Annotated in this window: 54 protein-coding genes and 1 tRNA gene (1 of these 55 cut by a window edge); 25 read left to right on the top strand and 30 right to left on the bottom strand. The window is 59.7% G+C overall.

Annotated features, from left to right (window positions below; all coding sequences use genetic code 11):
* From BFQ00_RS10475 to BFQ00_RS10460, 4 genes are all read left to right on the top strand, one after another.
* Window positions 1–1,559, top strand: partial view of a vWA domain-containing protein gene (locus BFQ00_RS10475; RefSeq protein ID WP_065933471.1) — the 3' portion only. 79 nt of this gene lie to the left of the window's left edge; the window shows 1,559 of its 1,638 coding nt (coding positions 80–1,638); the start codon falls outside the window, past its left edge; its stop codon occupies window positions 1,557–1,559.
* Between the two features lie 140 nt (window positions 1,560–1,699).
* Entirely contained in the window at window positions 1,700–2,272 is a 573-nt protein-coding gene (locus BFQ00_RS10470; RefSeq protein WP_065933470.1) for an RNA polymerase sigma factor, read from the top strand.
* Window positions 2,269–2,820, top strand: coding sequence for a hypothetical protein (locus tag BFQ00_RS10465; protein WP_065933469.1), 552 nt, complete (start codon window positions 2,269–2,271; stop codon window positions 2,818–2,820). Before BFQ00_RS10470 ends, BFQ00_RS10465 begins: the two co-directional genes overlap by 4 nt.
* Window positions 2,821–2,995: 175 nt before the next feature.
* The gene (locus BFQ00_RS10460; protein ID WP_065933468.1) at window positions 2,996–3,619 is read left to right on the top strand and encodes a LysE family translocator; all 624 of its coding nucleotides are present in this window, start codon (window positions 2,996–2,998) and stop codon (window positions 3,617–3,619) included.
* Here the strand turns inward: BFQ00_RS10460 and BFQ00_RS10455 are convergent.
* The 18 genes from BFQ00_RS10455 to BFQ00_RS10385 form a co-directional block, all read right to left on the bottom strand.
* A complete protein-coding gene (locus BFQ00_RS10455; protein WP_065893847.1) occupies window positions 3,578–3,862 on the bottom strand; it encodes a hypothetical protein in 285 nt (94 codons plus the stop codon). The two genes, BFQ00_RS10460 and BFQ00_RS10455, sit on opposite strands and share 42 nt — an antisense overlap.
* 488 nt (window positions 3,863–4,350) lie before the next feature.
* On the bottom strand, window positions 4,351–7,065 hold the full coding sequence (locus tag BFQ00_RS27955; RefSeq protein WP_170827546.1) for a restriction endonuclease: 2,715 nt from the start codon (window positions 7,063–7,065) through the stop codon (window positions 4,351–4,353).
* Window positions 7,066–7,620: 555 nt separating this feature from the next.
* Window positions 7,621–9,243, bottom strand: coding sequence for a hypothetical protein (locus tag BFQ00_RS10450; protein WP_065933467.1), 1,623 nt, complete (start codon window positions 9,241–9,243; stop codon window positions 7,621–7,623).
* Between the two features lie 285 nt (window positions 9,244–9,528).
* On the bottom strand, window positions 9,529–10,305 hold the full coding sequence (locus tag BFQ00_RS10445) for a hypothetical protein (RefSeq protein ID WP_065933466.1): 777 nt from the start codon (window positions 10,303–10,305) through the stop codon (window positions 9,529–9,531).
* 433 nt (window positions 10,306–10,738) lie between these two features.
* A complete protein-coding gene (locus tag BFQ00_RS10440) occupies window positions 10,739–12,529 on the bottom strand; it encodes a DUF927 domain-containing protein (RefSeq protein ID WP_065933465.1) in 1,791 nt (596 codons plus the stop codon).
* A complete protein-coding gene (locus tag BFQ00_RS10435) occupies window positions 12,526–13,542 on the bottom strand; it encodes a toprim domain-containing protein (protein WP_065933464.1) in 1,017 nt (338 codons plus the stop codon). Before BFQ00_RS10435 ends, BFQ00_RS10440 begins: the two co-directional genes overlap by 4 nt.
* Window positions 13,535–14,017: a LasR-specific antiactivator QslA gene (locus tag BFQ00_RS10430; protein WP_065933463.1), complete on the bottom strand. Its 483-nt coding sequence runs from the start codon at window positions 14,015–14,017 to the stop codon at window positions 13,535–13,537. Before BFQ00_RS10430 ends, BFQ00_RS10435 begins: the two co-directional genes overlap by 8 nt.
* Window positions 14,010–14,288: a hypothetical protein gene (locus BFQ00_RS10425; protein WP_169863860.1), complete on the bottom strand. Its 279-nt coding sequence runs from the start codon at window positions 14,286–14,288 to the stop codon at window positions 14,010–14,012. The genes BFQ00_RS10430 and BFQ00_RS10425 overlap by 8 nt, the downstream gene beginning before the upstream one ends.
* On the bottom strand, window positions 14,281–14,550 hold the full coding sequence (locus BFQ00_RS10420; protein WP_065933462.1) for a DUF3077 domain-containing protein: 270 nt from the start codon (window positions 14,548–14,550) through the stop codon (window positions 14,281–14,283). The genes BFQ00_RS10425 and BFQ00_RS10420 overlap by 8 nt, the downstream gene beginning before the upstream one ends.
* Window positions 14,543–14,725, bottom strand: coding sequence for a hypothetical protein (locus tag BFQ00_RS10415; RefSeq protein ID WP_065933478.1), 183 nt, complete (start codon window positions 14,723–14,725; stop codon window positions 14,543–14,545). Before BFQ00_RS10415 ends, BFQ00_RS10420 begins: the two co-directional genes overlap by 8 nt.
* A gap of 466 nt (window positions 14,726–15,191) precedes the next feature.
* On the bottom strand, window positions 15,192–15,449 hold the full coding sequence (locus tag BFQ00_RS10410; protein ID WP_065933461.1) for a hypothetical protein: 258 nt from the start codon (window positions 15,447–15,449) through the stop codon (window positions 15,192–15,194).
* On the bottom strand, window positions 15,446–15,745 hold the full coding sequence (locus BFQ00_RS10405; RefSeq protein ID WP_065933460.1) for an AlpA family phage regulatory protein: 300 nt from the start codon (window positions 15,743–15,745) through the stop codon (window positions 15,446–15,448). The genes BFQ00_RS10410 and BFQ00_RS10405 overlap by 4 nt, the downstream gene beginning before the upstream one ends.
* Window positions 15,742–15,933, bottom strand: coding sequence for a helix-turn-helix transcriptional regulator (locus tag BFQ00_RS10400; RefSeq protein WP_065933459.1), 192 nt, complete (start codon window positions 15,931–15,933; stop codon window positions 15,742–15,744). The genes BFQ00_RS10405 and BFQ00_RS10400 overlap by 4 nt, the downstream gene beginning before the upstream one ends.
* A gap of 47 nt (window positions 15,934–15,980) precedes the next feature.
* Window positions 15,981–16,355 carry an ogr/Delta-like zinc finger family protein gene (locus BFQ00_RS27950; RefSeq protein ID WP_083227355.1) on the bottom strand — a complete coding sequence of 125 codons (375 nt, stop codon included), beginning with the start codon at window positions 16,353–16,355 and terminating at the stop codon, window positions 15,981–15,983.
* Between the two features lie 101 nt (window positions 16,356–16,456).
* Window positions 16,457–16,636 carry a helix-turn-helix domain-containing protein gene (locus tag BFQ00_RS27945; RefSeq protein ID WP_256536199.1) on the bottom strand — a complete coding sequence of 60 codons (180 nt, stop codon included), beginning with the start codon at window positions 16,634–16,636 and terminating at the stop codon, window positions 16,457–16,459.
* Between the two features lie 135 nt (window positions 16,637–16,771).
* Complete coding sequence (locus BFQ00_RS29085) at window positions 16,772–17,662, bottom strand: hypothetical protein (protein WP_139114983.1); 891 nt, start codon at window positions 17,660–17,662, stop codon at window positions 16,772–16,774.
* Window positions 17,663–17,669: 7 nt separating this feature from the next.
* Entirely contained in the window at window positions 17,670–18,905 is a 1,236-nt protein-coding gene (locus BFQ00_RS10390; protein ID WP_065933457.1) for a tyrosine-type recombinase/integrase, read from the bottom strand.
* 168 nt (window positions 18,906–19,073) lie between these two features.
* Window positions 19,074–19,150, bottom strand: a tRNA-Arg gene (locus BFQ00_RS10385).
* Between the two features lie 370 nt (window positions 19,151–19,520).
* On the opposite strand from BFQ00_RS10385, the gene gabD reads away from it, so the two are divergent.
* Both gabD and gabT read left to right on the top strand, forming a co-directional pair.
* Window positions 19,521–20,963 (top strand): NADP-dependent succinate-semialdehyde dehydrogenase, encoded by a 1,443-nt coding sequence (gene gabD, locus BFQ00_RS10380; RefSeq protein ID WP_065933456.1) that lies wholly within the window; start codon window positions 19,521–19,523, stop codon window positions 20,961–20,963.
* A gap of 181 nt (window positions 20,964–21,144) precedes the next feature.
* The gene (gene gabT / locus BFQ00_RS10375; RefSeq protein WP_065883128.1) at window positions 21,145–22,422 is read left to right on the top strand and encodes a 4-aminobutyrate--2-oxoglutarate transaminase; all 1,278 of its coding nucleotides are present in this window, start codon (window positions 21,145–21,147) and stop codon (window positions 22,420–22,422) included.
* Window positions 22,423–22,536: 114 nt separating this feature from the next.
* Here the strand turns inward: gabT and BFQ00_RS10370 are convergent, their stop codons facing one another.
* Both BFQ00_RS10370 and desA read right to left on the bottom strand, forming a co-directional pair.
* On the bottom strand, window positions 22,537–23,538 hold the full coding sequence (locus BFQ00_RS10370) for a sensor domain-containing diguanylate cyclase (RefSeq protein ID WP_065933455.1): 1,002 nt from the start codon (window positions 23,536–23,538) through the stop codon (window positions 22,537–22,539).
* Between the two features lie 188 nt (window positions 23,539–23,726).
* A complete protein-coding gene (gene desA, locus BFQ00_RS10365) occupies window positions 23,727–24,911 on the bottom strand; it encodes a delta-9 fatty acid desaturase DesA (protein WP_057725344.1) in 1,185 nt (394 codons plus the stop codon).
* A 165-nt stretch (window positions 24,912–25,076) separates the two neighbouring features.
* Between desA and dibA the strand changes: the two genes are divergently transcribed.
* The 6 genes from dibA to BFQ00_RS10335 all read left to right on the top strand — a co-directional run bounded on the left by dibA (window position 25,077) and on the right by BFQ00_RS10335 (window position 31,498).
* On the top strand, window positions 25,077–26,990 hold the full coding sequence (gene dibA, locus BFQ00_RS10360) for a phosphodiesterase DibA (protein WP_065933454.1): 1,914 nt from the start codon (window positions 25,077–25,079) through the stop codon (window positions 26,988–26,990).
* 300 nt (window positions 26,991–27,290) lie between these two features.
* On the top strand, window positions 27,291–27,473 hold the full coding sequence (oscA, locus tag BFQ00_RS10355) for a sulfur starvation response protein OscA (RefSeq protein ID WP_010565387.1): 183 nt from the start codon (window positions 27,291–27,293) through the stop codon (window positions 27,471–27,473).
* Window positions 27,474–27,620: 147 nt separating this feature from the next.
* A complete protein-coding gene (locus BFQ00_RS10350; RefSeq protein ID WP_065893836.1) occupies window positions 27,621–28,631 on the top strand; it encodes a sulfate ABC transporter substrate-binding protein in 1,011 nt (336 codons plus the stop codon).
* A 178-nt stretch (window positions 28,632–28,809) separates the two neighbouring features.
* Complete coding sequence (gene cysT, locus BFQ00_RS10345; protein ID WP_065883112.1) at window positions 28,810–29,628, top strand: sulfate ABC transporter permease subunit CysT; 819 nt, start codon at window positions 28,810–28,812, stop codon at window positions 29,626–29,628.
* A gap of 13 nt (window positions 29,629–29,641) precedes the next feature.
* On the top strand, window positions 29,642–30,514 hold the full coding sequence (gene cysW / locus BFQ00_RS10340) for a sulfate ABC transporter permease subunit CysW (RefSeq protein WP_065883110.1): 873 nt from the start codon (window positions 29,642–29,644) through the stop codon (window positions 30,512–30,514).
* Between the two features lie 3 nt (window positions 30,515–30,517).
* The gene (locus tag BFQ00_RS10335) at window positions 30,518–31,498 is read left to right on the top strand and encodes a sulfate/molybdate ABC transporter ATP-binding protein (protein WP_057725349.1); all 981 of its coding nucleotides are present in this window, start codon (window positions 30,518–30,520) and stop codon (window positions 31,496–31,498) included.
* A gap of 113 nt (window positions 31,499–31,611) precedes the next feature.
* Here BFQ00_RS10335 and BFQ00_RS10330 read toward each other — a convergent pair whose 3' ends face one another.
* Window positions 31,612–32,139 carry an Mpo1 family 2-hydroxy fatty acid dioxygenase gene (locus tag BFQ00_RS10330; RefSeq protein ID WP_065933453.1) on the bottom strand — a complete coding sequence of 176 codons (528 nt, stop codon included), beginning with the start codon at window positions 32,137–32,139 and terminating at the stop codon, window positions 31,612–31,614.
* A gap of 83 nt (window positions 32,140–32,222) precedes the next feature.
* Here BFQ00_RS10330 and BFQ00_RS10325 point away from each other — a divergent pair, with 83 nt between their 5' ends.
* The gene (locus BFQ00_RS10325; protein ID WP_065933452.1) at window positions 32,223–32,909 is read left to right on the top strand and encodes a Crp/Fnr family transcriptional regulator; all 687 of its coding nucleotides are present in this window, start codon (window positions 32,223–32,225) and stop codon (window positions 32,907–32,909) included.
* On the opposite strand, the gene uraH is transcribed toward BFQ00_RS10325, so the two are convergent.
* Window positions 32,904–33,314: a hydroxyisourate hydrolase gene (gene uraH, locus BFQ00_RS10320; RefSeq protein WP_065933451.1), complete on the bottom strand. Its 411-nt coding sequence runs from the start codon at window positions 33,312–33,314 to the stop codon at window positions 32,904–32,906. The genes BFQ00_RS10325 and uraH overlap by 6 nt on opposite strands.
* Before the next feature lie 28 nt (window positions 33,315–33,342).
* Window positions 33,343–33,816: a GlcG/HbpS family heme-binding protein gene (locus BFQ00_RS10315; protein WP_065933450.1), complete on the bottom strand. Its 474-nt coding sequence runs from the start codon at window positions 33,814–33,816 to the stop codon at window positions 33,343–33,345.
* A 100-nt stretch (window positions 33,817–33,916) separates the two neighbouring features.
* On the opposite strand from BFQ00_RS10315, the gene BFQ00_RS10310 reads away from it, so the two are divergent.
* Window positions 33,917–34,282, top strand: a complete 366-nt coding sequence (locus BFQ00_RS10310; RefSeq protein ID WP_057725354.1) for a response regulator — start codon at window positions 33,917–33,919, stop codon at window positions 34,280–34,282.
* 117 nt (window positions 34,283–34,399) lie between these two features.
* On the opposite strand, the gene BFQ00_RS10305 is transcribed toward BFQ00_RS10310, so the two are convergent.
* On the bottom strand, window positions 34,400–35,404 hold the full coding sequence (locus BFQ00_RS10305; protein ID WP_065933449.1) for an AraC family transcriptional regulator: 1,005 nt from the start codon (window positions 35,402–35,404) through the stop codon (window positions 34,400–34,402).
* 101 nt (window positions 35,405–35,505) lie between these two features.
* Between BFQ00_RS10305 and BFQ00_RS10300 the strand changes: the two genes are divergently transcribed.
* Window positions 35,506–36,576, top strand: coding sequence for a fatty acid desaturase (locus BFQ00_RS10300; RefSeq protein WP_065933448.1), 1,071 nt, complete (start codon window positions 35,506–35,508; stop codon window positions 36,574–36,576).
* Here the strand turns inward: BFQ00_RS10300 and BFQ00_RS10295 are convergent.
* Window positions 36,563–37,378 carry an ABC transporter ATP-binding protein gene (locus tag BFQ00_RS10295; protein WP_065933447.1) on the bottom strand — a complete coding sequence of 272 codons (816 nt, stop codon included), beginning with the start codon at window positions 37,376–37,378 and terminating at the stop codon, window positions 36,563–36,565. The genes BFQ00_RS10300 and BFQ00_RS10295 overlap by 14 nt on opposite strands.
* On the bottom strand, window positions 37,375–38,949 hold the full coding sequence (locus BFQ00_RS10290; protein ID WP_065933446.1) for an ABC transporter permease: 1,575 nt from the start codon (window positions 38,947–38,949) through the stop codon (window positions 37,375–37,377). Before BFQ00_RS10290 ends, BFQ00_RS10295 begins: the two co-directional genes overlap by 4 nt.
* A 277-nt stretch (window positions 38,950–39,226) precedes the next feature.
* On the opposite strand from BFQ00_RS10290, the gene BFQ00_RS10285 reads away from it, so the two are divergent.
* Complete coding sequence (locus BFQ00_RS10285; protein ID WP_065933445.1) at window positions 39,227–40,228, top strand: ABC transporter substrate-binding protein; 1,002 nt, start codon at window positions 39,227–39,229, stop codon at window positions 40,226–40,228.
* A 123-nt stretch (window positions 40,229–40,351) separates the two neighbouring features.
* Here BFQ00_RS10285 and BFQ00_RS10280 read toward each other — a convergent pair whose 3' ends face one another.
* On the bottom strand, window positions 40,352–41,272 hold the full coding sequence (locus BFQ00_RS10280) for a LysR family transcriptional regulator (RefSeq protein WP_065933444.1): 921 nt from the start codon (window positions 41,270–41,272) through the stop codon (window positions 40,352–40,354).
* Window positions 41,273–41,453: 181 nt separating this feature from the next.
* Here BFQ00_RS10280 and BFQ00_RS10275 point away from each other — a divergent pair, with 181 nt between their 5' ends.
* Window positions 41,454–42,359, top strand: coding sequence for a TauD/TfdA dioxygenase family protein (locus BFQ00_RS10275; RefSeq protein WP_065884684.1), 906 nt, complete (start codon window positions 41,454–41,456; stop codon window positions 42,357–42,359).
* Between the two features lie 123 nt (window positions 42,360–42,482).
* On the opposite strand, the gene BFQ00_RS10270 is transcribed toward BFQ00_RS10275, so the two are convergent.
* Both BFQ00_RS10270 and BFQ00_RS10265 read right to left on the bottom strand, forming a co-directional pair.
* Window positions 42,483–44,090 carry an alkaline phosphatase family protein gene (locus tag BFQ00_RS10270; RefSeq protein ID WP_065933443.1) on the bottom strand — a complete coding sequence of 536 codons (1,608 nt, stop codon included), beginning with the start codon at window positions 44,088–44,090 and terminating at the stop codon, window positions 42,483–42,485.
* A 192-nt stretch (window positions 44,091–44,282) separates the two neighbouring features.
* Window positions 44,283–45,227 (bottom strand): LysR family transcriptional regulator, encoded by a 945-nt coding sequence (locus tag BFQ00_RS10265; protein ID WP_065933442.1) that lies wholly within the window; start codon window positions 45,225–45,227, stop codon window positions 44,283–44,285.
* Between the two features lie 155 nt (window positions 45,228–45,382).
* Between BFQ00_RS10265 and BFQ00_RS10260 the strand changes: the two genes are divergently transcribed.
* The gene (locus BFQ00_RS10260) at window positions 45,383–47,707 is read left to right on the top strand and encodes a TonB-dependent receptor (RefSeq protein ID WP_065933441.1); all 2,325 of its coding nucleotides are present in this window, start codon (window positions 45,383–45,385) and stop codon (window positions 47,705–47,707) included.
* On the opposite strand, the gene BFQ00_RS10255 is transcribed toward BFQ00_RS10260, so the two are convergent.
* Window positions 47,678–48,865 carry a CynX/NimT family MFS transporter gene (locus BFQ00_RS10255; protein WP_065933440.1) on the bottom strand — a complete coding sequence of 396 codons (1,188 nt, stop codon included), beginning with the start codon at window positions 48,863–48,865 and terminating at the stop codon, window positions 47,678–47,680. The genes BFQ00_RS10260 and BFQ00_RS10255 overlap by 30 nt on opposite strands.
* A 102-nt stretch (window positions 48,866–48,967) precedes the next feature.
* Between BFQ00_RS10255 and BFQ00_RS10250 the strand changes: the two genes are divergently transcribed.
* The 7 genes from BFQ00_RS10250 to BFQ00_RS10220 all read left to right on the top strand — a co-directional run bounded on the left by BFQ00_RS10250 (window position 48,968) and on the right by BFQ00_RS10220 (window position 55,095).
* A complete protein-coding gene (locus BFQ00_RS10250) occupies window positions 48,968–49,834 on the top strand; it encodes a LysR family transcriptional regulator (protein ID WP_065893823.1) in 867 nt (288 codons plus the stop codon).
* Window positions 49,835–50,057: 223 nt separating this feature from the next.
* Window positions 50,058–50,870: an energy transducer TonB gene (locus BFQ00_RS10245; RefSeq protein WP_065933439.1), complete on the top strand. Its 813-nt coding sequence runs from the start codon at window positions 50,058–50,060 to the stop codon at window positions 50,868–50,870.
* 28 nt (window positions 50,871–50,898) lie between these two features.
* Window positions 50,899–51,618: a MotA/TolQ/ExbB proton channel family protein gene (locus tag BFQ00_RS10240; protein WP_065933438.1), complete on the top strand. Its 720-nt coding sequence runs from the start codon at window positions 50,899–50,901 to the stop codon at window positions 51,616–51,618.
* A gap of 1 nt (window position 51,619) precedes the next feature.
* Window positions 51,620–52,021, top strand: a complete 402-nt coding sequence (locus BFQ00_RS10235; protein WP_065893820.1) for an ExbD/TolR family protein — start codon at window positions 51,620–51,622, stop codon at window positions 52,019–52,021.
* 629 nt (window positions 52,022–52,650) lie between these two features.
* Window positions 52,651–53,232 carry an alpha/beta hydrolase gene (locus BFQ00_RS10230; protein WP_065884672.1) on the top strand — a complete coding sequence of 194 codons (582 nt, stop codon included), beginning with the start codon at window positions 52,651–52,653 and terminating at the stop codon, window positions 53,230–53,232.
* 47 nt (window positions 53,233–53,279) lie between these two features.
* Complete coding sequence (locus tag BFQ00_RS10225; RefSeq protein WP_065933437.1) at window positions 53,280–54,206, top strand: sigma 54-interacting transcriptional regulator; 927 nt, start codon at window positions 53,280–53,282, stop codon at window positions 54,204–54,206.
* Between the two features lie 106 nt (window positions 54,207–54,312).
* Window positions 54,313–55,095, top strand: a complete 783-nt coding sequence (locus tag BFQ00_RS10220) for a MetQ/NlpA family ABC transporter substrate-binding protein (protein ID WP_065933436.1) — start codon at window positions 54,313–54,315, stop codon at window positions 55,093–55,095.
* Window positions 55,096–55,358 lie beyond the last annotated feature (263 nt).

Below are 55,358 nucleotides of genomic sequence, written 5' to 3'. Positions count from 1 at the left end.
GGCTGTCGTCGTCCCCCGACCTGGCAAAACCGGCGGAACCCGTCGCAGCGCTTCAAAGCGCCCCGGCCCAGGGCGCGTTGGTCAAACGCATGGCCATGCCGGCGCCGATGATGATGCGGGAGATGGCGACCCGGGATGAGCGCAGCGAACCGCGCGAGCAATACGCCAACCTGCCCGACAACCCGGTGCATCGCGTCGCCGAAGCACCGGTCTCCACCTTCAGCGTGGATGTCGACACCGGCAGCTATACCAACGTACGACGCTTCCTCAACCAGGGTCGTCTGCCGCCCGAAGGCGCGGTGCGATTGGAGGAAATGGTCAACTACTTCCCTTACGACTACGCGCCGCCTACCGACGGCTCACCCTTTGGCGTCACCACTGAAGTCGCCGCCACGCCGTGGAACCCACGTACGAAACTCTTGCGCATCGGCATCAAGGCGTCCGACAAAACCGTGACAGAACTGGCCCCGGCCAACCTGGTATTTCTGGTGGATGTGTCCGGCTCCATGGACCGTCGCGAAGGTCTGCCGCTGGTCAAAAGCACGCTGAAATTATTGGTGGATCAACTGCGTGATCAGGACCGCGTGTCACTGGTGGCATACGCCGGTGAATCCCGCGTGGTGCTCAAGCCCACCTCCGGGCGTGACAAAACCACGATCCGCAACGCCATCGACCAACTCAGCGCCGGTGGCGCCACCGCTGGCGCGTCCGGTATCGAACTGGCCTACCAGATGGCCCGCGAAGGCTTTATCGACCAAGGCATCAACCGCATCCTGCTGGCCACCGACGGTGACTTCAACGTGGGCATCAGCGACTTCGACAGCCTCAAGCACATGGCGGCGGACCAGCGCAAAAGCGGTGTATCCCTGACCACCCTTGGCTTTGGCGTGGACAACTACAACGAACACCTGATGGAACAACTGGCTGACGCCGGTGACGGCAACTACGCCTACATCGACAATTTACGTGAGGCGCGCAAGGTGCTGGTGGACCAGCTCAGCTCGACCCTGGCGGTGGTGGCGCGGGATGTGAAATTGCAGGTGGAATTCAACCCGGCACAGGTCAGCGAATACCGCCTGCTCGGCTATGAAAACCGCGCCCTGAAGCGTGAGGATTTCAACAACGACAAAGTCGATGCCGGCGAAATTGGCGCAGGGCACACGGTGACCGCGTTGTATGAAATCGTGCCGAAGGGCGAGAAGGGCTGGCTGGAGCCGTTGCGCTATGCCAGAGCGCCTGCGGCTGAAAACACCTCGGCCGAACTGGCGACGGTGCGCGTACGCTACAAACCGGCTGCGGGCGGTGACAGCCAGTTGATCGAACGGGCCGTCGACAAAACATCCACCAAGCCCAGCGACGACCTGCGTTTCAGTGCCGCCGTGGCCGCCTTCGCCCAACAGCTCAAGGGCGATGGCCGCTACACTGGCAACATGAGCTTGCAGGACACCGCCGCCCTGGCCCGCTCGGCCCGAGGCGACGACCCGTTCGGCCTGCGCAACGAATTCGTGCAACTGGTAGAACTGGCCCAAAGCCTAAAACCCTTATCCCGAGCACAATGAAGATCAAATGTGGGAGGGGGCTTGCCCCCGATAGCGGTGTGTCAGCCAGCATGTTCGATACTGACCCACCGCCATCGGGAGCAAGCCCCCTCCCACACTTGGATCTGCTTCGATCTGACAAAAAGGAGTCTGCCCACTACATGGCCGTTCCAGACGATCCCCCCAGCGACGAATCGCTGCTGGCCCGCTACCGCACCGGCGACGCTGCTGCGTTCGAAGCCTTGTACGCCCGGCACCGCCAGGGCCTGTACCGCTTCCTCGTATCCCTGTGCAACAAACCCGAACTGGCCGAAGAAATCTACCAGGACACCTGGCTCAGCCTGATCCGCAGCACCACCCAGCCACAAGGCCGGGCGAGTTTTCGCACCTGGTTGTTCCAGATCGCCCGCAACCGCCTGATCGACCACTGGCGCAAGCACGGCATCCACAACCCCTTGCACGACAGCTACGATGAACAACTGCACGCCCAGCCCGACGACAGCGCCGGCCCCGAACAGCAACTGAGCCTGAACCGCGACCAAGCGCGCCTCGACGCCGCCGTGCAAGCCTTGCCCGAAGACCAGCGCGAAGTCTTCCTGCTGCGCCTGCACGGCGACCTCGAAGTCCCGCAAATCGCCACCCTCACCGGTGCCCCGCTGGAAACCGTTAAAAGCCGCTTGCGCTACGCCCTGCAGAAATTGCGGCGCCTGCTGGCCGACGAGGTAACTGTATGACTGACGCCCGAGACCCGAACGATCCGCGCGACGAAGCGCTGATCCAGCACTATCGCCAGAACAGCGCCGGCGAACCGCCCGCATTCCTGGACACATTCATTCTCAACGCCGCCCGCCGCGAAGCGCCTGCCCCCAAGCCCAGCCTGTGGCAACGCTGGCTGCGTCTGTGCCAGCAACCGCGTTGGCAGATGGCATTCGCCAGCGTGGCCGGTGTGGCGTTGCTGGCGGGCGTGATGACGCGCACCCCCGAGCTTGCCCCGGTGCAAAACACCCGCCTCGCCGCCCCGGCCACGTTTTCCGCGCCTGCGCCCATGAGCGCACCGCCGCGTGCCGAGTCGTTCAGCGCCGAAATGAACAGTGACGCCTTGCCCCAAGGCAAGCTGGCCAAGCGCGCAGTGCCTGACCCGCTGGAGCAGGGCTTGCAGGAAGTGTTGCGCCTGCGCGCGGCAGGCGATGATGCAGCGGCGGCGGCAAAACTGGCCGAATTGCAAAAACGTTTCCCTGCGCAAAATCTTGAGGAGCGCCTCAAGGCATTGCAGCCTCAGTGATCCCGTGGCGATGGCATCGCGCGATACCATCGCCAGTCTGGGTGAAAGGGGTCATAAGCATATGAATTTATAGTCAGTAGCGGGTCGTGTAATTACTGCTAAGTTAATCGCCGAAAAGACATCATTGTCCCTGCTGGCTTGCCTGGAGAGCTGCTGCTTCATACAAGGAGTTTCCATGTTCACAGCAGCATTGATCTACATCCTGGCGGTGATAAGCCCGGGCCCCAACTTCATAATTGTCAGCCGCTCCGCCTCGCTGGGCTCGGTGACCACCGGGATCGGCGCGACGCTGGGCATCTGCACGGTGGGCGTGTTTTTCTCGACCCTTTCCCTGCTCGGCCTGGCGGCCTTGTTGCACCAGTACCCGGCGTTTTCCAAAGTCGCCACGTTATGCGGTTCGGCCTACCTGCTGTACATCGCCTACAGCATCATCAAAAGCGTACTGGCCAAGAACACCGGCACCGCCGAAAGCACCGCCCCGGGCGTGACCAGTTTCGCCAAGGCCTACCGCGTGGGCGTCATCACCAATATCAGCAACATGAAAACCATCGCCTTCATGATCAGCATCTACGCCGGCTTTCTATCCGTGCCGCGCTCGGACATCGACAAAGTCCTGGTAGTGCTGCTGTGCTCGACCCTGGAAGTGATCTGGTACTCCGTGGTGGCGCTGCTGTTCGGCCAGGGCCCGATCAAGGCACTGTTTCTCAAATACACCCGGCAGATCGACGTAGGGCTGGCCGTGTTCCTGGTGGCGTTTTCACTGAACAACGCCATTCCTGTGCTGATAGCCAGTCGATGATTTCGCGGCCTTCAGTAATTGGGTGAAGGTATTAATTGCTAGGTGGATGTCATCTTGGGTATCTCCGTCCCATTCCTCAACCGTTTCTAACTCGGCTCGTAAGCTGACGATACGCTGTTCGATTTCTTCGATCTCAGCGGCACCGCATTGCTTAGCGATTGCCTGCCAACGGTCATCAGAGATTTTGTCGTCGAGAGCTAAGCCGGATCGGGCATTTACGATTAGGTTCTGGAGGTTACTCATCTGAGATCTCGGGTGGGTTGCAGAAAAAGGTGCTAGGGACCCTGACGATATACTGAGCATACGGGGCATGAAACCCACGGGATCGAGTTAGTGGGAGGCATTGGAAGTTACTGAAATTTCAATCGTTGAAATTGAAAGGATTTTGATCGTTCCCACGCTCCGCGTGGGAATGCCGCCCGGGACGCTCCGCGTCCTGCTGTCAACGAAAAGTCCGGCACTTGTGCAAGGTGACGCGGATCGTCACCGGATGCATTCCCACGCGGAGCGAGGAAACGATCAAAAGCTGAAGAACAAAAAAGCCCCAGGTCTCTCGACCTGGGGCTTTTTCATTTCATATCTGGTGCCCCGGCGGGCTTCTATCTCGCTTTATAACTAACTGATTTTAAACGGTTAAAGTATATGGAATGGTTTAAGGGATACATGCTGGGATACATGGCGGTGTATCCGAGCATGGTTACGACATTATTTTAAGCGAGCAATCAGCTGGGCTAGTCATCTACGCGCAGAATCTGATGCGTCCAACGGGCCCAGACTTTAATCGCGTTTCCATTGCGTTTCTTCGTATGGTGTGTCCACTCAGTTTCTAAGCCTAGACCGAGCTCATGGCCTAATTCGAGCCCTTTAATCTCAGGGTTGTTTCTTAAAATATCTTTGGCTTTCAATAAGCTCGAAGTGTTGGAAGCGATACCAGCCAAAAATTTTGGAATGTCATTAGTTGGAACTGGCATTATTGGCGTTAGGTGTTTATCGAATATCTTCAGCTGCTGTAGGCATGAGTATGTATTGACGTTGTATTTAGTGACTAAGTCTTCTTTGGTAAACGATTTGGTGATTATATCTGTTATGGCCTCGCATATTTTTTTTGGTGGTGCAGAGCCGACAAATAGAGAGCCTTTTGAACCTCTTGGAATTATTATATCTTCCAGTGAAGATAAAAAGCCTATCTCGTCTGTGTTAATAACGTAGCTCTGACCTTTTGGCGAGATCATCCCTACCCCAGAGAGCCATCTAAGTACTCTATTTCCATAAGTTCTGAGAGTGCTGGAACCTAGCCCACTACGTCTGTTAGTTTCTCGGAATATTTCCAGAAATTCCTCTTCTGTAAAAGCAAGTGTTTCTGTTCGTGAGGCTTGAAGCCTTCGAAATACTTCATGTGATCGCCAGAACTCAATTATTAGTGCAATTGCTTCGGACTCTGAAGTAAAGCTAGGCATGATCTTAGCTTCTTTTCGATTTGCTTCGACGTGCCCAATGTTTACCATGTCCCTTACGATATTATCCGTTGCACCATCACTTAGGTTCATTTTAGACCCTAAGTCTTTATAGCTAATTTTTCCAGTGGATAACAGAGATTTCAGCGCTCTGACATAGCGACTAAAATCAATTTGCGGTATGTAGGTTACAGGTATGTAAGGAATTTTATCGGTTAGAATATAATCTCTAAATATGTCCCAATACAATGTGAGCTTTGTACCGCTTCGAATTACAAGTCGTCTATCTACTAGTCTTGAAATTACGTTATCACCAAAATTTTGAGCTATCTTGAAAAATTCCGCGGGCGATTGTGCAGCTATTTGTCTAATGCACCCGATCTCCTGTGAGTTAAGTCCCTCCAGGTCACGCTTAAATAAAGTACTAATATTTATGGACCGGTTTAGTGTGTCGATTTGCTCGACGCCACCTTTTGCGGCTTGCAGTATGTGAACACACAATTTTTTTAATAGCCAAGGAAAACCTTGACAGTGATCGTGTAATAGCCTGCGGAGTTGAGGTATGACTGGCTGGCCTAGCTCAGTGCCAAAACGGTTTATCGCTAGAGATACCTCTCGCTCTGTAAATGGCGGAAGCTCAATTTCGAAACGGCGGTCTGCTAATGAATGCCACATATGGTAGGCATTGTGCTCCGTCGGGATTACGCCATCTGTTTTCCATGAGAAACCGATAACAATGTTAATTTGTGCCTCTTCAAGAGCAGAGCAGAGTCTTCTCACCTCATCAAAAATTTCTACAAGGTCAGCTTTGTAGAGCAGTTCCTCAAACTGATCAAAGAATACGCATATAAGCTTTGATTCACTGCGAAGTTGTTGTGCTATGTCTTCCATCTGTTGAGTGGTAAACAGGTTAGCCGTGCTACCAAAAGTAGTCTCCTCTTCAGAGCTTAAAAAACCTGATTTTAGAGCTTCTTTTACAGCTGAAATTACAGCTAGCTCCGGGAATCGCTTGGTGGTAGCTGCTCGTGAGTCTGCTGTAAAAACAAAGTATTTGTTTTTATTACGTTGGTTAGAAGCTTTAGCCGCAATTTTGAGCACGCTTGAGCTTTTTCCCCATCCTGAGGGAGCTTTAATAGCGATCTGTCGCGTATTTGTTGTACCTGTCCTTACTTTATCAAAAAAATTGAAAACCTCCGCCTGTATTGTTTCTCTTCCTACGTAGTCTTCAGGTCGGGCGGGCCGGTAGTCAGCCCAATGATCTGCAACCGGTACGCGCACTATACTTTCGAGCTCAAGCTTGAGCTTAGATGTGGCGGAGATTTCAGATGGTTTTTCCTGAGAGACACATGGCATACATGCTGTAGAGTCAGTAGTTGAAAACCAGTCAAAAATATCTTTGCTAGATATTGTGTGCCCGTTAGACGCATCGAACAGTAATGAAGAGTTTGGAATTAACGTATTTTTATCAATCAGGGGGATTACCCAAAACTGTCCCCTTGAGGTAATAGATAAGGTTGCTTCGTTCCCGACTTTGAATTTGTCGTGATCTATGGATAGTTTGCTAGGGTCAAAAATAGTGCTCGCTGAAATTAACCGAGGAATCAAATTTTCAGGAGTGAATATTCGTAGTTTACGTCTTTCTTCAACCGGACGTTGGTTCCATTCAACTTCAAAGCCTTTCGCGTCTTTGCTCAAGTCAAATGTTGAAATTAACCATCCGCTTGAATAATTTTTAAATACAACATTGCCAAGAAGTTTTTGCAAAACTTCTGAGCTTATGTTTGAACGGTACGCTTTGCATTCCACAAAATGCTTTTCTGAGGTTTGTGTGTCCTCTGCTAAAAGATCGACCTCTGACGCGGTGAGTCTGACCTGTTCTTTAACGCTGAGATGCAAACACTCCAGAAATTTTCTTGCGAAACGCTCAAGTAGCCCCCCCCGCTCGGTAGTGGACGTACCGTCATTCACTGCTACTTCAATGTAGTATTTCACTATGTCGTCCTAGAATTTTTTTCGGGAGGCCCAAGCTTTGACAAGCCGCGTCAAGAATGCCACGGACTGTCCTTCGTAGGGAATATTGCGTCTCTTAGAAGGTCAGTGAGGTCCCGCTGCTCAAATACAACCGGGGCGTGCAGGGATCCGCAGGTGAAAGCAGTAGTCAGAATCCCCCTGCAAAGGGCCGTGGACAATGGGTCTCCAGGGATTGCAGTGCTGCAGAAAATAAGATCAATTTAGACCGCAGGTGTGGTGGGGGGACAACGGCGCGCGCCGGGTGGAGCGCCATTCACCCAGTGCAAGCTTGCCTGATCAGTGGGATCAGTTGAACCATTGCTTCTCACATGACCACCTAGCCGCGTTACCCGACCAATCATTTGCATTCGTGCTGACAGCGGGCACCACGTCAGAAAGCGGCGTAGGCTTGGAGCTCAAGTACTACAACCGTCCCAAAACAGACGGTTATGGACGGTAGCAAATGGCCGATTGCGGCCGGCTACTAGAGGCTGCAATCGAGCCATTTGTGATGTTCGATTGGACGTAAAGTAGTTCTCAGAGCGCTGCTTCCAGAGCAACGTCGAGCTCTTCCTTAAAGCTTCCTAACTGAGCGCGAAGCACATGGTCCTGCCCATCGAAGTATTGCTTCAGAACACTTAGATATTCGTCCTGTTTCCTGAATCCATAGGGTTGGATGAGGTGCGTCCGCATCACCCTGGCCAGCGGCGCTAAGTGCGCAATTTGTTCTAGGTCCCGCAGAGTGGTGAGCGCAACACTAAGTAATTCGTTTTTAAGTCTGCTAGACACATGTGAAGACATCAGGATGGGCTGGATAACATGGCCGATGGCTTCAGCGGCTTCGAAGGAAATATGGATGTGATTGCCTTCGAGTTTGTCAGAACGCAGCACTTCGCCAGGCTTCGTTAGAGCTTCGGCATCCCTCACCCATACCGTAGTAGTGTCAACGACTTGATACAGCAGATAGCACAGCGGCGTTGGGAACTCTTGGTTTTCGTCTTCCGGCCGAACTTCGCGAGCGCGGTCGACCAGGCGGCTGGCGAAATGAGGCATATAGTGCAGCCACAAGTGGTCAGCGACGCGCTGATGCAGGCCCTCCAAAACCATGATTTTGAAGAAGCCGATACCCGCATAAACCGGGTCGTGGTGTTTTCCGACATCTTGAAAGGTTAGTAGCCGGCCATTGAGCTTTTTTTCGAGAGCTTCATCCCCGTCAATCCGCGCGAGTACTGCCTCGCCGACAGACCGGTACACCCCGAGACGTGCGGCCACATCAACATCAGCACAATAGAAACGCAAGAAACGGTTTTCCTCAGGAAGCGCTAAACGATGTCCGCCCACGCCATAGTTTTGGTTATTCTTGAGCTCGCTATAGAAGACGCTGGATTCATTGGCCAACAATGAGTCAAAGAACTGATCTTGGAATTCTTCCTCAAAGCGTGTTGCGCGCTCCATGACTTCTATACAGAGGTACGGTCGAGCGATGGCAAGGTGTTCGGCCAGACGGCGGGATGACAGCAGCCGCTTCACAACGATGGCGGCACGGCGCTGCACGCGCTGCGAAGACCCAACCAGGTCGGCAAGCCACTCGCGAACGCTAAACCATTTCCGAAATAGCCAGTTCGTCGGAGCCCCATCTTCCCACGAGATAGAACCGTCGTCTTGGAATATGAGTTGGAAGTCGGGACGCCGTGGGCGAATGACGTTCGCCAATTGGCTTCGCACGTTCTTAAAGGAAGCCAGGTCCAGCGCCGATCCGAGGTGACGATGTAGTAAGTCGGCGAGTTCCTCGAACTTCCCGGCGTGTAAGAGTGATGTAGTCAGGTCATCGAAGAGTCCGAGGTTCCACCGCGTCAGCCTCGTCCTGCGCGAACGCCAGTAGACGAATGCAACGAGTAGCATGAACAGAACGTACTGGGTTGCGCTTTTGTCAAAGCCCCACAACCAGGGGCCAAAGGTAGGGAATCCGAGTGTGGTGAGTATGGGCTGAAAGAAAAGCCCATGGATTGTGAGCAACGCCGCCCAGATGATCAGCCAGTCGAACCAGTTCAGGCTCAACCGAAAACTGAGCCTGGCAGTGCTTGGCACGACTGCCCACACTGCGGTAATCAAGCCCAGCATGGTGAGTAGTGCGCTTGTGTCGATACCTGCTGGGTTCATAGGGTGATCCAACTTTGGTAATAGTAGAAGAGGTTCAAGGGTGCGATTGAAGCAGTTGTGGGACCTAAGGGGTAGCGCTGTCGTAAAGCGCTAAACCGATTACGCAGCCATGAGCTCTTTCCTCACACCTCATCTTGGGTTTTCGGGGGGATATTGGTACCGCAAGTCGGGCACGACTGGTGCTTTGGTGCTTCTAAAGCACCGCGCTTCTGTTGAGCTAGAAGACATCTTACTAGGAGTGAAAAAGCCACCCTGAGGCGGCTTATGGGCTATGTGGGAAAGCGTTCAGGACGCTTGAGTTTGCGCCTGTTTTTCCATCATGGAGTTCAACTCCGAACGACGGCGCGCTCGGTAGATCGGGCTCTTTAACTCTTTCTCGCCCGTGGTGAAGTCATCACGCGGAACGATTGAAAGCGCCTGCCATACGGCATTGTCGTTGATCGATAATGCAGCGCTGGCCTGATCAATAAAACCGAACAAGGCTTCTCCTAGGCGTCGTGCTTGCTCGCTGCTGACGGCCTTTTTTTCGTCGCTAAACGTCGCCTCTTGATAGAACGCATCCTTCTCTATATCCCGTTGGATGATGAGCTTTTTGCGCTGTAATGCTTTAAGAAACGCTTCTGCTTCGGGCAGTGCGAAAAGAGCGGTCGCAGAGGTGGTGAGGCAATGATCGCCATAGAGCGCAAACGCCGTCTCGCGACTACTCAGATAGCGCTCACGGGCTTCATAGGTATCTATCTGGCACAACTCCATTGCCGGTTGCAGTTCGCCGGCCAGGCAAGCGTACTCCAATGCCAATTCGCGGCTGTCCAGTTCCTGACGCTTGAAGTTGCGAATATCTTTGGTCAGCACGCCATCGCTTTCCCGGAAAAGCTTCCGCCAGGTAGCTCCATCTAGCATCGCTTGCTGTTCGGCCGCGCCGGCCGTTTTGCGGTGCTTTTCTTCTCGCGCTCTCAAGCCTTCAAAGCGCTCGCGTATAGACAAGTAGGTTTGTTTGTATTCGTCGTGGATTTTGAGTGCCGTCTGAATTTCATCGGGCAGAGACAGGTGATGCTCGTTCATAGGTTTCTCCGGTGGTGATTGCAGGCCGACGCCGGCCAGGGTTGATGGTGCGAGTCGGCAATCAGTGAGAGTTGATTGCTCGTAGGGATAGGGCGGGGTGAAGAACTCGGAACGAGTGCTTCGAGTTCTGTCAACAAAAACAGCACATACCCCCCCTTGTTCACACGACTGAATTCAAAATCGGTGGGAACGCGGGAACGTGGGTACAAAGGCTCTAAAACGGGCCTTTCAGGGAGGGAACTTGTTCCCGGCGTTTTTTGAGCGGGAACAAGGTAGGGGGGGAGGCTCTCTATTAAACAGAGTTGTGTTCCCTTGTTCCCACTCTCATGTCTTATAAGGGAACGCTGAAAGCCACGGCTTTGCTGGGCTGTTCCCGCTGTTCCCGTGTTCCCGCTGAAAAACGTCGAATGTCGATAGCTGTACAGGTTGAGCGTCATTGACTTTCTCCCTCACTTTCAAGCAGGTCGGGGTCAATTACGTAAAAACGGGAACTACCACCGCCTGGCGTGCGGTACTTTTTCGCCCGCCGGCTGCCCTTGGTTTCTTCGTCAACCTTGGCTAGCGCTCCGGCGCCTACCAGCGTCCGTACGATCCGTTCTTTACCGAAACCTGAAGCCGCCTCAAGCAATGCCGGTGTGTTGAACAGGTACAGGCGTTTATCGTCATTCACCTCATAAAAACCTGCTCGCTCTCGGACAGTGAGGTTGGCGTGTTCGGCGCGCACATCAGAAAACCGGCTGTCACCGTGTAATGCGATGAAGTCAGCGATACCGCGCAGTATCTGGCGGTCTTCTGCGTTGCCGTCTCCCATACGGGCTAGCCATTCGTTGAACAGCAGCAGACAAGCTTGAGTGGCTGAACCTGTAGGCCAGCCAACCAGATTATGTTCAATGGCCAATTCTCCGGCTAACGCCATGATGGCGAACCGATCAGCCACACGGCCGGCCTGTGAACTCTTGGTTTCAAAGGCATCACGGACTTGTGTAAAGGCGATATACAGATCTTTAGGCTGCTCAATCAGTGCTTCAACGAATGTAGGGCCTATGTGTCCATAGTGTTGCGTGACAGCATCGTTAAGAGCGCGATGGAACTCTTGCCCTGTCATGCCATGCACATCATCAAAGGCGCGGTGAGTACGGGTGCCGGCGTTCACATCCACCATGCGCAACTCGGCGCCGGCGTGTGCGCCGTTACCTCCAATGGCGGCATGCTCCGACAGCGACCGTTCGCCGCTGGAAAGTGCCAGCACGCGCCAGGTCAATTTAGCCCTCCCTTCACGCTCGCGGGTCATGGTGCTTTTGCCCATGCCATTGGCGATTGCGTAGGCCATTTCCTGCACGCGCTTGGGGTCGGCCCGCTTGATTTCATCAAGGATCAGCACGGTATCGTTACGAGACGCAGCCTCAATCTCTACCCCACCTTTTGACACGTCCCAAGAGGCTGCGAAGGTGCCAGGATTGCCCCAGATCGATGCACCCAACAGTTGCGCGAGTGACTTGCCGCTTGATGAGTCGCCGACTAGGTGAATGCCGCCACCGTTGACGCCTACCTTGGCTAGCAGCGGTCCTGCCAATGCACAGCACACTGATAAAATCAGTACTGGATTGCCGAGGCAGCGTGCGGCTATCTCGGTCTGCCAGCCACTGAGAGAGCCTTTGCAGGTGAAAATGTTTGCTGCACGACCTGAGTCCTGAAAACGAACGTTGTCGCCGCCAATGACCCGTGAGGGCAGCACAAAGGCTCCTGATTCATGCCAGCCCGGTTTCGTGGTGGTGGCAATCACCAGGTCAGGGGCGTGATGGCTCGCCAGATACGGCGCGATATGACGACGTTGGTGGTACTCGATGGCCAGCCCCTGGCGCATGAGCGCCTTCATCACCTCATCTGCTTTACCTGCAAGGGACTCCATGGGCATGACCCATTCGATACGCCGACCCCTGTAGTGAAAGGACAGCAGACGGCCAACGCTGCCGTCTTCTGAGTTGACCGTTTCGGCTTCGACGTTCAGCGGCGCACAGATCCAGTGATCGACTGGAATGGCTTTTTCTTCCGGCCCGCTTTGCTTCACGCTGTGATACCAGGTGCCGGCCTTGTAGACCTTCCCCTCAACCGTGCAGGCGTGTTCATAGACAGCGAAACGGGGCCGGTCGAGTTTGTCGGGCTCCGGCGCCTTTGGGTCTCCTACAAGACTCAAATCAGCGTGTTTTTCCTTGAGCTTGCTCATGGCTTTGCCTCCCATAGCTGGTTGCGCCAAAGGTGCAAGTCGTTGAAGTCGGATAGCTCAGGCGGTGCCTGTTGGGGCCACTCTGGAAATACCACCAGAGCGCCGGCATCGAACGCTGCACGGTTGGCGGCAGTGCGCCCGGGATTGCCCCGCGTTTGGCGATCATCGTCACCAGCGATTACCAGCTCGACGCTCTGACCATGAAGCGCTCGCATGGCTAGTGCCACGGCGCGCAAGTTGCCGGCGTTCATGGCGCACACCACTGGGTGGCCGGTATGGATGTGCAGCGTTGCTCCTGTCGCCCAACCTTCACAGACGTACAGGCGGCTGCCCTCGATGACCCGCCCCAATGGCGAGTAACAGCCCAGGACGCGGCCACCACTGAGGAAGCGTTTTGTGCCGGCACAGTCGATGACTTGCAGGTTTACCAAGCGACCATCAAGGCATAGAGGGACCAGCAATTTTCCCTGAGACATTTGACGCAGTTTGAGTGGGCTCACGCACTTGGCCACCAGGTACGGATGCAGTCGATCAGCAGGCTTTGCGCGCTGCCACAACTGCACTGCCTGCCGAGTCGCTGCTTGCTGCTTTTCCTGCTGTACCGCATCGGACCGGCGTCGGTTTTCTTCCGCCTTGGTGCGGGCAGCTTTGAGCGCTTCTGCTTGCTGGGCGCTCGGTGTGCTCGGGGCTCCAGATGACTCAAACAAACCGAGTGCCAGGCGTTGGTCGATTTCCCGCGCAGCTTCGACCTGGCGGCATTGGCGCAGGTACGCCAGAAGTGAAACTAGATCGCCACCGTGCGCTTGATCGTCGGCAAAGTCATTCCACCGGCCAGAGTCGAGGGACACACCAAACGATCCGGCTTGGCGGTCTCCCCGGACATCGTTTCGAGCAACCCATTCACGTCCGTTTGGGCGCCCCTCCGGCAGCCATTCTTTAAGCAGAGTAGGGGCAGCAGGAAGGGCACGAAGTGCCACCAAACGAATCAGGTCTACAGTGTCGTTATCAGTCATGGAACAGGCCCTCTGACGATACGAATGAAGCGTCAGGCAAGCTGATAGCCGCGGCCAGATCCGCTGTTTTTACTAGGTGCTGCGCGGCTTCTTCGGTACAGGCCCGAAGCTCCCCTTTGTTGGCGAGTTGCAGCGTGCTTTCCAGACTCAAGCGCATCATTGCAGTGGCGCGGCTTCCCAGAGCGAGGGCTCCGGTGAACTGCTCGATGTTTTTACAAGGTGTCGGATTTTGGCTGCGGAGCCGTTGTTCTAGGCGGTGTAAGAACCCAGTTTCAAACGCGTCAACGATCCGGCCGGGAAGGCGCTGTTTGTGACTGTTTAGGCACCTGGCCAGCGGTTCATTTTGGTCGGCCAACCATCGTTCGAAAGCATCAACGCCACCGTCGATTACTTCTTGGTATTTGGCGGACCACTGCGTGTCGATTGCGGGCTGGCCGTCGGCAGATGGCAGCACGGCGTTGAGTGATTCAGGCATTTTGTACCCCCTCACGTTCCGCTGCTTTGCGGGCTGCATTGAAGAGGTCGCTGGCGTCCTCTAGGAGCAAGTAGGCGGCATCTGCAATGCCGTTCACATCCTTTGCGTCTGCCCGGTTGATGCCCATGCAGGACAGGCTGAAAAGCAGTGCTTTGGCCGCACAAAGTCGCTGCTCTGCGTACTCCTGAATGTCGGCGTACGCGGCGCTTGTATCAATCAGCAGCACAGGGGTTTGGCTGGGGTTTGTTGTGAGCGGAATGAGCTTATTCATGACCCACCCCCACAGAGGTCAGAATGCCCTCTGAGCAAGCGTCAACAGTGGCTTTCGCCATGTCGATCAGGTAGACGATCACATGACAAAGCTGTTGGCTGTTTTCAGTGAGAGCCGCTTGCTCGGCCATCTCCTGGGCAAGATCAAGCAGGCAGTAGGTGCGATCGAGGGCATCGGTTACAGGCACATCAGGCTGAACAGCGAAGAGCGGTAACCGTGAGAGAGGAATGTGGCTGAAGGTTTTGACGGTTGTCTTAAGCATGGTGCACCTCCGTAACCATCACTTGCTCTGAGGCGGCAAGGTGGGCGAGGTGCATATGGTGGTTGTAGCGTTTGAGACGAGTGGAAAGACTGGAGTTTGCGCGAAGGGCTGCGAAGGCCATGGCCTTGTGCGCGGCGGCGCGGGTAGAGCGTGCGGACGGATTGAGGGCGTTCATGGGTAGAGCTCCTTTTGCTGGGGAGCTGCCACGGTTCGCCGTCAAACGAATAAGGGTGGCAGCTGTGCGCAGGTTGACGGACCGGGGCAAAAGGATCCCGGCAGGACCGAAGTCCTCCCACGCACAGCCGCCATAACACGTAACTGCGGGCGCAAAAAAAGCGCCTGCAATCATGATGGGGGCGCTGTTGCGCCTTTTGCTGATCGGGCCGTCAAACCCGGTCGCTGAATTGGCAGCGACGGGCAAACTATAGGCCCGACCACATGAAGATTGCAAGTTGATCTGGCTGCCGAAAATGCTCATCCCGTTGCTCGTGGTGATAAACTTCGACCTGTGTGTGGTGTGGTATGTGGCCCTGGCAGCGTTGGCGCGCTTGCCGGGGTTTTGTCTTTTTTTAGGCATGAAAAACTCCAGACCACCCGGCGTTAAGCTAGGCAGCAGTGTGAATACTCAGTGCTGTTCGTGGTTAGCAGTCGGTTAGTTGAATCGCACCGCTACCGCTTTCATTGAAGTGATGTTGCCCGCTTGGGTTAGCTGTACTGGTCATGCCGGCCTTGGCGGTATTGAGTTCGAGGATGGCTGTCATGCGTCCACTGGCGGTCGCGCAAAAGGCCTCCTGACCAGGGCGACGTGCTGCGTTCAGGAGAACCGTCTCCAGGCTGCGCAAGTCGTCTAGAGGAAAACGGATCGAATGCCCGTCGACAGATAGTGTGATTGTGGTCATGAGTGAATCTCCGAAAGTAATTGAGCCGAATGCGTCCCCCGCATCGCTTTTTTCTTTCGTGTTTGGCCACGTTCCTCCAGACGGTCAGCAATCCACTGATCGATCTCAGCCTCCAGCCAGGCCACGCTGTTGATGCCAATTGGAATAGGTTCCGGGAAGGTGCCGGACCGGATATCGGCATAGATTGCGGCTCTGCTCTTGCCTGTCTTCTGCTCCACGTCGCGACGACGCAGCAGGCGGTTTCCCAGATCCAAACGTTTCACAGGTTGGAATGGCTTTGGCATCGCCTTGCTCATGCTCGTTGCCCCCGTGCCTCAATACGGCCGTTTATCCAGGCTTGAACCTCGCTCAACACAAACGCCACAGGTGCGTTTCGGGCGCCGCTGTCGTTCAGCTTCACCGGCCGAGGAAACGTAGGATCGCGGTGGATCATTTTGTAGACAGTGGGCCGCGCTAGACCCGTAAGCATCTGTAGCTCAGGCATGCGTACCAGTGCGACGACCGTGCTATCTCTCCTATCTAGTTGTTTGCTCACGGCCGTACCTCGCTTTTGTTTTGGGAGTGGCTGAGGGTCGATGATTGTGTGTCGTGTGTAAGTAGGCCCAACTCTTTGAGTACACCGCGACGAATTGCGCTCGGGGCATATGGCAGTTGTATCTCTGGATTCGGTCGACTGGGCGGGCTTAGACGATGCGTTATTTCGTCGATGCCGGTGAAAGTGGCGCCACAAACTGCGTTCTTGCATACAAGCAGGGTTTTGGACATAAGTGCGTGCTCGCTGTTGGAGCTGCGCTTGATCAACGCCGCACCGCAGTCAGGGCAGCGGCGTTTCGCTTGGACTTGTGGACGTATTTTAGGGATGGCGCTCACGGGCAACAGGCCTCCGAATCTGGATGGCCCAAGCATCATTGATCCCGCCCAAGACTTGAATCTCTGTCGATTGTAAGAGGCGCGCTCACAATCGCTCTCGCCTATGGCAGGTTGCGGGTTAACAGTTGAATCGGCCATCAATCCACCCCCTTCCCGCAATGAAGATTGGCCTGCAGCCAGTCGGCGATATCGCTTTCCCTGTAGCGTACGAGGCGGCCTACCTTCACATAGGGGAGGGCGTGGCGGCCTCTACTGCGCCAGGCCGCTAGCGTGCGAATGGAAACGCTCAGGGCATGAGCGGCATGCTCGGGAGTCATGAGGTCAGCGCTATGCGCTGTGGGACTTTGTGGATGCATCTTTGTCTCCGTAGGACTGTCTGCGACTACGGGGTTAAGATTGGCATCGAGGTTTTTACGATTGGGGATTTTCCGAATTCGTAATTCGTAAATCCGTTATTCGACCTCCCGAAGTGCTGCGCTCAATAACTTTTGAAAGCCTTCTCCCGTCGTGCCGTGTCCTGTGTGTCGAAGGTCACTTGCCACTTTTGTTAGGGTTCTCGCGATAGCGGATACGTTGGGTTTGCCGCCGCGCATGAAGTTTTTGCGATTGTTGGCTACGGTTTCTTTCGCGTCTAGGTGGGCGCCTATTTCAGCAATGACGTGTGTGGCGAATCCGAGAGCCCGCAGGACTGGCAAGGTCCCTTTTTCATCTGAGATATCAGCCTGCTTGATTGCATCGGGATAGCTAAACCAGTTAGCCGAGCTTCGACTTCTGATAATGGTCCTGTTTGTTCCGGCTAGCCTGCTGGTTTCTATGTACAGGTTGTGCGAAGGGCGTTGAGGTGGCAGCGGTAATCCCTCCTTGAACTCCTGAAGGTCAGCTAAGTGAATGAGCACTTGAGAGCTCCCCGCAGTGATACAGGCGGGTCGTTCGTTTTCGTCAATGCGATAGCAACCGTTCAACTCGCCGTCACCTGTAGGTGTGAATATCCCAATTGGTCGGGGAAAATGGCGTGCTTGGTTTTCGCTGAACAATTCGTAATTTGGTAGCGGAACTGGGCCGTCGACCACGTACGACAGTGAGCATTGGTCTGTATCCAGGTGGAGTGGGGATTCTGGCAGGGGTGTTAATCCAGAGGTTCGCCAGTCGCTCTTTCCAGGTCTCAAGGTCAGAGCAAAGAGGCCAATCTCTGCATTGTCGGTTGGCCAATAATGAGCTGGTAGGCGAAAGGTGTTTAGCGCCCTCTGGATACTGGTCTCTGTGTAAGTCTGTCCCGTTTGATCGGATAACCAGAAAGCAGCTTCATCCAGTGTGAGCCATTCTTTGAGTAGATAGTCAGCCATCGATTATTTAGCTCGTTGCTTTGAGTTTTATTGAGACGACATTGCCCTTTTCGAGCGTGTCCAACTGGTCGGCATACCACTGCATCATTTGCCGGCGTTGCTCCAGGTAGATCGCTTTGTTGTAAACCCCTGAGACACCGCCCTCAACGTGCGCTAGCTGAGCCTCTACATGTTCACGCGGGAAGTTGTTTTCGCGCAGCATGGTCGAGGCGACATGTCGGAAACCGTGGGCCGTTTGGCGCCCCTCGTAGCCCAGTCGCCGTAACGCCATATTGAATGCCATATTGCTGCGTGGTTTTTTTCGGTCACTGCGTCCGGGAAAGAGCAGCGGGTAACGACCATTTAGCGTGTGTAGCTCTCGAAGCGCTTTAACTGCCTGCTTTGACAGCGGTACTAGGTGGTCGCGCCGCTTTTTCATGCGAGCAGCCGGGATGCTCCAAAGTGCGTTGTCCAAGTCAAACTCCGACCAGGGCGCCTCGCGTAGCTCACTCGGACGGACGCCAGTCAGCGTTAATAGGTGCAGGCCAAGGCGCAAATCTAAAGCATGGGGGTAGGTCCGAATGGCGCGTAGCAGCTCAGGAAGCTCTTTCGCTGTGACGTGGGCGTAGTTCTCGGCTGGTTTGGATTGCAGGAAACGACTAAGGCCTTCCAGCGGGTTGTGAATGGCTCTGCCTGTCACCCTCGCCAGATCGTAGATTTCCTTGCAGGAGCGGCGAACGCGGCTCATTTGCTCAAGGATGCCCTTTCGCTCAAGCGTTTGTAGAAAGTCCATCCATTGCTTTGGGGTTATCTCTGCATATGGTCTTTTGCCGAATACAGGGAAGACGTGGAGCTGGAGAGCGCCGACTGTGCGTCTTGCGGTGCTGGCTTCCCAGCCAGGGCTGCGAATTTCGATCCACTCGCGCGCCAGGATCTCGAATGTGTTTGTTGCTGCTTCGAGTTCGGCCGCTTTTCGGGCCTTGCGTGCAGCGATAGGGTCGCCGCCGTTGGCGATCTCCTTGCGATACTCGGCTGCTTTTTTCCTGGCCAGTGCGCCACTGACTTCGGGATAGCCGCCCAGGCCAAGCCAGCTCCACTTGGCTGCTTGGTTTTTGTACCGAAGCTGCCAGGACTTCTGGCCATCTGGCTTAACGCGCAGATACAGGCCATTACCGTCGAGCTCACGATATTCCCGGGTCTCGGGTTCGATGCTTGCCAGCGCGGTGTCACTGAGTGGTCTGCGTTTGATTTCTGACCGTTTCACGCCCTTGTATCCCCTCGGTTCTAGAGATGCCTGAGGATACACCGTGGGATACACAGAGCTACAGTATGAGGGGAGATAAAGGTAGACAAGCAGAAACAACAAAGCCCGCACAGGGCGGGCTTTGCGGGGCGTTTCGTAGTCATCAGGAGACAACCAGAAACATCATTTTGGTGCACCCGGCGGGATTCGAACCCACGACCCCTGCCTTCGGAGGGCAGTACTCTATCCAGCTGAGCTACGGATGCTTGTGCGGGCGACATCATACCCATGTCGACCTTGGGCGTCCATGCTGGTCTTTGGGCGTTTGAGTGTAGGAAGCTGCCGTATAGAGGCCCTGCGCTGGGCGCCACTGAACGATGCAATGAAATCTGGGCCAACTACGCTGATCAGAAAAATCCGGCAAAAGCGCCGTTTACGTTCTTTTTTTCGAACAGCCTATTGCCCCTTCCCCCCATTGATCCTAGGATTCGTTTGAGATTTCAAACGCTCTGTCTCCCGTGCGCTATATATTGATGTTGCGCACCGAGGCTGATTTCCCTGACGGCAGCCCACAAGGCGCCTTTCAATAACTCTAATTCGCTCCGCGTGCGCGCGGTGCTGTTAAGGAAAGCCTACATGCAGCTCAAAGATACCCAGTTGTTCCGCCAGCAAGCCTTCATCGATGGCGCTTGGGTCGATGCGGACAATGGTCAGACTATCAAGGTCAACAACCCGGCCACGGGCGAGATTCTCGGTACTGTGCCAAAGATGGGCGCCGCGGAAACCCGCCGCGCCATCGAAGCAGCCGACAAGGCGCTGCCGGCCTGGCGTGCACTCACCGCCAAGGAGCGCGCCAACAAGCTGCGTCGTTGGTTCGAACTGCTGATCGAAAACCAGGACGACCTCGGCCGTCTGATGACCCTTGAACAAGGCAAGCCGCTGGCCGAAGCCAAGGGCGAAATCGTCTACGCCGCCTCCTTTATCGAGTGGTTCGCCGAAGAAGCCAAGCGCATCTACGGTGACGTGATTCCCGGCCACCAGCCCGACAAGCGCCTGATCGTGATCAAGCAGCCGATCGGCGTGACCGCAGCCATCACCCCGTGGAACTTCCCCGCCGCCATGATCACCCGCAAAGCCGGCCCGGCGCTGGCCGCTGGTTGCACCATGGTGATCAAACCGGCCTCGCAAACGCCGTTTTCGGCCCTGGCCCTGGTTGAGCTGGCGCACCGCGCCGGTATCCCCAAAGGCGTGCTCAGCGTGGTCACCGGCAGCGCCGGCGACATCGGCGGCGAGCTGACCAGCAACCCGATCGTGCGTAAATTGTCCTTCACCGGCTCCACCGAGATCGGTCGCCAGTTGATGGCTGAATGCGCCAAGGACATCAAGAAGGTCTCCCTGGAATTGGGCGGCAACGCGCCGTTCATCGTGTTCGACGACGCTGACCTGGATAAGGCCGTCGAAGGCGCGATCATCTCCAAGTACCGCAACAACGGTCAGACCTGCGTGTGCGCCAACCGCCTGTATATCCAGGATTCGGTGTACGACGCGTTTGCCGAAAAACTCAAAGTGGCCGTGGCCAAGCTCAAGATCGGCAACGGTCTGGAAGAAGGCACCACCACTGGCCCGCTGATCGACGAAAAAGCCGTGGCCAAGGTCAAAGAGCACATTGCCGATGCCCTGAGCAAAGGCGCCAAGCTGCTGGCCGGTGGCAAGGCGATGGAAGGCAACTTCTTCGAGCCGACCATCCTCACCGACGTGCCGAAAAACGCCGCTGTGGCCAAGGAAGAAACCTTCGGTCCACTGGCGCCGCTGTTCCGTTTCAAAGACGAAGCCGAAGTGATCGCCATGTCCAACGACACCGAATTCGGCCTGGCTTCGTACTTCTACGCCCGCGACCTGGGCCGTGTGTTCCGTGTGGCTGAAGCCCTGGAATACGGCATGGTCGGCGTCAACACCGGGTTGATCTCCAACGAAGTGGCGCCGTTCGGCGGCATCAAGGCCTCGGGCCTGGGCCGTGAAGGCTCCAAGTACGGGATCGAGGATTACCTGGAAATCAAATACCTCTGCCTGGGCATCTAAGCCCTGTAAGAGATTGCAACAGACGCAAAGGGCACGAGAGCGCTGTCCCTTTGCGTGTTTCACGTCGTTATTCGCAGTGGCCGGGAAAGCTGTGGCAGTCGATCATCGCATGCTGCCGTAGTTGCCTCCCCGTCACCTATCCTTGAACCACGCCGCCCGATGAGCGGCGAATGAGGACTTTATGAGCAAGACCAACGCATCCCTGATGAAACGCCGCGAAGCCGCTGTACCACGCGGTGTTGGCCAGATTCACCCGATCTTCGCCGAATCGGCGAAGAACGCCACCGTGACCGACGTTGAAGGTCGCGAGTTCATCGACTTCGCCGGCGGTATCGCCGTGCTCAACACCGGCCACGTGCACCCGAAAATCATCGCGGCGGTGACCGCGCAGCTGAACAAGCTGACCCACACCTGCTTCCAGGTACTGGCCTACGAGCCCTACGTGGAAGTGTGCGAAAAAGTCGCGGCCAAGGTGCCAGGTGATTTCGCCAAGAAAACCCTGCTGGTCACCACCGGTTCCGAAGCGGTGGAAAACGCCGTGAAAATCGCCCGCGCCGCCACTGGCCGTGCTGGGGTGATCGCCTTCACCGGCGCTTACCACGGCCGTACCATGATGACCCTGGGCCTCACCGGCAAAGTCGTGCCGTACTCGGCCGGCATGGGCCTGATGCCAGGCGGTGTGTTCCGTGCGCTGTACCCGAACGAACTGCACGGTGTGAGCGACGACGACGCCATCGCCAGCATCGAGCGCATCTTCAAGAACGACGCCGAGCCGCGTGATATCGCTGCGATCATCATCGAGCCGGTGCAGGGTGAGGGCGGGTTCTACGTCGCGCCTAAGTCGTTCATGAAGCGTCTGCGCGAGCTGTGCGACAAGCACGGCATCCTGCTGATCGCCGACGAAGTGCAAACCGGTGCCGGCCGTACCGGTACCTTCTTCGCCATGGAACAGATGGGCGTTGCCGCCGACCTGACCACCTTTGCCAAATCCATCGCCGGCGGCTTCCCGCTGGCCGGTGTGTGCGGCAAGGCCGAGTACATGGACGCCATCGCCCCAGGCGGCCTGGGCGGCACCTATGCCGGCAGCCCGATTGCCTGCGCCGCCGCACTGGCGGTGATGGAAGTGTTCGAAGAAGAGCACCTGCTGGACCGCTGCAAGGCTGTCGGCGAGCGCCTGGTGACCGGCCTCAAGGCCATCCAGGCCAAATACCCGGTGATCGGCGAAGTGCGTGCCCTGGGCGCGATGATCGCGGTGGAGCTGTTCGAAGATGGCGACAGCCACAAACCGAACGCCGCAGCCGTTGCTGCGGTGGTGGCCAAGGCGCGTGACAAAGGCCTGATCCTGCTGTCTTGCGGTACCTACGGCAACGTGTTGCGTGTACTGGTGCCGTTGACCTCGCCGGACGAGCAATTGGACAAAGGCCTGGCAATTATCGAAGAGTGCTTTGCCGAGCTTTAAGCGCTGAACCCCTGTGGGAGGGGGCTTGCCCCCGATAGCGGTGTGTCAGTTGATGAATATACCGGCTGACACACCGCCATCGGGGGCAAGCCCCCTCCCACAGTTCGAACGGCGTCAGGCTGCAATCACGCGATTCTTCCCCTGACGCTTGGCCTCATACATCGCCGCATCGGCGCGGCCGAACAGTTTGTCCAGGGTTGAGTCATCTTCGCGCAGGCTGGTCAATCCCTGGCTGACCGTCACGGTAAACGCGTGGCCTTCGACACTGAAACTCAGCGCCTGGATTTCCTTGCCCAGTCGCTCGGCCACCTGCAAAGCCATCTCCGGGGCGCAGCCGGGCAGTATGGCGGCAAATTCCTCTCCACCGATGCGCCCGAACAGATCGCCACGACGCAACACGCCACGCCCGCTTTCGGCGATGCGCCGCAGCACCTGGTCGCCTTCCAGATGGCCGTAGGTGTCGTTGATGTCTTTGAAATCATCGATGTCCAGCAGCAGGAATGCCAGCGGCGTGCCCTGCGCACAGGCGCTGTCAAAGGCTTGGTTGGCGAGTTCGAAGAAGTGCCGGCGGTTGCTGCTCTGGGTCAGCACATCGGTGGTGGCCAGGCGATGCAGTTCCAGCTCCAGATGCTTTTTTTCGGTGATGTCCTCGGCGATGCCCACCACGATCATCGGCTTGCCCGGCTCGGCCTGCTGGTTGATGTAGCACTTGTCACTGAGCCAGCGGATCTGCCCGTCGAGCGTGACGATGCGGTATTCGCGGTCTTCCACGGCGCCCTGCTCCAATACGCGGGCCAGGCTGTGTTCGGCATAGTCGAGGTCTTCGGGGTGGATGCTGTTGCGCCATTCCCGATGGTCGGCCAGCAGCAAACCGGCGCTGCGGCCGAATATCCGTTCGTAGGCGGGGCTGACGTACAGCACGCGACGGGTTTCCCAATCGATAGCCCACAGTACGGCGTTCACGCTCACCAGCAGCGAGCTGAGCAGCTGCTCACGCGCACTCAGGCGCTCGACCTCACCCTGGGCATGCATCAGCGCCAACAGCGTCGACGCGGCCGCCGGGCGCGGTGGCTGGGCAGAGGACACATCAGGCGTGCAGGGCTTTTCGTGAACCATCGGAACAACTCTCTCTGGGCGCGCCGCAGGATGGAACAGCGGTCACTACAAGCGGTCACCATGATGGCGAAGTGTTCTTTGAGAGAGGGGAATTGCGGTGAAGTTCCGTGATCGGGCTCGATTGACGGTGCCCGGAAAATGGCGTCAGAAAGCCAGTGTGCGGGAGGGCGAGCCCTCCCGCCGTCGCGTCAGACCCCTGCGGGGCGCAGTGAATAGGTCTTCAATTGATGGGCAAAATCGCGCAGGGATTGGATGCCGCTGGCTTCGGCTTCATGTACCCATTCCTTGATCGCCGCGAGCATGTCGTGGCCGTTGGTGCTGGTCTTGAGCCAGATCTGCTGCAGCGCCAGACGCTTCTCGTAGATCACGCTCAGTGCCTGGCTGTGCTCCAGCATGCTTTGGATGCGCACATGGTGGCGATCGCTCAGCAGGCTGGTTTCCCGCGACAACAGGCGCTTGGCGCGGTGGAACTGGTGGCGGACCGAGTGATCGACTTTCTCCAGCTCCTGCTTGACCAGCGGGCCAATGACCAATTTGCGGTATTGGGCCATGATCTGGAAGCGGTTGTTGAGGATCGCCATGGCGGTGTCCATGTCCAGATGGCCCTTGCCTTCGACGCGGTGGGCGATCGGTGCGACGCGCTGCACCTTGGCCAGGCGCAGGAAGCTGAACACCTTGATCCAGGCCCAGCCCAGGTCGAACTCCCATTTCTTGACCGACAGCTTGGCCGAGTTGGGGTAGGTGTGATGGTTGTTGTGCAGCTCTTCACCGCCGACGATGATGCCCCACGGCACCAGGTTGGTGGCCGCATCGCGGCATTCGAAGTTGCGATAGCCCACGGCATGCCCCAGGCCGTTGATCACGCCCGCGGCCCAGAACGGGATCCACATCATCTGGATCGCCCAGATGGTGATGCCGATGGTGCCGAACAGCAGCAGGTCGATTACGCCCATGAGCGCCACGCCCAGCAACGGGAAGCGCGTGTAGAGGTTGCGTTCGATCCAGTCGTCCGGGCAGTTCTTGCCGTAGATGCGCAGGGTCTCGGGGTTTTCCGCCTCGGCGCGGTACAGCTCGGCACCTTTGCGCAGCACGGTGGACAGGCCCTTGATCACCGGGCTGTGGGGGTCATCGACGGTTTCGCATTTGGCGTGGTGCTTGCGGTGGATAGCGGTCCACTCGCGGGTGTTCTGCGCCGTGGTCAGCCACAGCCAGAAGCGGAAGAAGTGTTTCAGGCCGGCATTGAGCTCGAGCGAGCGATGGGCTGAATAACGGTGCAGATAGACCGTGACCCCAATAATGGTCACGTGGGTCATCAACAGCGTGACTGCCACCAGTTGCCAGGCTGACAGGTCAAGAAAACCGTTGTACCACATAGGCTGTATGGCCCTCAGATAAAGAAAAGAACAGCTCACGCATTATCACTAAGCCTACAGAGAAAACCAGCCGCCCTTTCAGATAGGAGTGACTGGATGTTTCTTATTCTATAATCCTCAGCCTTCGTAGGGCGATTCTGTTTTTTGGTAAGGATTACTGACCATATGCTGTTTACATACCGAGGAGCCCTACGTGCGGGGCTGGTATACCTGCTGATTTCCATTGTATGGCTCAGGCTCAGCCACCACTTATTGATCAACTTTATCGATGAACCCCGGGCGTTGGCGCATTGGTTGCAACTGCGCGGCTATATCTGGGTGGGGCTGAGCGCGCTGGCTATCTACCTGATGGGCGTGCGTTTCGCCCGTGTCCACCAGTTGCAACAACCCCTGAAAGAAAACCATGAACGCCTGCAACAGGCCGCTGCGGTGTTTGATTGCACCCGTGAAGGGGTGCTGGTCACCGATGCCCGGGGCCTGATCGTGCACGTCAATCGGGCGTTCATGGAGATCACCGGCTATCGGCGCGAAGACGTCATGGGCAAGCCCCCCAGCCTATTCAAGTCCGGGCGCCATTCGTCGAATTTCTATCGGCAGATGTTCCAGACCCTCGAGCGCAGCGGTGAATGGAGCGGCGAAATCTGGAACCGACGCCAGAGCGGAGAAATTTACCCACAGTGGCAAACCATTCGCGTCATCCGCGATGAGCAAGGCCGCATCAGCCACTATGTCGCGGTGTTCTCGGACATCAGCGCCATCAAGGACTCCGAACACGAACTGGCGCACCTGGCTCATCACGACCCGCTGACCGACCTGCCCAACCGCCTGCTGTTCACCGATCGCGCCGAGCAGGCCCTGGCCTCGGCGCAAGTGCACAAACGTGGCTGTGCACTGCTGCTGCTGGACCTGGACCACTTCAAGATCATCAACGACAGCCTGGGCCACAACGTGGGCGATCAACTGCTCAAGCTGGTGGCCGAGCGCCTCAAGGGGCTGTTCAGGCCCGGGGTGACCCTGGCGCGCCTGGGCGGCGATGAGTTTGCGGTGTTGGTGGAGAGTTGCCCACAGGTGATGCAGGCGGCTGCCATGGCGCAGCGCATGCTCGATGCCATGAAGGAGCCGTTTGTGTTTGACGGCAACCAGCTGTTTATCAGCGCCAGCATCGGCATCAGCCTGTTCCCCAGCGATGCGTTGAGCGCCGAGCAATTGTTGCGCAACGCCGACTCGGCCCTGTTCAAGGCCAAGCACGCGGGGCGTGAAGGCTACGCCCTGTACACCGAGGAACTGACCGCTCACGCACAGAACCGTGTTGAGATCGCCAGCGAACTGCGCCGCGCCCTCGAGCAGCAGGAACTGCGCGTCTACTACCAACCGGTGCACGGCCTGCAGGACAGCCGCCTGATTGGCGTCGAAGCGCTGGTGCGCTGGCAGCACCCGGAACGCGGCCTGGTGCCGCCGGGGGAATTCATCCCCATCGCCGAGCGCACCGGATTGATCGCCGACATCGATGCCTGGGTGATGAACCAGGCCTGCCGCCAGATGTGCCAATGGCTGGCGGACGGCGCGCCGTTGGGGTTTATCGCCGTGAACGTGTCCAGCCGGCTGTTTGCCCGGCGCGAACTCTACGAACACGTGGGCCAGGTGCTTCACGATACGGGCCTGGACCCGGCGTTCCTTGAGCTGGAAGTCACCGAAAGCGCGGTGATGGACGACCCGGAAGTGGCCCTTGAACAGCTGCACCGCCTGCGCGAGCTGGGGTTGCGCCTGGCCATCGACGACTTCGGCACCGGCTATTCCTCGCTGCTGCGCCTCAAGCGCCTGCCGGTGCAGAAACTCAAGATCGACCAGGGCTTTGTCGCAGGCCTCCCGTGGGATGAAGACGACGCCGCCATCGTGCGCGTGGTCATCGCCCTGGCGAAAAGCATGGGCATGCAGGTGCATGCCGAAGGGATCGAGCAGGTGGAGCAGGCCCGCTTCCTGCTGGACCAGGAATGCGACATGGGGCAGGGGTACTGGTTTGGAAAGCCGGTGCCGGCCGATGAGATCAATTGGGCACGAGCACCCGCCATCCGGGCTTGAAATGCAGTCCAAATGTGGGAGGGGGCTTGCCCCCGATGGCAGTGTGTCAGCCAAGAGTGACTGACCTGACACACCGCTATCGGGGGCAAGCCCCCTCCCACATTGGAACTGCACAAGGCTTTATTTCAGTGCTGTGGTTCAAAACCCACGCGCAACCCCACGCTCCATCAGAAAATTCTTTCTGGTTATATAAACATTCTTAAATAGTATTTTTAAGAATATCCGCGCTTATCTACTATCGCTCTCACGCCGCAAGCAGTGCCGCCACTGCCAGGCACTATTCATTTCAGGAGCGAGACCATGAGCGCATCTCTACGTAGCGTCGACGGCCAGGACGAAGCAGCCATTTTGCGTGAGATCCAGAGCGCCCTGCGCGATCTGCGGTTTGGCGCGGTGGAAATCACCGTACACAACGCGCAAGTGGTACAGATCGAACGCAAGGAAAAATTCCGCCTGCAAAACCCGGGTAACAAACCCGCCTAAGAATAAGCCACCAGTAGGAGCGAGCTTGCTCGCGAAAAACGCCAACGGTAATGCAGCGCATCAGGTTTAACGCGGTGCTCCTGGGTTTTTCGCGAGCAAGCTCGCTCCTACCGGGTTGCGCCACCATAAGAATTTTCAGGAGCTTCTATGTCGTCGATTCGCCGTTATGCCCTGGCCGCGCTGGCCAGTGCCGTGTTTGCCGGTTCCGCCGTTGCCAAGGACTACGAGTTGCTCAACGTCTCGTACGACCCCACCCGTGAGCTGTACCAGGACTACAACGCTGAGTTCACCAGCTTCTGGAAACAGTCCCACCCGGGCGACAACGTCAAGATCCAGCAATCCCACGGTGGTTCGGGCAAGCAAGGCCGCGCGGTGATCGACGGCCTGCGCGCCGACGTGGTGACCCTGGCCCTGGCCGGCGACATCGACGAAATCGCCAAGCTGGGCAAGACCCTGCCGGAAAACTGGCAAACCCGCCTGCCGGACGCCAGCACCCCGTACACCTCGACCATCGTGTTCCTGGTGCGCAAGGGCAACCCCAAAGGCATCAAGGACTGGGGCGATCTGATCAAGAAAGACGTGTCGGTGATCACGCCTAACCCGAAAACCTCCGGCGGTGCGCGCTGGAACTTCCTCGCCGCCTGGGCCTACGGCCTGAAGACCGGCGGCAGCGAAGCCAAGGCCCAGGAATACGTTAAAGAGCTGTTCAAGCACGTGCCGATCCTCGACACCGGCGCGCGCGGTTCCACCATCACCTTCGTCAACAACGGTCAGGGCGACGTGCTGCTGGCCTGGGAAAACGAAGCGTTCCTGGCGCTCAAGGAAGACGGCGGCGCCGACAAGTTCGACATCGTCGTGCCGTCCCTGTCGATCCTCGCGGAGCCGCCGGTGGCCGTGGTCGACAAGAACGCCGAGAAAAAGGGCAATACCGAGATCGCCACCGAATACCTCAAGCACCTGTACAGCCCGGCGGGCCAGGAGATTGCGGCGAAAAACTTCTACCGCCCACGCGATGCGAAAGTCGCCGCCAAATACGCTCAACAGTTCCCTGAACTGGACCTGGTCACCATCGACAAAGACTTCGGCGGCTGGAAAACTGCCCAACCGAAGTTCTTTAACGACGGTGGCGTGTTCGACCAGATCTACACGGCGCAGTAACAACACCGATCACTGTAGGAGCGAGCTTGCTCGCGAAAAACTTCAAGGCACCGCGTGCATTCAGACTGCCCGCGTTATCGTTGACGATCTTCGCGAGCAAGCTCGCTCCTACAGGGGTCAGGAGAGCCCGCATTCGTTTGCGGGTTTTGCATGTCTGTTCCCTTAACCAAGGACTCTTATGTCGCGTCGTATTTCCCCCGTCATACCCGGCTTCGGGCTGACGCTGGGCTACACCGTGGTGTACCTCAGCCTGATCGTACTCATCCCCCTGGCGGCGATGTTTGTACACGCCGCTCAACTCACCTGGGATCAGTTCTGGGCCATCATCTCCGCACCGCGCGTGTTGGCGGCGTTGAAATTGAGCTTCAGCACCGCGCTGTACGCCGCACTGATCAACGGCGTGATCGGCACGCTGCTGGCCTGGGTGCTGGTGCGCTATACCTTCCCCGGCCGCAAGGTCATCGATGCGATGATCGACCTGCCGTTCGCCTTGCCCACCGCCGTGGCCGGTATCGCGCTGACCGCGCTGTATGCACCCAACGGCCTGGTGGGCCAGTTCGCCGCCGACCTGGGTTTCAAGATCGCCTATACGCCGCTGGGTATCACCCTGGCGCTGACCTTCGTGACCTTGCCGTTCGTGGTGCGCACGGTGCAGCCGGTACTGGCCGATATCCCCCGGGAAGTCGAAGAAGCCGCCGCCTGCCTGGGCGCCAAGCCATTGCAAGTGTTCCGCCATATCCTCGTGCCGGCTCTGTTGCCGGCCTGGCTGACCGGTTTCGCGCTGGCGTTCGCCCGGGGCGTCGGTGAGTACGGCTCGGTGATTTTCATCGCCGGCAACATGCCGATGAAAACCGAAATCCTGCCGTTGCTGATCATGGTCAAACTCGACCAGTACGACTACCGTGGCGCCACCTCTATCGGGGTGCTGATGCTGGTGGTTTCCTTTGTCCTGCTGCTGCTGATCAACTTGTTGCAGCGGCGCATCGAACGTCCATAAGGAGGCGCGGAACATGTCCCAATCGTCTATATCCGCCGCGTCCTCGGCCAACGCCGCCCGGCGTGGCAGCGCGACCTCGCGACGCGTCCTGATCGGCCTTGGCTGGCTGGTGTTTGCCCTGTTCCTCCTGCTGCCGCTGCTGATCGTAGTGTCCCAGGGCCTGAAGAATGGCCTCGGCGCGTTCTTCACCGCGATCCTTGAACCGGATGCGCTGTCGGCGCTGAAACTCACGGTGATCGCCGTGGTGATCTCGGTGCCGCTCAACCTGGTGTTTGGCGTCAGCGCCGCGTGGTGCGTGAGCAAATATTCATTCCGTGGCAAAAGCATCCTGGTGACGCTGATCGACCTGCCGTTCTCGGTGTCCCCGGTGATCGCTGGCCTGGTCTACGTGCTGATGTTCGGCGCCCAGGGCTTCTTCGGCCCCTGGTTGCAGGACCACGACATCCAGATTGTGTTCGCCTTGCCCGGCATCGTGCTGGCGACCATCTTCGTCACCGTGCCGTTCGTGGCCCGTGAGCTGATCCCGCTGATGCAGGAGCAGGGCACCCAGGAAGAAGAAGCCGCGCGCCTGCTCGGTGCCAATGGCTGGCAGATGTTCTGGCATGTCACCGTCCCGAACATCAAGTGGGGCCTGATCTACGGCGTGGTGCTCTGCACGGCGCGGGCCATGGGTGAGTTCGGCGCGGTGTCGGTGGTGTCCGGCCATATCCGCGGCGTGACCAACACGCTGCCGCTGCATGTCGAGATTCTCTACAACGAATACAACCACGTCGCCGCCTTCGCGGTGGCCAGCCTGTTGCTGATCCTGGCGCTCTTCATCCTGCTGCTCAAGCAGTGGAGCGAGAACCGAATCAACCGCCTGCGCAACAGCGCCGGTGAGGAATAAGTCATGTCGATCGAAGTCCGTAATGTCAGCAAGAACTTCAACGCCTTCAAGGCCCTGGACAGCATCAACCTGGATATCCAGAGTGGCGAGCTGGTGGCGTTGCTGGGCCCGTCCGGCTGCGGCAAGACCACCTTGCTGCGCATCATCGCAGGCCTGGAAACCCCGGACGCCGGCAGCATCGTGTTCCACGGCGAGGACGTCTCCGGTCACGATGTGCGTGATCGCAACGTGGGCTTTGTGTTCCAGCACTACGCGCTGTTCCGCCACATGACCGTGTTCGACAACGTCGCTTTCGGCCTGCGCATGAAGCCGAAAAACCAGCGCCCCACCGAAAGCCAGATCGCGAGCAAGGTTCACGAGTTGCTGAACATGGTGCAGCTCGACTGGCTGTCTGACCGTTACCCGGAACAACTCTCCGGCGGCCAGCGCCAGCGTATCGCCCTGGCCCGCGCCCTGGCGGTGGAGCCCAAGGTGCTGCTGCTGGACGAACCCTTCGGCGCCCTCGATGCCAAGGTGCGCAAAGAGCTGCGCCGCTGGCTGGCGCGCCTGCATGAAGATATCAACCTGACCTCGGTGTTCGTGACCCACGACCAGGAAGAGGCCATGGAAGTCGCCGACCGTATCGTGGTGATGAACAAGGGCGTGATCGAGCAGATCGGCTCACCGGGCGACGTCTACGAAAACCCGGCCAGCGACTTTGTGTACCACTTCCTGGGCGACTCCAACCGCTTGCACCTGGGCGAGGACAAACACCTGCTGTTCCGCCCGCACGAGGTGTCGCTGTCACGGCATGAGCTTGAAGATCACCACGCAGCTGAGGTACGGGACATCCGGCCGCTGGGTGCGACTACTCGCGTGACCCTGAAGGTCGAAGGCCAGCCCGAGCTGATCGAAGCCGAAGTGGTGAAGGACCATGACAGCCTGACCGGCCTGACCCGTGGCGAGACCCTGTTCTTCAAACCCAAGGTCTGGCAAAAAGCCTGAGCTAAATGTGAAAACGGGACCAATGTGGGAGGGGGCTTGCCCCCGATAGCGGTGTGTCAGTCACAAATATGCTGACTGATCCACCGCCATCGGGGGCAAGCCCCCTCCCACATTTAGATCCCGCTGGGTTTGAGATCGCGGCGTGTCACCGGGCCAGAGCGCTGCTCAATCTGCTGCTTCAGCGCCTGGCGCAACCCCAGTACAAACGCCAGCTCCGCCACCACAAACAGCGGCCCCACGATCAGCCCGGATACATCATCCACGAACGCCGGCTTCCGGCCTTCGTAGTAATGCCCGACAAACTGAATCACCCAGCCCACCACAAACATCCCGATACCGCTGCTCAACCACACCGTCGTGCTCTGCGCCGCCAGCACGTGCCCGGCCCATACCGACAAGCCCATCAGCAGCGTCATCAAGATTCCCAGGGCCAGTTCCAGGCGCAGGTAAAACCATGCCGAAAACAGCGCCAGCAGCACCGCCGGGGAAACCCACAGCGCGCCCACCGTCCATTCGGGGCGTGACAGCAGCACGGCCACCGCCACCACAATCAGGGGAATACCGATGAAATGGCTGGCGATATTGCGTGGGTCGCGGTGGTAGGCGGCGTATTGACTGAGGTGGTCGACGAGGCTTTTCATTGTTGTTCCTCCTGTAGGATGTTTGATCATGCCCTGTCAGTCGGCACCTAACTGTCAACTGGGCGACAATCTTCGGAGTTCCCATGGACACAGGCAAATGGCACGCGCACCTGGCCGGCGGCCACTGGTTTGGCCATCTGCCTGCAGACTTGCAGCATAGCCTGCTGGCGGCGGCGCGGGTGCGCACGCTGACGGCGGGGCAGTTTCTGTTCAAGCGCGGCGATCCGCCGTGTGGCCTGTATGCGGTGCTCGAAGGGACGGTGCGCATCAGCGCGGTGAATGCCCAGGGCAAGGAAGCGGTGCTGAGCCTGGTGGAGACGCCTCACTGGTTTGGCGAGATCTGCCTGTTCGACAACCTGCCGCGCACCCACGATGCGCTCGCCACGGGCCCTTGCACGCTGGCGCAGGTGCCGCAGGCGGCGATGCTCGGCATGCTCGAGCGGCATCCGGCGTATTGGCGCGATGTGGCCCTGTTGATGAGCCACAAGCTGCGCCTGTCGTTGATCAATATCGAACAGATGAGCCTGATGCCCGCGTCGGCGCGGCTGGCCCATCGGCTGCTGATGATTGCTCAGGGCTACGGTGAGCGAACGCAGGCGCGCCGGGTGTTGCAACTGCCTCAGGAAGACCTGGCGGCGATGCTCGGCCTGTCGCGCCAGACCACCAACAGCCTGCTCAGGGCACTGGAGCAACAGGGCGTGCTCGGCCTGAGCTACGGGGCCATCGAGATTCTCGACCTCAATGGCCTGCGGCTGGCTGCCGGCCTATGAACCGCGATAGGTGGAGAAGCCGTAAGGGCTGAGCAGCAGCGGGATGTGGTAGTGCTGATCAGCCTGCTTGACCTGGAAAATCACCGGCACTTCGGGGAAGAAGGTTTCGCGGTTGGCCTTCTTGTAATAGTCGCCGGTCTTGAACACCACGCGGTACTCGCCCGGTTTCATGCTGCGATCAGCGGGAAACAGTTCGGCGATGCGCCCCTGTTCGTTGGTCACGCCCTGGGACAGCGATTGCCATTGGTCGCCCACATGCTGTTCCAGGGTGACGTTGACGCCGGCGCTCGGCAGGCCGTTTTCCAGGTTGAGCACATGCACGCTCAGCGGGTTGCCGGCGGCCATGGCCAGGTTGCACAGGCCGCTCAGGCTGAGGGCGGCGAGGGTCATGCTGAGGGTTTTCATCGTGAAGTCCTTTTTGACAGAGGTGGTATCAAGGGGTGATTTTCAGGCCCAGTTGCTCGGCGGCCTGTACGGCGCAGGCTTCGTCCTGCGCGGCGCCGCCGGCACCGGCGATGCCCAGTGCGCCGACCAGCTCGGCGTCGGCGAACAGCGGCACGCCACCGCCGAGCAACAGCAACTCGGGCAAGCTGTTAAGGTTGGCGGCCTCGGGGTTGTTGCGCGCGCGCTCGGCGAACAGCCGGGTTGGGGTTTTGCTCGATAACGCCGTGTAGGCCTTGCGCTGGCTGGCGAGGCTGTTGTGTGGGCCGACGCCGTCGGCGCGCAGGCTCAGCAACAGGTTGCCGCCACGGTCGAGCACGGTCAGCGCGGCGGTGCAGTGCGTCAGGCCGGCATCGGCCAATTGGCGCGCGGTGCGCAGATCCAGCTCGGCGTGGCGTGGCAGTTGCGGCGTGGCCTGGGCGGCAGTCGCCACGGCGAGGCTCAGGAACAAGGCAGTGCGAAACATGGTGAGGGCTCCAGAAGGCAGGCCGTCACGGTAGCCAGTGGACGTGGTCAAAAGCCGCACAATTTGATGACAGGTTTGTAATCAAACCCAGAGGTAAGGCATGCAGGTGTTGTTAGTGGAAGACCAGCCGCAACTGGCGCAACGCATGGCCCAGGGCCTGAGCGAAGCGGGTTTCGGCGTGGAAGTGGCGGCCAACGGCATGGCGGCGCAGCGCTTTGTGGAAAGCACCGAGTACGACCTGGTGATCCTGGACGTGATGCTGCCGGGCCTGAATGCGTGGAAGTTGCAGCAGGCGATTCGCCAGCGCGGAGAAACGCCGGTGCTGTTCCTGACCACGCCTGATGGGATTGAAGATCGGCTGCGTGGGTTGGAATTGCATGAAGACGATTACTTGCTCAAGCCGTTTGACGCCAAGGTGTTGGTGGCGCGGGTGAGGAAGTTGTTGCGGCGGGATCGGGGGCGGTGATTGCCAGTGGCACCGCTATCGGGGGCAAGCCCCCTCTCACATTTGGACTGTGAATACCTTCAAAGTGTGGGAGGGGGCTTGCCCCCGATGAGGCCCTCACAACCCCTGCAAATCTCCCTACCGCAACCCATCCCTGAACTGCCCCGGCGTCATCCCCGTCCAGCGCTTGAACGCCCGGTTGAAACTGCTGGTATCGGCAAACCCCAGCAAGTGACTGATCTCGGCCAATGAACACTGCGGGTCGCGCAGGTGCAACAGCGCCAGGTTCTGCCGGCATTCATTGAGCAACGCGTCAAACCGACAACCTTCATCCGCCAGGTGCCGCTGCAGGCTGCGCAGACTCAAATGCAACGCCTGGGCGATCCGCTCCGCGCCGGGTTCGCCGTCGGGCAGTTGCGCCTCGATGGCGGCGCGCACCTTGCGCTCCCAGGTCAGCGGCTGCAGTTGCGCCAGTGTGCGCTTGAGCACGGTTTCATTGTGTTCGGCCAACTCCGGGTTGGCGTCGTCCAGGTGGCTGTCGAAGTCCTGGGCGGCGAACTCCAGGCGGTCTTCCTCGGCGCCAAAGAACACCGGCGCGCGAAACACCGTGTGCCAGGGCGCGGGGTCGACCGGTTCCGGGCGCTGCAGGTAAACCGCCAGCGGTGCGTAGTCGCGCCCCAGGCGATTGCGGCAGGTGCGCACATAGATCGCCGCAAACGCATCGATGGCTTCCAGCGCCGGCGCCGGGCTGCCTTCGGGTTGCAGCAGGCGAAAACGGTAGCAGTCGCCGTGTCGGCTCAACTCCAGGCTCAGGGCATCACTGACCACCTGGTGATAACGCACGATACGTTCGAACACTTCGCGCAAACTGCCGCTGGCCACCAGCGCGTAACCCAATGCATGAAAGGTCGTGGGGCTGACAAACCGCGACACCCGCAAGCCAATCGCCGGATCGCCACTGGCCTGCACCGCCAGTGCCCACAGGCGCGTGGTGGCCGACAACGGGTAGCGTGCGTTCGGGTCCTCCATCAGCAGCGGATCGAGCCCGGCCTCAAGGCACAGCGCGGCGCTGTCCAGGCCCAGGGCCTCGAGCTGCTTGCGCAGGGCGCGGGTCCAGCTGGCGAGGGAAGTCGGTTCAGTCATGGCGATTGGCGCTTGCGGTCAACAGGTTGGCGTGCGGAGCTAGCGGCCTGCGCCAGGGTTGGGTGCAGGATGCAGGCATCACTCCACAAGAGAATGGAAGCATGGACGGTACTTGTGCAAGTCCCCAGCAGATGAACGCGCAACAGCGTTCGGCGCATATCCGCGAAGTGGTGTTGGCCGAGGGCGCGCGCCTGCGCCAGCGGCACCCCTGGCTGCTGCATCAGGACGTGCTGGGCGCGGGCATCCTGGCGTTCGCGTGGGTCGGCATGCTGGGTTCGGCGGCGCTGTATATCAGCGGCCACATGGCCTGGTGGGTATGCCTGCTGCTCAATGCGTTCTTTGCCTCACTCACCCATGAGCTGGAACACGACCTGATCCACAGCATGTACTTTCGCAAGCAGCGCGTGCCCCACAACCTGATGATGGGCCTGGTGTGGCTGGCGCGGCCGAGCACGATCAACCCGTGGATTCGCCGGCACCTGCACCTCAATCATCACAAGGTCTCCGGCACCGAGGCCGATATGGAAGAGCGTGCCATCACCAACGGCGAGCCCTGGGGCATCGCGCGGTTGCTGATGGTGGGCGACAACATGATGTCCGCCGTGATCCGCCTGTTGCGCGCCAGGACCTGGCCGCACAGGTTCAGCATCCTCAAACGCGTGTTGCTGGTGTACGCACCGCTGGCGCTGCTGCATTGGGGCGCGTGGTACATCTTCCTCGGCTTTCATGCCGCCAACGGCATCGCCGGCCTGGTGGGCGCGCCCATCGACTGGTCAGCCGGGACGCTGCAGATGATGCAGGTGATCGATATCGCGGCGGTAGTGATCATCGGCCCCAACGTGCTGCGCACCTTTTGCCTGCACTTCGTCAGTTCCAACATGCATTACTACGGCGATGTGGAACCGGGCAATGTGATCCAGCAGACCCAGGTGCTCAACCCCTGGTGGATGTGGCCGTTGCAGGCGTTCTGTTTCAATTTCGGCAGCACCCACGGCATCCACCATTTCGTGGTGAAGGAGCCGTTCTATATCCGCCAGATGACGGTCAGGGTGGCGCACAAGGTCATGGCCGAGATGGGCGTGCGCTTCAATGATTTCGGCACCTTTGCGCGGGCCAATCGGTTTGAACGCGAAGAGCAACCGGACAGCGACCTTGCGTTCAGCAAGCAATGAATGCCAGCGGCAGGTCGCGAATCTGTTCGCGCACCGGTGGCTGGTAGTGATCGTCGCTGATCAGTTCATGCAGCAGCTCTTCGCGCAGTTGGTGGAACTCGAAACTGCTGCGCTGGCGCGGATGGGGCAGGGCGATCTCGACCACCTGCTTGATCCGCCCGGGCCGGGGCTCCATCACCACCACGCGGTCGGCGAGGAAAATCGCCTCTTCCACATCGTGGGTCACCAGCACCGTAGTGATTTTGGCGCGGGCGCGAATCGCCAATAGTTCGTCCTGCATCTGCTGGCGGGTCAGCGCATCCAGCGCGCCGAACGGCTCGTCCAGCAGCAGAATCCGTGGGCTGGCCACCAGGCCACGAGCGATGGCCACCCGTTGCGCCATGCCGCCGGACAGTTGGTGGGGATAGGCGCGGGTGAAGTCGGTAAGGCCCACCAGTTCGATAAAGTCGCCAATGCGTCGGCTGCGCTCAGCCTCGCTCAAGGGCTCATTGACCAGGCCCAGGCCGATGTTCTGCGCCACCGTCAGCCAGGGGAACAAGCGGTGTTCCTGGAACACGATGCCGCGTTCGCTGCCGATGCCGCTCACGGCTTTGCCATCGACCCGAATCTGCCCGCGAAACTGCGTATCCAGCCCCACCAGCAAGCGTAAAAGCGTGGACTTGCCGCAGCCGCTCGAACCGACAATCGCCACAAATTCGCCCTCGGCAATCTCCAGGTTGAATTCGCGGATGGCTTCCAGCTCGACGCCATCCACATCGAAGGACTTGCCCACATGGTTGAAGCTGACAATCGGTGCGTTCATGCGTGTCTCCAGCCGGTGACGCGGCTTTCAAGGCGTTGGCCGATAAGGTTGAGGGTGGCGCCGGTGAGGCCGACCAGCAGCATGCCGCTCATGATCAAATCCATGCGCAGCAGTTGTTGGGCGCCGATCATCAGGCTGCCGATGCCGCCATTGGACGGCATGAAGTATTCCGCGCCGATGGTGCCCAGCCAGGCGTAGATCAGGCTCAGGCGCAGCCCGGCGAAAATGCCCGGTGCCGCGCCCGGCAGTATCAGGCGGCGCAGCCGTTGGAACAGGTTCAGGCGCAGCACCTGCGCGGCTTCGTTCAATTGCGGTGACAGGTTCAACACGCTGCGCTGGGTGGCGATAAACAGCGGGAAAAACGCCGCCAGGCCAATGAACACCCACTTGGCCAATTCCCCCAGGCCAAACCAGGCCGTGAGCAACGGCACCCAGGCAAAGATTGCGATCTGGCGCAAGGCGGCCAGGGTAGGGCCGAGGACCCGCTCGCTGCGCGGTGACAAGCCCAGCCACAAGCCGATGGCAAACCCCAGGCTGGCGCCCAATGCCAGGCCGCCCAGGGTGCGCCCCAGGCTTTTGCCCAGCGCGCCCGACAGCGTGCCATCCACGACACCCGTGGCGGTGGTCTGCAGCACAGTCCATGGGCTCACCAGGATATTCGCGTCGACCCAGCCCTGCTGCGTCGCCACTTGCCACAGCGCCAGGAACCCCAGGGGCAGCAGCCACGGCTGCAGGCGCTGCCAGCCCTGGTAACGCGGGCCGCGCCGGATGTGCGCGGTGGCCGGATGCGGCCAGTGCACCCACTTGCGATCCAGCCAGCCGACGCCACGGTCCATCACCACGCCCAGCACGCCGATGACCACGATGCACACAAAGACAATATCGAGCATGAACAACTGGCGTGCCCACACCATCAGGTAGCCGATGCCTTCACTGGAGGCCAGCAACTCCACCGCCAGCAGCGACGTCCAACCGGCCGCCAGGGCCAGGCGCACACCGGCCATGAACGCCGGCAGTGCGGCGGGCAGAATCAGCCGGCGGATCAGCAGATGGGTGGGCAGGCGCAGCACGCGGGCAGCTTCGCGCAACTGCGGCTGGGCATCGCGCACGCCGACCAGCGTATGCAAGGTCACGGGTACCACGATGGCCTTGACCAGCACCACCAGTTTCAGGGTTTCGCCGATGCCGAAAAACACCATGAACAACGGGATCCACGCCAGGGTCGGCACTTGCGCCAGCGCGCTGAACGTGGGAAACACCAGGCGCTCGGCGCGCGCGCTGAAGCCCAGCCAGGCGCCGAGCAACGCACCGGCGCCGATGCCCGCCAGCAAGCCCCAGAACAAGCGCTGCACACTGATCGCCAGATGGCTCCACAGCTCGCCGCCCGCCAGTTCCACGGCGCTGCTCCACACCAGTGCAGGCGGCGGCAGGATTTGTTCGCTCATCCACTGATTGCGGCTGGCCAGCCACCACAACGCTAATAGCGTCAGCGGTAACAGCCAGGGGCTGAGCGCCGGCCAGCGCAGTGTGGGGGTTGTCAGAGGCGGGCTTAACCGTGCGGTCCGGGCCATCGGGGACCTTCCTTTCGTTATGTGATTCCGATCTTATAAAAACGTAATCAAGATTATTGTGAGATAAGAGAGGTCATTTAAAGCCCGTGCCCGGCACGCATCCAATGCATTCGGAGAATATTTTCGATGCTGTTTATGCATAGCCCGCTGCAGCCTGCGGTTTGTCTCGCATAGTTCAAAAGGTTATTAAATTGTGAATTTATAGTATTTAAAGTTTCTATCTGCCTATGGCTACTTTCAGCTCCCCAGGCGACCGTCGCCACCAGGAGCTGCCCTTATGAAACTGCCCTTCAAACGTCTGATCACGCTGTTCGCCGCTACCGCGCTGGCGGGTCTGGTGCAGGCCGCCGAGCTCAAGGAGATCCGTATTGCCGTGCCCGACCTCAGCGCCGGGAGCCAACACAGCGGTGGCGGCATCACTGATGTGTTGCGCCAACAGCAGATCTTCGAAAAGGCCTTTGCCGACCAGGGCATCACGATTCAGTGGAATTACTTCAAGGGCGCGGGCCCGGTGATCAACGAAGCCTTCGCCAATGGCCAGGTGGACCTCGCTTATCTCGGCGACCTGGCGGCCATCATCGGCCGTTCCAATGGCCTGGATACCCGTCTGCTCAGCGCTACCGCGCGTGACATCAAGCAGTACCTGGGCGTGGTGCCGGGCTCGGGCATCAAGACCCTGCACGACCTCAGGGGCAAGCGCGTCGCGGTGTTTCGCGGCACGGCCAGCCAATTGTCATTCGACAGCGCATTGGCCAGCCAGGGCCTGAGTGAAAAGGACCTGAAAGTCATCAACCTGGATTACAACGCGGCCGGTGCGGCGTTGGCCGCCAAGCAGATCGACGCGACCTGGGGCGGCTCCAACCTCACGGCGCTGCAAGCCAAGGGGCTGGCCGAGATCGCCCTGACCACCAAGGACCTGAACGGCGCCGGCAGCATCCAGGCGGTATTGGTGGGCAGCAAACAGTTTGTCGACGGGCATCCCGACGCGGTGGCCAAGTTGCTCAAGGCCCAGCAGCAGGCGGTGCAATGGTTGACCGATGACAACAACAAACAGGCCTACATCGAGCTGGTGTCGGGGCTGGCCAGTTATCCGCCAGTGATCCTGAGCAATGATTTGAAGGACCAGCAACTCAGCCAGATTTTCCCGGCGACGCTGGATCCGGTGTTCCTGGGCAAATTGCAGGATGCTGTGGATCTGGCTTCCAGAGAGAAGTTGATTCGCCGCTCGTTTCAGGTGAGTGACTGGGTGGCGCCTGGGTTGGCGGCGGCGGGGCTTTGAGTCTGGTGGTGCCTGGGCTATAGCTATCGGGGGCAAGCCCCCTCCCACATTTGAATGTATTCACACACCAGAACTTGTGAACCCAATCCAGTGTGGGAGGGGGCTTGCCCCCGATGAGGCCCTTCAGACCGCCAAACTTATATCCTGCCTGTCGACCTCCACCACCATCTCAATCATCGCTTTAGCCGCCGGCGACAACCGCGCGCCCGTGCGGCTGACGATCCCGCACCGCGCACTCAGGGTCTCCATGTTCTGCGGCAGGTTGCGCCAGTGCAGCAGCACCAGCGTGCCGCTGGCGATGTCCTCGGCGAACGCTTCCTCGGTGCCCACGCCGATGGCGTTGGACTGCAGCACGATTTTCACCAGCGCCGGGAAGTGTTCGGTCTGGATGCTCGGCGAAAAATCCATGCGCCCGCTCAGGTTTGCCAGCAGTTTGCGAATGCCCTGGGAGATCAGCGGCGCCGCCAGCGGGTAGTCGAACATGTCATTGGTCGACAGGCTGTCCTTGGCCAGCAGCGGGTGCCCCGGGCGGCAGAAAAACACGCCGCGCTTGGCGGTCAGCGCTCGGGTCTGGAAGTTCGGGTCGGCTTCGAACTGACGGATGTCGGCAATGAAGAATTCGATCTCCTCGCGGCTCAGGGCACGGCTGAGTTTTTCCCAGTTATCCACCTGGAAACTGGTGCGGATTTTCGGGTGCGCGCCGATAAACCGCGCCACCGCATCCGGCACCAGCTTCACCGCCGGCGCCGGGCCGCAGCCGAAGCGCAGGTCCCCGGCATCGAGTTTGGTCATGCGCGTGACTTCACTGCTCAGCAAGGCGGCGCCGTGCACCAGGCTCAGGGCGTGTTGCAACACCACCTGGCCTTCGGGTGTGGGGCGCAGGTCCTTGTGGCCACGGTCGACCAGCACGCAGCCGAACTCCTGTTCCAGCCCCTGGATACTGCGGCTGAACGCCGGTTGAGTGATGCCCATGGCGTCCGCCGCGCGTACGAAACTGCGGTGTTCGTTGAGGGCAATGAAGTAGCGCAGTTGACGCAGATCCATATGCATTCCCGGCATTTGAAAAATAGGTCGAAGGCATTTGCGAGCGACGGAGCTGAGGTTTTAAATGCAAGCTCTTATTCCGTCAACGAAGCATTAGTTCATTTGCTAGATCTAAAATGCATATGAATAGAGCGTTGCCGGCGAGCGTTCCACCATCCGCAGGCACATGAGGGTCACCACAATGAGCAACGCCGCATTAGCTGTTCAACCCATCGCCCAGGCACTGGACATTCATCCGGTCGCCGGCCGCATCGGCGCCGAGATCCGTGGCATCAAACTGTCCGGTCATCTCGATGCCGCCACTGTCGACGCCATCCAGCAAGCGCTGGTGCAGTACAAGGTGATCTTCTTTCGCGAACAGTCCCACCTCGACGACCAGAGCCAGGAAGCCTTTGCCCACCTGCTCGGCGAACCGATTGCCCACCCGACCGTGCCGGTGCGTGACGGCACGCGTTTCCTGATGGAACTGGACGGCACGCGCGGCCAGCGCGCCAACTCCTGGCACACCGACGTGACCTTCGTCGATGCCTACCCCAAAGCCTCTATCCTGCGTTCGGTGCTGGCGCCCGCATCCGGTGGCGACACCGTATGGGCCAACACCTCGGCGGCCTACAACGACCTCAGCGTCGAGCTGCGCGCCCTGGCGGATAACCTCTGGGCGATCCACAGCAACGAGTACGACTACGCCGCGCTCAAGCCGGATGTGGCGGTGGAGAGGCTTGAGGAATACCGCAAGGTGTTCACCTCGACGGTGTACGAAACCGAGCATCCGGTGGTGCGCGTGCACCCGGTCAGCGGTGAGAAAACCTTGCTGCTGGGGCACTTCGTCAAGCGCCTCAAGGGCTATTCCCAGGCCGACTCGACACAACTGTTCAACCTGTTGCAAAGCCACGTCACCCGCCTGGAAAACACCGTGCGCTGGCGCTGGAACAGCGGCGACGTGGCGATCTGGGATAACCGCGCGACCCAGCATTACGCGGTGGATGACTATGGCACCCAGGAGCGTATCGTGCGCCGGGTGACGCTCAAGGGCGATGTGCCGGTGGGTGTGCACGGGCAATCCAGCAAGACCACCAAAGGCCGCTAAGCAAACACAAATCCAAATGTGGGAGGGGGCTTGCCCCCGATAGCTGAGTGTCATTCAACCTTTCAGTGGCTGACACACCGCCATCGGGGGCAAGCCCCCTCCCACATTCAGACCTGTGTCGTTCTACCAGACGCCAATCTGCACCACCTTCTCCGCCTCCGGCTCACCGTAGCGAAACCATTGGCCACGCACTTCGATCTCGGTGTGGCTGATGGTGGTTCGCCGTTTCAACCCGCGCAGCCAGTCGAACAGATAACCCACATGCACCTCGCGCACGTCGGCATAGGCCGGGTCGGCGCCCAGGTCGTGTACTTCCTGCGGGTCGTTGTGCAGGTCGAACAGCTGCGGGCGGAAGCCGTCATAGGCCAGGTATTTCCAGCGCTCGCTGCGCACCATGGTCATGCGGCAACGGTCGATCGGCTGGCCCAGACGCTCGCGGGCGGGGGCCTGGAAGGCGTAGTCGTACTCGGCAATCGCATAGTGGCGCCAAGGGATCGGTTCACCGTGCAGCAGCGGGATCAGCGAGCGGCCTTCCAGGCGGTGCTCGGCGGCGGGCAGGCCCAGGGCGTCGAGGAAGGTCGGCAGTGCGTCGATGGTCTCCACCAGGCGCGCGTCCACCGAGCCACGGCTGATATCGGCACTGGCACGCGGGTCGCGCACGATCAGGGGAATGCCCACGGCAGGCTCCAGCAGGAATTCCTTTTCACCGAGGAAGTGATCGCCGAGGAAGTCGCCATGGTCGCTGGTGAACACGATCAGCGTGTCATCCCAGCGCCCGTTGCTTTGCAGGAAATCGAACAGCCGCCCGAGCTGGTCGTCGATCTGTTTGATCAGCCCCATGTAGGTTGGAATCACCGTGAGCCGCACCTCGTCGCGGGAGAAGTTCAGGCTCTCCTGGTGTTGACGAAACGCCTGGTACACCGGGTGATCGCTGGTGTGCGCCGGTTGAATCGGCGCCTGGATATGCTCGGCACCATACAGCGCGTGGTACGGCGCCGGGGCGATATAGGGCCAGTGCGGCTTGATATAGGACAGGTGCAGGCACCAGGGTTGTTCGGCCTGCTCCTGGATAAAGTCGATGGCGCGGTCGGTGGTGTAGACGGTTTCCGAGTGCTGCTCGGCAACCCGCGCCGGCAACCCGGCGTTGCGCATATGCCAGCCGCTGAGCACTTCGCCGTTTTCACCTTGCGCGGCATTGGCCCATTCATGCCACGGGTTGCTGCCGTTGTAGCCTTGCTCGCGCAGGTAATGGGTGTAGGGCGCGGACTCGCGTTTGTCCTCGAACAGCGGGCTGTCGGGGTAGATGCCGTCGTGGCGGAAATAGGTGTCGAAGCCCACTTCGTTCAGCACCTCGGCCTGGGCGCTTACAGGGTCGATATTCAAGCGCTGCAGGGCGTCCAGGTTTGGCGTGGCGTGGGTCTTGCCCACCAGCGCGGTGCGGATGCCGTGGGGGCGCAGGTAGTCGCCAATGGTCAGCTCTTCCAGGGGCAGCGGCACCGCATTCCACGCCACCTGGTGGCTGCTGACATAGCGCCCGGTGTAGGCCGACATCCGCGACGGACCGCAGATGGTGCCCTGGGTGTAGGCGCGGCTGAAACGCACGCCGGCTGCGGCGAGGCGGTCGATGTTCGGGGTGTGCAAATGGGCGTGGCCGTAGCACGACAGGTAATCGCGGCGCAGTTGGTCGCACATGATGTAGAGCACGTTGCGTACGGGTTGGGGTTGGGACATGGAGGCTCACCGGATGGAAGATAGGTGAGGTTTTTTCGCTGTTTGGGTGGGGCGCTGGCAAGTGCATTTGGGGACTGGGTTTCATGCAATGAATGCATGGGTGTTGCTACCGGCGCTTTCGCAGGCAAGCCCCCTCCCACACTTGAAATGCATTCCAGATGTGGGAGGGGGCTTGCCCCCGATGGCGTCGGTTCAGACCGCGATATTCTCAAGCGTATAACTATCTTCATCCAGCTCATCCACTTCCTTGATCTGCTCAATCATCGCCTCCGCCAACGGCGACAGCCGATACCCCGCACGGCTGACAATCCCGTAGCGGGTGTAACGCTCCTCCAGGTTTTCATCCAGCCCCGCGATCTTCAAACACAGCAACTCGCCCCGGGCCATGTGCAGCACGTCGCTGTTGGCGCTGACGATGCCGATGGCGTCCGAGCGCAGTACCACGCCCAGCAGGCTGTAGCCGTTTTCGCATTCGACGTTGGGCTGGTAATCCGGTCGGCCGCTGAGGTCGACGATGACTTTGCGCAGGTTCGGCGGGCGGATGGTCACGGCCAGCGGGTAGGTCATCAGTTCGGCGGGGCTGACGCTGTCGTGTGTGGCGAGGGGGTGTCCGATGCGGCAGCAGAAATACCAGCGGCGCGGGCGCAGGCGGTGGGTGTGGTAGTCGGGGTTGGCTTCGAAGTGGCGGGTGTCGGCGACGAAAAACTCGAACTCTTCACTGAGCAGGCGTTTGCTCAGGCTTTCCCAGTCGTCCACCTGGAACTGCACGCGTGCCTTGGGGTAGCGCCCGATAAAACTGCCGATGGCGCGGGGGATCAAGCCACCGGCCGGCGCCGGGCCGCAACCGAAGCGCAACTCGCCGGCCTCGAGGCCGTTGAACTGGCTGATCTCATTGGCCAGTTGCTGCGCGCCGCTGACCAGGCGCCGGGCATGTTCGAGCAGCACCTGGCCTTGTTTGGTCGGCGCCAGGTCTTTGCGCCCACGGTCGACCAACTGGCAGCCGGTGCTGTGTTCCAGCGCCTGGATGCTGCGGCTGAAGGCCGATTGCGACAGGTTCACCGTCAACGCCGCCGCGACGAAACTGCGCTGTTCGGCGAGGGCGATGAAGTGGCGAAGTTGGCGCAGGTCGATATGCATTTTTCACATCAAAAATATCCGGGAAATGCATTGGCTATGCATTAGGTCGACTCCTTATAAAGGCTATCTCTTATGCAGTAAATGTTCTTAAAACCATAAATAAATAACCTTAAGGAATATGCCTTGCTGGGTATTCCTGGGTTCCGGAGCCGCCCATGAGTCTGTTCAAGCCCGTTGTACCCTTCAAGCGCCTGCCGCTGGCGATGCTGCTGGCGGGCAGTGCCAGTTGGACCCCCAGTCATGCTGCCGAGCCGGCTCCGGCAGGCGAGAGCGCCAGTGGCCAGTTGGAAACCGTCACGGTCACCGCGCGGCGGCGCACCGAAAGCGCCCAGGCGGTACCGACGCCCATGAGCGTGATCGGCGGCCAGGCGCTGGAGAGCCAGCGGGTGTATCGGATTCAGGACCTGCAGCAGCTGGTGCCCAGCGTCAACGTCGCCTATATGCATGCGCGCCAGTCCAGCGTGTCGATTCGCGGCCTGGGCAACAACCCGGCCAGCGACGGCCTGGAGGGCAGCGTGGGGTTGTATATCGACAACGTCTATCTCGGGCGCCCCGGCATGGCGGTGTTCGACCTGATGGACATCGAGCAGCTTGAGGTATTGCGCGGCCCGCAGGGCACCCTGTTCGGCAAGAACACCACGGCGGGGGTGATCAATATCAGCACCCGCGCGCCGAGTTTCACCCCGGAGCGCAGCATCGAAACCTCGTTGGGCGAGGACGGTTATTTCCAGACCAAGGGCACGATTTCCGGGCCGCTTACCGATGAATTGGCCGGACGCTTTTCGGCCTATCGCACGCGCAGCGACGGCGACATCAAGAATGAACATGACGGGCACGACCTCAATGGCGGTTCGCGCCAGGGCTTTCGCGGGCAACTGCTGTACAAGCCCAATGAGGCCTTCAACCTGCGCTGGATCGGCGACTACAACGAGGAGGATTCCAGCGCCGGTACACGTGTGCTCTACAGCACCGGGCCGACCATCAACGGCACCAACCTCTATCAGTCCCGGGCCAACGCCGCGGGTGCGACCCTGGTCGATGGCACCCACCGCAAGGTCAACCTGGACAACGACCAGCACGTCACCGTGTTCCAGGGCGGCACCTCGCTGGAGGCCAACTGGACCTTGCCGAGCGATTTCACCCTGACGTCGGTCAGTGCCTATCGCTGGTGGAATTTCACCCCGCGCAACGATGACGGTCTTAACGTGCCGGCCTCGTATAACGCCGGCGTATCGGTGGAGGACAAGCAGTGGTCCCAGGAATTTCGCCTGGCTTCACCCCAGGGCGGGTTTTTCGATTACGTGCTCGGCGCCTACTACTTCGGCTCTGACCTGGATAACAAGTCCTTCGCCTATTACGGTCCCCAGGCGGATATTTGGAACGGGACGCCGAGCGGTGCGTTGAACAACGTAAGCAGCATCGGCAACGGGCATATCCGCACCGACAGTTTTGCGCTGTTCGCCCAAGGCACCTGGCACCTGACCGAACGCCTGGACTTCACCGCCGGCCTGCGCGGCACCTATGAAGAAAAAAGTGCCTGGGTGACACGCAATGCGCCGCTGGGCGGCGCTGCGGTCAGCGGCGCCGCAGCCACGGCGCGACGCGGGCGTACCGGGGCGTATGACTCGGGTGACCTGACGCAATACAGCGCGACCCCGTCGGGGCTGCTCAACCTCAGTTACCACTTCAATGACAACCTGCTGGGCTACGCCACGCTGTCACACGGCGAGAAGTCCGGCGGCGTCAACCTGGCGGTGGGCTCGGCGCCGACGGCGGGGGCCGACTCGCTGTTGATCGGCACCGAGCGCGCCAACAATGCCGAGTTGGGTTTCAAGAGCACGTTGTGGAATCGCCGCCTGCAACTCAACGCCAACCTGTTCTGGACCCAGGTCAATGGCTACCAGACCAACGCCTACGACCAGGACAACCGTGTGCAGTACCTCACCAACGCCGGCTCCGTGCGCTCGCGGGGGGTGGAAGTGGAAAGTACGCTGGTGCCGATCAAGGGCCTGACGCTGAACCTCAACGGCTCCTTCAACGACGTCAGTTACCTGTCTTACAAGGACGCACCATGCCCGCCGGAAGTCAGCCTGCGCCCCGGCGCACCGACGTCCTGCGACCTCACCGGCCACCAGGTGGTGGGCGCGTCGAAATGGATCGCCAACGCCAACGGCGAGTACAAGTGGAACCTGGATAACGGCTTTGAACCCTACGTCACCGCCAGTTATGCGTTCCGCTCCAAGGCGGTGGGCACCGTGGAAGATTCCGACTACGGGCAGATCCCGGCCTATGCGCTGGTCAACCTCTCCACCGGCCTGCGCGGCAATTACCAACAGGGGCAGTGGGACGTGTCGCTGTGGCTGAAAAACGCCTTCGACAAAACCTACTACACCACCCTGTGGACCGGCGGCAACGGCGGATACGAAGGCCTGCTGGGCGCCCCGCGTACCCTAGGCGTGACCGGGCGCTACGACTTCTAGGTCACTGCGATAGGTGGCCGGACTGAACACCCGCGTCACCAGCAGCATCGCCAGCACGGTCAGTGTCAGCACGATCCAGGCGCTGACAAAGTTGCCGGTCAGTTCGCGCAGCCAACCGGTCAGCCACGGCGAAACGGCGTTGATCAAAAAGCCCACGCCCTGGACGAAGGCGGCCAGTTGCCCGGCCTGGCGCGGGTCGCGGTGATGGTCGAGGGTCAGCAGCAGGCTCAGGGCGAAGCACGCGCCCAGGCCGAAGCCGCACAGGGCTACCCAGACGTGGGGAAAGGCCTGCGGCGCGATGATCAGGCCGAGGTAGCCGAGGGTTTGCGCCACCAGGCTGATGCCGAGCAGCGGGCGGCGGTCGATGCCGCGTTGCGCCAGCACCGGCATCAGCAGCGCGGCGATCACCTGGAAAATGGTCATGAAGGCCAGCAGCGAGCCGCTGGGCAGCACGCCCCACCCCAGTTGCTGGTAGTAGGCGGGCAGCCAGGCCACCATGCTCATATAGCCGCAATTGACCAGGCCGAAATACAGCGCAAGCAACCACGCGCGACGGTTGCGCAGCCCCTTGAAGGCGGGCGCCACGTGTGGATTCCTGGCGGCGCCCAGCGGCAGCCACGTCCATAGCAACAAGGCTGCGAGCGCCGGCAACAGCCACACACCCAACCCGGCCTGCCACTGCTGGAAGTGCGTCGCCACCACCGGGCTGAGCAACGCCGCCAGGCCGCCGCCGGCCATCAGTGAGGCCGAATAAACGCCCATCGCCACCGGTACGCGCTGATGAAACTCGCGCTTGATCATCGCCGGCACCAGCGCCTGGATCAGCGCCACGCCCGCACCACCGAGCAACGCGGTGACCAGCAGCGCCGACGCCTGACCCATCAGCCAGCGCGCCAGGCACGCCAGCAGAATCATCACCAGGCCCAGGGCGATACCGCGCCGTTCACCGAGCCGCGCTTCCACCCGCACGCCCACCAGCGCCACCAACCCCATGCAGATCACCGGCAGGCTGGTCAGCAGGGCGCTGCTCTGGAAGCTCAGGCCGGTGGCCTGGCGAATTTCGCCGAGCAACGGGCTGATGGAACTGAGGATCGGCCGCAGGTTGAGGCCGAGCACTACCAGCAGGCACCAGCCTGCAAAGGACTTATTAAGGGTCATGCAGCGCCTGTGCACCCGGTAAATGTGGCGTGAGTATGGCCAGCGCCCCGGGTATTCTGAAATTAAATATAACCATGCCAACCAGTGGCAAAGAGAATGATCATGTTCGATCCCGTATTACTGCGCAGCTTTGTCGCCGTGGTGGATTGCGGCAACTTCACCCGCGCCGCCGAGCGCCTGCACTTGACCCAATCCACCGTCAGCCAGCAGATCCGCCGCCTGGAAGATGCCGTGGCGTGCCAGTTGCTGGACCGCGATCAACGCCGTGTCGTCGCCACTGCCGAAGGCGAGCGCTTGCTGGGCTATGCGCGACGCATCCTGGCGCTGCATGAAGAAGCCGCCGATGTGTTGATCAACCAGCAAAGCGACGGCGTGTTGCGCCTGGGTGTGCCGGAGGATTTCGCGGCGCAGCGGTTGATGCCGTTGCTCTCGGCGTTTGTGCTGGCCTATCCACGGGTGCGCCTGGAGGTCACCAGCGGCCTGGGCCCCGAGCTGCAGCGCCAATACCGCAGCGGTGAGTTCGACGTGTTGCTAGTCAAGCAGATGGGCAGCAGCGATGACTGCCTGGCCTCGTGGCCCGAGCCGCTGTGCTGGGTGGACAGCCGCAGCACGCCGTGCCTGGGGCGCGACCCGTTGCCGCTGGTGGCGTTTCCCGTGGGCGGCCTGTACCGCAATGAAATGCTGCACCACCTTGAAGTGGGCGGCTGGCGCTGGCGTATCGGCTATTCCAGCGCGAGCCTGGCCAGCGTGTGTTCGGCCGTGGCGGCGGGGTTGGGCGTGAGTCTGTTGCCGCTGCGGGTGGTGCAGGCCGGGCATGTGGTGCTGGGCGCAGAGAGCGGTTTGCCCGTGGTGCAAGGCGTGCGCCTGGCGTTGTATGCCCGCAGCGGCCTGAGTGCGGCAGGGCAGTGCTTACAGGCTGAACTGTTCGATTTGTGCGCCAACAGCCCTGTTGGGCCATGCCTCTACTGAATATTTTGCATGCCTGAAACGCATTGAAAAACGCCACCTCGGCGCCAGGCCGCGCAGACCGTGGCTTTGGCGTATGAGTCAGTTTTATTTATTCAAATTAGGCATAAGCATAACTTTAAAGATTACTTTAAGAGATAAGCACCTAGCCCGATGATTCAACCCTGGACGGCCTGCCACGCAGGCCCGTCGGTTTTTAGGTTTGAAAATCGTAGGGAGTGAATCAATGGGCAATGTCCAGACCGCCGCCCGTGCCACTGAGGCGCAAGGGCGCCTGGCACCGAGCGGTGAGTTGGTCGACCTTGGCCGGCCGCACCGCGCGCCGTTGGGGCAGTTGCGCCTGCAGCAGACCCCCAAGCGGTTTTCCAGCCGGCGCGAAGGCGTTTTGTTGGGCTTGTTGGTGCTGGCCTTGCACGGCGCGGTGATCTATTGGGTGAGCCAGAAGCCCACCCCGGTGCTGCCGGTGGTGCCGCCGGAAATCCCGCCGATGACCATCGAGTTTTCCCGGCCGGCGCCGCCGGTGGTTGAACCGCCGCCGTCAGTACCACCGCCACCTCCCGTGGTCGAGCCACCGCCGCCGGTGGTGGATGAGTTGGCCGCCAAGCCGGCGCCGCCGAAACCGCTGGTAAAGCCCAAGCCCAAGCCCAAGCCTGTGCCCAAACCTGAGCCCAAGCCGGCACCCAAGGCCGTCGAACAACCGCCCGCGCCACCTGTACCGGCGCCCCCGGCACAGGTTGCACCACCAGCGCCGGCACCGGTAACGCCCGCTTCGGCCAACGCCGCGTACTTGAAAAATCCGGCGCCGGAATACCCGTCACTGGCTCAGCGGCGTGGTTGGGAAGGCACCGTATTGCTGCGGGTACACGTATTGGCCAGCGGCAAACCCGGTGAGATCCAACTGCAGAAAAGCAGCGGTCGCCAGCAACTCGATGACGCCGCATTGGCTGCCGTGAAGCGTTGGAGCTTCGTGCCGGCCAAGCAGGGTGAAGTGGCCCAGGACGGCTGGGTCAGCGTACCGATCGATTTCAAGATTCATTAATTATTCAGCGGCACAGAGGGAAAACATCATGGCTTTGGCATCTCCACTTGAATCCATCGAAAGCGCGGTGATCTGGTTGCTGGTGGTCTTTTCAGTCGCCACCTGGGGCTTGGCATTGTTGAAGGGCGTGCAGTTCGGGCGTCTCAAGGCCCAGGATCGCAAGTTTCATAAACAGTTCTGGGCCGCATCGAGCCTCGACGCCGCCGCCGAGTTGGCCGACACCCAGCCGGGTGCGGCGGCCCGGGTGGCCCGGGCCGGGTATGCCGCGATCCAGGTTGGCGATACCCCGCACGCGGCTGACCTGAGCCAGGCCATCAATCACCAGGACCGCCTCGAGCGGGCCTTGCGCCAGCAAATCGTGCGCGAGCGCCGCTCCCTGGAAACCGGCCTGGCGGTGGTCGCCAGTATCGGCAGTACCTCGCCGTTTATCGGCCTGTTCGGCACCGTGTGGGGCATCATGGAGGCGCTCAAGGGTATCAGCGCCGCCGGTTCAGCCAGCCTGGAAACCGTGGCGGGGCCCATCGGTGCGGCGCTGGTCGCGACGGGGGTGGGGATTGCCGTCGCGGTGCCGGCGGTGCTGGTCTACAACTATTTCCTACGCCGCCTGAAGCTGACGGCTGCCGACCTTGACGACTTTGCCCACGACTTCTACAGCCTGGCGCAAAAGAACGCCTTCCGTGTGCTGCTGCATCCGGCGCTGAACAAAGCCAGCGTCGGCAACCCGCAGAAAGTGAAGGAGGCGTCCTGAGATGGCCTTTTCCACGCAAGACAGTGATGAGGTGCTGAGCGAGATCAACGTCACGCCGCTGGTGGACGTGATGCTGGTGCTGCTGGTGGTGTTTATCGTCACCGCGCCGCTGCTGACCAACTCGATCCCGATCAACCTGCCCAAGACCGAGGCCGTGGCCCCGGTCGAGCAGAAAGACCCGTTGGTGGTGAGCATCGACGGTGCCGGCAAGCTGTTTATCAACAAGGACGAAATCCAGCCGGACCTGCTGGAATTCAACCTGCAGGCGGCCAAGGCCAAGGACCCCGATGTGCGGGTGCAACTGCAGGCTGACGATGGAGTGAACTACGGCGAAGTGGCGCGAGCCATGGCGTCTATCGAGCGCGCGGGGATAACCAAGCTGTCGGTGATAACCGCACGTTAGTTGCACAACAGCCTCGACGATTTTTGGGCCGTTTCCTTGGCAGGGTGCGGCCTTTTTTTATGTATGGCCGATGAGGTAAATGTGGGAGGGGGCTTGCCCCCGATGGGGCCTCTGGGCTGGCCAGTATCTTGGATCAGACCGAGTACATATCCATTATTTAGGTAACGGCCACTTAGGGTTCCGCTTTTACAGCGGCTCACTTTTGAAAAGCGCAAAAGTAAGCAAAACGCTCTTGCCCCACCACTCGGCACCTCGCTTAGGCTCGGTGTGCCCTCTCTCCGGCTTGAATCCGTGGGCCGCCGCAATGGGCCATCCATGGCCCAGTGCGGCTAACCCGGCGTCCTGCCGGGTTGCCCACGGATTCAAGCCTGCGTTCGGCCAGCGTGGTTTAACGGGGCGCCTGGGATCACAAGCAGATCAAGAGCGACTCGCTTTGCATCGTGGTTACGGTTGGGCGCTGCTGAGTTGTGTAGATACTTATGGCTATCGGGGGCAAGCCCCCTCCCACAGTTTGACCGCATGCGGGATTGAGATTTTGGTTATTAATAAATAGCTTCTTATTCCTTAACGAATATAAACCGCATCCCTATACTGGTCAGTAACGTTAAACGCTGCAGGAGGGCACACCCATGCACAGCGAGTCGATTCGTTACCTGATCGTGCCGGGTTGGCAAGGATCGCCAGAAGAACATTGGCAAAGTCACTGGCAGAACAGCCTGCCCAACAGTGCGCGCGTGGAGCAGGACGATTGGCTGACCCCGCGCCGCGAAGATTGGGTGGCCGCGTTGGCGGAGGCCATCGCCGCCGACAGCACGCCGGTGATCCTGATCGCCCATAGCCTGGGTTGCATCACCGTGGCGCACTGGGCGGCCACCGCGCCTGTGCAGTTCCTGCGTCAGGTACGCGGTGCCTTGCTGGTGGCGCCGGCGGATGTCGAACGTCCGGCCTGTGCCCCCGCCCTGCGCAACTTTGCGCCGATTCCTACCGACCTGTTGCCGTTTCCCAGCCAGGTGGTCAGCTCCGACAACGACAGTGCCGTCAGTGCGCCACGGGCATTGGAGTTGGCGCGTCATTGGGGGGCTGAAGCCGGCATATTGTCGGGCGCCGGGCATATCAATGTGAAGTCCGGCCACCAGCGCTGGGAACAGGGATTCGCCTACCTCTATCGCCTGCAAAGTCGCCTCGAGCATCACGCGCGACGCCGCGCATAAAATATTTCAACGCCCCGTCCCTTGAGTGGATGGGGCGGGAGCCTGCCATGAGTCTGCATGAAACCTACGGCCAGCCGTTGCTGACCTTCCCCGACGCCGAAAAAAGCCCGCTGAGCATCCGCGCCAAGGCGTTGGTGTTCGTCGACCCACGTTCGCGGCAGCTGCGCGAAGACCTGGAAAATCTGGCACCGCGTGCGTTGCCGGTGTTGATTCATGGCGAGACGGGGAGCGGCAAGGAGCTGCTGGCGCGGCATATCCACCGTGGCAGTGATCGCACCGGCTTGTTTGTCTCGGTCAATTGCGGCGCGATCAGCCCGACTTACGCCGACGCCGAATTGTTCGGCTACACCGCCGGTAGCTACAGTGGTGCCGCCAGCAGCCGCGCCGGCTGGTTCGGTTCGGCCAATGGCGGCACTTTGTACCTGGATGAAATCGGCGACTTGCCGTTGCCGATCCAGGTCAAATTGCTCGCCGCCCTGGAAAACCACGAAGTCACCCGCGTCGGCGCCCAGCAGCCGAGCCCGGTGGACGTGCGCCTGGTGGCCGCCACCAGCATCGACCTGGCCCAGGCCGTGGCGGCGGGCAAGTTTCATGAGCGCCTGTTCCATTATTTGAGCGAAGGTCAATTGGACCTGCCGGCGCTGCGCGAGCGGGTCGGCGACATCCTGTCCCTGGCCGAATACTTCCTGGGCATCTACAGCCAGCGCCTGGACCTGCCGGTGCCGCTGATCAGCGACGCCGCCCAGCGCGTGCTGGAGCATCACAGCTGGCCGGGCAACACCCGCGAGCTGGAAAACGTCATTCACTTTGCGCTGTTGGTGAGCAGCGGCGATGAAATTCTGCCCGAGCACCTGAACTTGCCCAGCGCCGGCTCGCCGTTGGAGCAGGTGCAGCGGATTTTCGCGAGCGCCAGCCCTGCGGAACAGGAGACGCTGCGAAAATTCCTGTATGAGCAAAATGGAATATCAACGTGAATAAAAGATATTGTTCGGGAATAAAAAATCTAGGTATTGTCCACTCCACGCCGCGATAGCACTTCGCTGGCACCTCACATGAAAACGGTCGTTAGAAGGACATTGCATGAAAAAGGTTCTGTTGTTTACCGCACTGGCGGCTGCCCTGACTGCCAGCTTCGCCCAGGCCAACGAGAAACTGGTGGTGGCCGCCACTCCGATCCCGCATGCGGAGATCCTCGAGCTGATCAAGCCGACCCTGGCCAAAGAGGGCGTGGACCTGGAAATCAAAGTCTTTACCGACTACGTACAACCCAATACGCAGGTTGCCGAAAAACGCCTGGATGCCAATTACTTCCAGACCCTGCCGTACCTGGAAAACTTCAACAAAGGTAAGGGCACCAACCTGGTGACTGTGGTCGGCGTGCACGTCGAGCCCATCGGCGGTTACTCGAAAAAGATCAAGAATATTTCCGAGCTCAAAGATGGCGCCACCGTGGCCATCCCGAACGAAGGCTCCAACAGCGGCCGCGCCCTGTTGCTGCTGCAAAAGAACGGTCTGATTACCCTGAAAGACCCGACCAACGCGTTGTCCACGCCGAAGGACATCAAGGACAACCCGAAAAACCTCAAATTCAAGGAGCTGGAATCGGCTTTGCTACCGCGCGTACTCGACCAGGTTGACCTGGACGTGATCAACACCAACTACGCGCTGGAAGCCGGCCTGAATCCGGCCAAGGATGCGCTGATCATCGAAGACGCCAAGTCGCCCTACGTGAACTTCCTGGTCGCTCGCCCGGACAACAAGGACAGCGACGCTATCCAGAAACTGTCCAAGGCGCTGACCAGCCCGGAAGTCAAAGCCTTCATCGAGAAGAAGTACAACGGCGCGGTCGTGCCGGCGTTCTGATGTAAGCCAAAACCCCCTTCAAGGTTTCAACGCCGGCGGCTATTACAGCGTCGGCGTTTTTTTGTGCCGGAGATTTGTGACCCAACCAGAAATGTGGGAGGGGGCTTGCCCCCGATGGCGGCCTCTGGGTAGACCAGGATGTAGGATCAGATCGAGTACATATCCATTCTTTAGGTAACGGCCACTTAGGGTTCCGCCCTGACGGCGGCTCACTTTGGAAAAGCCCCAAAGTAAGCAAAGGGCTCTTGCCCCACCACTCGGCA

The organism is Pseudomonas sp. 28 E 9, from assembly GCF_900004785.1.
Classification (GTDB): Bacteria; Pseudomonadota; Gammaproteobacteria; order Pseudomonadales; family Pseudomonadaceae; genus Aquipseudomonas; species Aquipseudomonas orientalis_A.
The sequence above is the reverse complement of the archived record's forward strand: the minus strand, read 5'-3'. Positions and strand labels throughout refer to the sequence as shown.

What these genes read in the sequence shown, in the direction of transcription:
- BFQ00_RS10270 (WP_065933443.1), bottom strand. Translation starts at nt 44,090, where the DNA reads ATGTCCCAACCCCAACCCGTACGCAACGTGCTCTACATCATGTGCGAC.
- BFQ00_RS10325 (WP_065933452.1), top strand. Translation starts at nt 32,223, where the DNA reads ATGGACACAGGCAAATGGCACGCGCACCTGGCCGGCGGCCACTGGTTT.
- BFQ00_RS27950 (WP_083227355.1), bottom strand. Translation starts at nt 16,355, where the DNA reads ATGCTTGGGCCATCCAGATTCGGAGGCCTGTTGCCCGTGAGCGCCATC.
- BFQ00_RS10455 (WP_065893847.1), bottom strand. Translation starts at nt 3,862, where the DNA reads ATGAGTAACCTCCAGAACCTAATCGTAAATGCCCGATCCGGCTTAGCT.
- uraH (WP_065933451.1), bottom strand. Translation starts at nt 33,314, where the DNA reads ATGAAAACCCTCAGCATGACCCTCGCCGCCCTCAGCCTGAGCGGCCTG.
- BFQ00_RS10370 (WP_065933455.1), bottom strand. Translation starts at nt 23,538, where the DNA reads ATGGTTCACGAAAAGCCCTGCACGCCTGATGTGTCCTCTGCCCAGCCA.
- BFQ00_RS10305 (WP_065933449.1), bottom strand. Translation starts at nt 35,404, where the DNA reads ATGACTGAACCGACTTCCCTCGCCAGCTGGACCCGCGCCCTGCGCAAG.
- BFQ00_RS10450 (WP_065933467.1), bottom strand. Translation starts at nt 9,243, where the DNA reads ATGAACCCAGCAGGTATCGACACAAGCGCACTACTCACCATGCTGGGC.
- desA (WP_057725344.1), bottom strand. Translation starts at nt 24,911, where the DNA reads ATGTGGTACAACGGTTTTCTTGACCTGTCAGCCTGGCAACTGGTGGCA.
- BFQ00_RS10295 (WP_065933447.1), bottom strand. Translation starts at nt 37,378, where the DNA reads ATGAACGCACCGATTGTCAGCTTCAACCATGTGGGCAAGTCCTTCGAT.
- BFQ00_RS10285 (WP_065933445.1), top strand. Translation starts at nt 39,227, where the DNA reads ATGAAACTGCCCTTCAAACGTCTGATCACGCTGTTCGCCGCTACCGCG.
- BFQ00_RS10420 (WP_065933462.1), bottom strand. Translation starts at nt 14,550, where the DNA reads ATGCTTAAGACAACCGTCAAAACCTTCAGCCACATTCCTCTCTCACGG.
- BFQ00_RS10430 (WP_065933463.1), bottom strand. Translation starts at nt 14,017, where the DNA reads ATGCCTGAATCACTCAACGCCGTGCTGCCATCTGCCGACGGCCAGCCC.
- BFQ00_RS29085 (WP_139114983.1), bottom strand. Translation starts at nt 17,662, where the DNA reads ATGGCTGACTATCTACTCAAAGAATGGCTCACACTGGATGAAGCTGCT.
- BFQ00_RS10300 (WP_065933448.1), top strand. Translation starts at nt 35,506, where the DNA reads ATGGACGGTACTTGTGCAAGTCCCCAGCAGATGAACGCGCAACAGCGT.
- gabD (WP_065933456.1), top strand. Translation starts at nt 19,521, where the DNA reads ATGCAGCTCAAAGATACCCAGTTGTTCCGCCAGCAAGCCTTCATCGAT.
- cysW (WP_065883110.1), top strand. Translation starts at nt 29,642, where the DNA reads ATGTCCCAATCGTCTATATCCGCCGCGTCCTCGGCCAACGCCGCCCGG.
- gabT (WP_065883128.1), top strand. Translation starts at nt 21,145, where the DNA reads ATGAGCAAGACCAACGCATCCCTGATGAAACGCCGCGAAGCCGCTGTA.
- BFQ00_RS10415 (WP_065933478.1), bottom strand. Translation starts at nt 14,725, where the DNA reads ATGAACGCCCTCAATCCGTCCGCACGCTCTACCCGCGCCGCCGCGCAC.
- BFQ00_RS10445 (WP_065933466.1), bottom strand. Translation starts at nt 10,305, where the DNA reads ATGAACGAGCATCACCTGTCTCTGCCCGATGAAATTCAGACGGCACTC.
- BFQ00_RS10280 (WP_065933444.1), bottom strand. Translation starts at nt 41,272, where the DNA reads ATGGATCTGCGTCAACTGCGCTACTTCATTGCCCTCAACGAACACCGC.
- BFQ00_RS10435 (WP_065933464.1), bottom strand. Translation starts at nt 13,542, where the DNA reads ATGACTGATAACGACACTGTAGACCTGATTCGTTTGGTGGCACTTCGT.
- dibA (WP_065933454.1), top strand. Translation starts at nt 25,077, where the DNA reads ATGCTGTTTACATACCGAGGAGCCCTACGTGCGGGGCTGGTATACCTG.
- BFQ00_RS27945 (WP_256536199.1), bottom strand. Translation starts at nt 16,636, where the DNA reads ATGACTCCCGAGCATGCCGCTCATGCCCTGAGCGTTTCCATTCGCACG.
- BFQ00_RS10245 (WP_065933439.1), top strand. Translation starts at nt 50,058, where the DNA reads ATGGGCAATGTCCAGACCGCCGCCCGTGCCACTGAGGCGCAAGGGCGC.
- BFQ00_RS10235 (WP_065893820.1), top strand. Translation starts at nt 51,620, where the DNA reads ATGGCCTTTTCCACGCAAGACAGTGATGAGGTGCTGAGCGAGATCAAC.
- BFQ00_RS10255 (WP_065933440.1), bottom strand. Translation starts at nt 48,865, where the DNA reads ATGACCCTTAATAAGTCCTTTGCAGGCTGGTGCCTGCTGGTAGTGCTC.
- cysT (WP_065883112.1), top strand. Translation starts at nt 28,810, where the DNA reads ATGTCGCGTCGTATTTCCCCCGTCATACCCGGCTTCGGGCTGACGCTG.
- BFQ00_RS10405 (WP_065933460.1), bottom strand. Translation starts at nt 15,745, where the DNA reads ATGAGCAAGGCGATGCCAAAGCCATTCCAACCTGTGAAACGTTTGGAT.
- BFQ00_RS10400 (WP_065933459.1), bottom strand. Translation starts at nt 15,933, where the DNA reads ATGCCTGAGCTACAGATGCTTACGGGTCTAGCGCGGCCCACTGTCTAC.
- BFQ00_RS10470 (WP_065933470.1), top strand. Translation starts at nt 1,700, where the DNA reads ATGGCCGTTCCAGACGATCCCCCCAGCGACGAATCGCTGCTGGCCCGC.
- BFQ00_RS10230 (WP_065884672.1), top strand. Translation starts at nt 52,651, where the DNA reads ATGCACAGCGAGTCGATTCGTTACCTGATCGTGCCGGGTTGGCAAGGA.
- BFQ00_RS10225 (WP_065933437.1), top strand. Translation starts at nt 53,280, where the DNA reads ATGAGTCTGCATGAAACCTACGGCCAGCCGTTGCTGACCTTCCCCGAC.
- BFQ00_RS10240 (WP_065933438.1), top strand. Translation starts at nt 50,899, where the DNA reads ATGGCTTTGGCATCTCCACTTGAATCCATCGAAAGCGCGGTGATCTGG.
- BFQ00_RS10250 (WP_065893823.1), top strand. Translation starts at nt 48,968, where the DNA reads ATGTTCGATCCCGTATTACTGCGCAGCTTTGTCGCCGTGGTGGATTGC.
- BFQ00_RS10460 (WP_065933468.1), top strand. Translation starts at nt 2,996, where the DNA reads ATGTTCACAGCAGCATTGATCTACATCCTGGCGGTGATAAGCCCGGGC.
- BFQ00_RS10425 (WP_169863860.1), bottom strand. Translation starts at nt 14,288, where the DNA reads ATGAATAAGCTCATTCCGCTCACAACAAACCCCAGCCAAACCCCTGTG.
- BFQ00_RS10335 (WP_057725349.1), top strand. Translation starts at nt 30,518, where the DNA reads ATGTCGATCGAAGTCCGTAATGTCAGCAAGAACTTCAACGCCTTCAAG.
- BFQ00_RS10410 (WP_065933461.1), bottom strand. Translation starts at nt 15,449, where the DNA reads ATGACCACAATCACACTATCTGTCGACGGGCATTCGATCCGTTTTCCT.
- BFQ00_RS10310 (WP_057725354.1), top strand. Translation starts at nt 33,917, where the DNA reads ATGCAGGTGTTGTTAGTGGAAGACCAGCCGCAACTGGCGCAACGCATG.
- BFQ00_RS10265 (WP_065933442.1), bottom strand. Translation starts at nt 45,227, where the DNA reads ATGCATATCGACCTGCGCCAACTTCGCCACTTCATCGCCCTCGCCGAA.
- BFQ00_RS10275 (WP_065884684.1), top strand. Translation starts at nt 41,454, where the DNA reads ATGAGCAACGCCGCATTAGCTGTTCAACCCATCGCCCAGGCACTGGAC.
- BFQ00_RS10315 (WP_065933450.1), bottom strand. Translation starts at nt 33,816, where the DNA reads ATGTTTCGCACTGCCTTGTTCCTGAGCCTCGCCGTGGCGACTGCCGCC.
- BFQ00_RS10290 (WP_065933446.1), bottom strand. Translation starts at nt 38,949, where the DNA reads ATGGCCCGGACCGCACGGTTAAGCCCGCCTCTGACAACCCCCACACTG.
- BFQ00_RS10220 (WP_065933436.1), top strand. Translation starts at nt 54,313, where the DNA reads ATGAAAAAGGTTCTGTTGTTTACCGCACTGGCGGCTGCCCTGACTGCC.
- oscA (WP_010565387.1), top strand. Translation starts at nt 27,291, where the DNA reads ATGAGCGCATCTCTACGTAGCGTCGACGGCCAGGACGAAGCAGCCATT.
- BFQ00_RS10330 (WP_065933453.1), bottom strand. Translation starts at nt 32,139, where the DNA reads ATGAAAAGCCTCGTCGACCACCTCAGTCAATACGCCGCCTACCACCGC.
- BFQ00_RS10440 (WP_065933465.1), bottom strand. Translation starts at nt 12,529, where the DNA reads ATGAGCAAGCTCAAGGAAAAACACGCTGATTTGAGTCTTGTAGGAGAC.
- BFQ00_RS10260 (WP_065933441.1), top strand. Translation starts at nt 45,383, where the DNA reads ATGAGTCTGTTCAAGCCCGTTGTACCCTTCAAGCGCCTGCCGCTGGCG.
- BFQ00_RS10350 (WP_065893836.1), top strand. Translation starts at nt 27,621, where the DNA reads ATGTCGTCGATTCGCCGTTATGCCCTGGCCGCGCTGGCCAGTGCCGTG.
- BFQ00_RS10465 (WP_065933469.1), top strand. Translation starts at nt 2,269, where the DNA reads ATGACTGACGCCCGAGACCCGAACGATCCGCGCGACGAAGCGCTGATC.